This is a genomic window from Enterobacter sp. AN-K1, from assembly GCF_020971765.1.
Lineage (GTDB): Bacteria > Pseudomonadota > Gammaproteobacteria > Enterobacterales > Enterobacteriaceae > Enterobacter > Enterobacter hormaechei_C.
The window spans coordinates 2,460,230-2,516,783 of the sequence record NZ_CP087390.1; the positions used below are offsets into that span (position 1 = coordinate 2,460,230).

The following is a 56,554-nucleotide window of genomic DNA, read 5'->3' on the forward strand; positions in this document are numbered from 1 at the left end:
ATGGATACCCAGCGCGCGCTGAACTTCCTGGTGCGCAAGGCACGTCTGCCGGGCGGTCAGCTGGAGCAGGCGCGTGAGATCTTACGCGATATCGAATCCCTGCTGCCGCACAACGAATCCCTGTTCCAGAAGGTCAACTTCCTGATGCAGGCGGCGATGGGCTTTATCAACATCGAGCAGAACCGCATCATCAAGATCTTCTCGGTGGTGTCCGTGGTGTTCCTGCCGCCGACGCTGGTGGCGTCCAGCTACGGGATGAACTTCGAGTTTATGCCGGAGCTGAAGTGGAGCTTTGGCTACCCGGGGGCGATTATCTTTATGATCCTCGCCGGGCTGGCGCCGTATCTGTACTTCAAGCGGAAGAACTGGCTGTAAAAATCTGGCGGGTGGCGCTGCGCTTACCCGCCCTACGATCGAATTCCCTCTCCCTGTGGGAGAGGGTTCCCCACAAAATAATGCCTGCACAGACGGCCCCCTCTCCCTTGAGGGAGAGGGCTGGGGTGAGGGGGAACATACGGCTCTGGTGGTCATTCCGTTCACTTTATGTTCCTTGCTACTCTTTCACGACATGACCGGTGAACGTGCCAGGGTGGCTCAGTCGCCACCACCCTGGCGACCCGGGCTTCCGGCGGTAAATCGCCGCTTCGCGGTGCCTTCGGCTTATTCCTTCCGGCTTATCGGGGACGGGCGGAGGTAACATCCCTGTAAAGCCCTCAGTTATTCTGAGGCAACGTTATCGCTTTTGCTTTCAAATTACTGGGGAACCCTCTCCCCTGTGGGAGAGGGTTAGGGTGAGGGCAACATCACAACCCTTTGCGCACCCTGCGCTGGGTATAAATCGCATCCGCAACAAAGATGGCCAGCGCCACCCAGATAAAGGCGAACGTCACCATCTTATCCGCACCCGGCACCTCGCCGTAAAACACCACCGCCAGCAGGAACATCAGCGTGGGGCCAATGTACTGGAAGAAGCCCAGCGTGGAGAGGCGCAGACGCGTTGCCGCGCCGGTAAAGCACAGCAGGGGGATCGTCGTGACCACGCCCGCGGCCATCAGCATCAGGTTCAGCGACCATGGGTTGCTGCCCATGTGGCTGGTGGCGCTGTCGGCAATACCGAACAGGTAGATCGCGGCGACAGGCAGCAGCCACAGGGTTTCAAATAGCATTCCCGTCTGCGCTTCCACGGCAATTTTTTTACGCACCAGGCCGTAGAAGGCAAAGCTGAACGCCAGCCCCAGGGCGATAACCGGCAGTGAGCCGAAGGTCCACAGCTGTACCAGCACGCCGCAGAAGGCCAGAATCACCGCCACCCACTGCATCCGGCGAAAGCGCTCACCAAGGAAAATCATCCCCAGCAAAATATTGACCAGCGGGTTAATAAAGTAGCCCAGGCTGGCTTCGAGCATGTGATGGTTATTCACCGCCCAGATAAACAGCAGCCAGTTTCCGCCAATCAGCACCGCAGAGAGAGCGAGCAGGAAGACCTTCTTCGGGGTTTTCAGCAGCGTTTTGACGCCTGACCACTGACGGCTGATACTCATCAGCGCAATCATGAAGAAAAAGGACCAGATGACGCGGTGAGTGAGGATCTCGTCCGCCGGGACATAGGCGATAAGTTTGAAGTACGCCGGTGCGATACCCCAAATAAAATAAGCGGCAAGGGCGAGTAAAACGCCCTGCCGCGTCTGTTTAGCATCCATCGGGAAAATCCGTTACAAAAAAGTGAAGTAATTTTACCCGAATTTGCCGTCTCAACCCACCATATAAGTGGCGGTTGCGCTGGCGATATAAACCTGCTCCTCGTTATGCAGCTCAACGCGGGCGACGGCAACTTTATTCCCGGCGCGCAGCAGGCTGCTGGTGCAGGTGAAGCGGTTTCCGCGTCCCGGACGCAGGTAGTCGACGCGTAAATCGATGGTGCCCATGCGCGACAGGCGCTGGCGTAACTCATCTTCGTTGATGGTGTCATGGCGCGTCAGCGTGCTGCCCACGCACACCAGACCGGCCGCCACGTCCAGCGCGGAGGCAATGACCCCGCCGTGCAAAATGCTTTGCGCCCAGTTACCGACCATCATTGGCTGATTATTGAAACTCAGCTGAGCGAAGTCTTTTTCGTATCGCTCCAGCTCAAGACCCAGTGCACGGTTGAACGGCATGTGGTACACAAAAATCTCGCCCACGAGCTTTAAGGTTTCTTCGGCGGTGAGTGTGGCTGACATCTGACGTGGCATCCTTGTTGTTAACAAAATGTTGATTTTATGCTTCAGGATAAAGGAATGCCACTTTAAGAAACGAGGAAGCGGAAGTTATCGCAGAAGTCTGTAGAATGCCCGGACAAAACTATTCATTAAATGTCACCATTTCAGGAGAACACCACCGATGCGGACGTATCTGGGTTGGTTACTGGCGGCGGTTGCGCTGCCCCTCACAGCATATGCGCAGGAAGCGACGATCAAAGAGGTGCATGATAAACCTGCCGTTAAGGGCAGCATCATCGCCAATATGCTTCAGGAGCATGACAATCCGTTCACGCTGTACCCTTATGATACAAACTACGTGATCTACACCCAGACCAGCGATCTCAACAAAGAGGCGATAAGCTCCTATAACTGGTCTGATAATGCGCGTAAAGATGAGGTGAAGTTCCAGCTCAGCCTCGCCTTCCCGTTCTGGCGCGGCATCCTGGGGCCGAACTCGGTACTTGGCGCGTCTTACACGCAGAAGTCATGGTGGCAGCTCTCCAACAGCGGGGAATCTTCACCGTTCCGCGAAACCAACTATGAACCGCAGCTGTTCCTCGGTTTCGCCACCGATTATGAGTTTGCAGGCTGGACGCTGCGAGACGTGGAGGTGGGCTATAACCACGATTCCAACGGTCGTTCCGACCCAACCTCACGCAGCTGGAACCGCATCTATACGCGTCTGATGGCGCAGAACGGCAATTTCATGGTGGAAGTGAAGCCGTGGTACGTGGTGGGCAGCACCGATGACAACCCGGATATCACCAAATATATGGGCTACTATCAGCTTAAAGTGGGCTATCAGCTGGGTGACGCGGTGCTGAGCGCCAAAGGCCAGTACAACTGGAATACCGGCTACGGCGGTGCAGAGCTGGGCCTGAGCTACCCGGTGACGAAACACGTTCGTCTCTATACTCAGGTGTATAGCGGGTATGGCGAATCGCTGATCGACTACAACTTCAACCAGACCCGCGTCGGTGTGGGCGTGATGCTGAACGATATTTTCTAAGCTGCTCGAATGTTTTTGCGTTAAACGTTGAAGTTTCTCTCTCAGGCGCTGAAAATAGCGCCTGTTTCATTTCTGGCATATGGGGTTAACGTGGCGCAGGCGGAAGTATTGAATCAGGAATCGCTGGCTAAACAGGTTTTGCATGAAACCTTTGGCTACCAGCAGTTCCGTCCTGGCCAGGAAACCATCATTGAAACCGTGCTGGAAGGCCGCGATTGCCTGGTGGTCATGCCGACCGGCGGCGGTAAATCGCTCTGCTATCAGGTGCCCGCGCTGGTGCTTAACGGCCTGACGGTCGTGGTATCGCCCCTTATTTCCCTGATGAAAGACCAGGTCGACCAGCTGCTTGCCAACGGCGTGGCGGCGGCCTGCCTGAACTCGACGCAGACCCGCGAGCAACAGCAAGAGGTAATGGCCGGGTGCCGCACCGGGCAGATCCGCCTGCTGTATATCGCGCCAGAACGCCTGATGCAGGACAACTTCCTCGATCATCTGGCGCACTGGAATCCGGTGCTGCTGGCGGTGGATGAAGCGCACTGTATCTCCCAGTGGGGGCACGATTTCCGCCCGGAATATGCCGCCCTCGGCCAGCTTCGTCAGCGCTTCCCCGAACTGCCGTTTATGGCGCTTACCGCCACGGCGGACGACACCACGCGTCAGGACATCGTTCGCCTGCTGGGGCTGAACGACCCGTATATTCAGGTCAGCAGCTTCGACCGCCCGAACATCCGCTATATGCTGATGGAGAAGTTCAAGCCGCTGGATCAGCTCTTACGCTACGTGCAGGAGCAGCGCGGAAAGTCCGGCATCATCTACTGCAACAGCCGGGCGAAGGTGGAAGACACCGCCGCCCGTCTGCAAAACCGTGGCTTTAGCGCCGCGGCCTATCACGCCGGGCTGGAGAACCATATCCGCGCCGACGTGCAGGAGAAATTCCAGCGCGACGACCTGCAAATCGTGGTCGCAACGGTGGCGTTCGGGATGGGGATCAACAAGCCCAACGTGCGCTTTGTGGTGCATTTCGACATTCCGCGCAATATCGAATCCTACTATCAGGAAACCGGCCGCGCCGGGCGTGACGGCCTGCCTGCGGAAGCGATGCTGTTTTACGATCCGGCGGATATGGCGTGGCTGCGCCGCTGTCTTGAGGAGAAACCGCAGGGGCAGTTGCAGGATATCGAACGCCACAAGCTTAACGCGATGGGGGCCTTTGCCGAAGCGCAAACCTGCCGCCGTCTGGTGCTGCTCAACTACTTTGGTGAAGGGCGTCAGGCACCGTGCGGTAACTGCGATATCTGTCTCGACCCGCCGAAGCAGTACGATGGTCTGATGGACGCGCGCAAAGCGCTCTCGACTATCGGACGCGTGAACCAGCGCTTTGGGATGGGCTACGTCGTTGAAGTGCTGCGCGGGGCTAACAACCAGCGTATCCGCGATATGGGTCACGACAAGCTGCCGGTTTATGGCATCGGGAAAGACCAGAGCCACGAGCACTGGGTGAGTATCATCCGCCAGCTGATCCATCTCGGCTTTGCCACGCAGAACATTGCCCAGCATTCTGCGCTTCAGCTGACCGAAGCGGCGCGACCGGTCCTGCGTGGTGAGGTTGAACTGAAGCTCGCCGTTCCGCGCGTTGTCGCCCTGAAGCCGCGCGTGATGCAGAAATCCTACGGCGGTAACTACGATCGCAAGCTTTTCGCCAAGCTGCGTAAGCTGCGTAAAGCCATTGCGGATGAAGAGAACATCCCGCCATACGTGGTGTTCAACGACGCGACGCTTATCGAGATGGCCGAGCAAATGCCGCTCAGCGCCAGCGAGATGCTCAGCGTCAACGGCGTTGGCACGCGTAAGCTGGAGCGCTTCGGGAAAGAGTTTATGGCGCTCATCCGTTCCCACGCTGATGGTGATGATGAGGAGTAGTCAGCCGGGCGAAAAAGTGCCAGGATGGTGACTCACTGTATTATTTCCCCGCGAGCTAATTATGTTAATGCTATTTCTCACCGTGGCGTTAGTGCACATCGTTGCGCTGATGAGCCCTGGCCCTGACTTTTTCTTCGTGTCACAAACGGCCGTCAGCCGCTCCCGCAAAGAGGCAATGATGGGTGTGCTCGGTATTACCATGGGCGTCATGGTCTGGGCGGCGGTTGCGCTGCTCGGTCTGAACCTGATCCTGGCGAAAATGGCGTGGCTGCATAACATCATCATGGTCGGCGGCGGTCTGTACCTGTGCTGGATGGGCTACCAGATGCTGCGCGGGGCGCTGAAGAAAGAAGAGAAAAAGCCGGAAGAGCCAAAGGTTGAGCTGGCAACGGGCGGCCGTAGCTTTGTGAAAGGGCTGCTGACCAACCTGGCGAACCCGAAAGCGATTATCTACTTCGGCTCTGTGTTCTCGCTGTTTGTAGGGGATAACGTCGGCGCGGGCGCGCGCTGGGGGATCTTCCTGCTGATCGTTGTTGAGACGTTCGCCTGGTTTACCGTTGTGGCAAGCCTGTTTGCCTTACCGGCGATGCGTCGCGGCTACCAGCGCATCGCGAAGTGGATCGACGGCTTTGCCGGCGCGCTGTTCGCCGGCTTCGGCATTCATCTCATCATTTCTCGCTAAGCATGACGCGCTGACGCAAGCAGCGCGCCAACCAGCATAAACAGCGAACCAAAGACTTTGTTCAGGGCCTTCATCTGTTTAGGCCCTTTGATCCACGCCGCAATTCGCTGCGCCAGCGTCGCGTAACCAATCATCACAATGATATCGACAATAATGGTGGTCGCGCCCAGCACCACGTACTGCATCACCTGTGGCTGATGCGGCACGATAAACTGCGGGAACAGGGCGGCGAGGAACACGATGCTTTTCGGGTTGGTCAGGTTAACGAACACCGCGCGTTTAAACAGGTGGCCGCGTGTTTGCGTCCGGGAGAGCGTATGCAGATCAATCGAGCCTGCGGCGCGCCACTGCTGAATACCCAGCCAGATAAGATACGCTGCGCCAGCCCATTTCAGCACCTCGAAGGCCAGCACCGAACGGGAGAACAGCGTGCCCAGACCAATCCCCACCAGCACAATATGAATGCCAAGCCCGGTCTGTAAACCGGCGATTGACGCCGCCGCGCCGCGATAGCCGTGATTAATGGAGGTGGTCATGGTGTTGATTGCGCCCGAGCCAGGTGAAAGGCTGAGGATGATGGATGTCAGCAGGTAGGCGAACCACCATTCGAAGGTCATTTGAAACTCCCGGATCGTCTGTTTTTATGCCACAATACGCTATTGTTGAGTCATTTTGTGACCGGTAACGAAAAAAACGATATTCCCTGAATTACGGGGGGTGGAAACCCAATGTTTCAGCAGAAAAAGGACTGGGAAACACGAGAAAACGCATTTGCTGCTTTCTCCATGGGGCCGCTGACCGATTTCTGGCGCCAGCGTGAGGAAGATGAGTTTATGGGCGTCGGGGAAATCCCGGTGCGCTTCGTTCGTTTCCGTGATGAAAAAAATGACCGGGTGATTGTGGTCTGCCCCGGGCGCATCGAAAGCTATATCAAATATGCCGAGCTGGCGTATGACCTGTTCCATCTGGGCTTTGATGTGTTAATTATCGACCATCGCGGGCAGGGGCTTTCTGGCAGGATGTTGCCGGATACCCATCGCGGCCACGTGGATAACTTCAGCGATTACGTCGACGATCTGGCCGCGTTCTGGCAGCAGGAAGTGCAGCCCGGACCGTGGCGCAAGCGTTATATTCTTGCCCACTCCATGGGGGGGGCGATCTCGACGTTGTTTTTGCAGCGCCATAAGCACCAGTGTGACGCCATTGCGCTGACCGCGCCGATGTACGGCATTGTGATACGTTTTCCTGACTGGATGGTGCGCCATCTTCTCGACTGGGCTGAGGGCCATCAGCGCATTCGAGAAGGCTATGCCATCGGAACAGGACGCTGGCGGGCATTGCCGTTTGCCATCAACGTGTTAACCCACAGCCGACAGCGTTATCGCCGCAACCTGCGTTTTTATGCCGATGAACCGCGTCTGCGGGTCGGCGGCCCCACCTGGCACTGGGTGCGGGAAGGTATTCATGCCGGTGAGCAGGTGCTGGCGGGCGTAGGCGATGATGACACGCCGACGCTCCTGATCCAGGCGGAAGAAGAGCGTGTGGTGGATAACCGCATGCATGACCGCTATTGTGAACTTCGCGCCGCTGCGGGCCATCCCTGTGAAGGGGGTAAACCGCTGGTCATCAACGGTGCGTACCATGAGATCCTTTTTGAAAAGGACGCTATGCGCTCAGTCGCGCTCAACGCCATTGTTGAATTTTTCAACAGGCATAACTGATTATTGTTTTCCACCAGAGGTTGAAATCCCTATGTACCAGGTTGTTGCATCTGATTTAGATGGCACGCTGCTTTCCCCCGACCACACCCTGTCGCCTTATGCGAAAGAGACCCTAAAACTCCTGACTGCCCGTGGCGTGAATTTTGTGTTCGCCACCGGTCGCCACCACGTGGACGTGGGACAGATCCGCGATAACCTGGAGATCAAGTCGTACATGATCACCTCTAACGGTGCGCGCGTACATGACACGGACGGCAACCTGATTTTTACCCATAATCTCGATCGTGACATCGCCACCGATTTGTTCGGCATTGTGCATAACAACCCGGATATCGTGACTAACGTTTACCGCGACGACGAGTGGTTTATGAACCGCCATCGCCCGGAAGAGATGCGCTTCTTCAAGGAAGCCGTATTCCAGTACTCACTGTACGAGCCGGGTCTGCTGGAGCCGGAAGGGATCAGCAAGGTATTCTTCACCTGTGTAAATCATGAGGAGTTACTGCCGCTGGAGCAGGCGATCAACGCCCGCTGGGGCGACCGCGTGAACGTGAGCTTCTCCACGCTGACCTGTCTGGAAGTGATGGCGGGCGGGGTGTCTAAAGGTCACGCGCTGGAAGCGGTAGCGAAACGGCTGGGCTTTGATCTGAAAGACTGTATCGCCTTTGGCGATGGCATGAACGATGCCGAGATGCTCTCCATGGCGGGTAAAGGCTGCATCATGCAGAACGCGCACCAGCGCCTGAAAGATCTGCACCCGGAGCTGGAAGTGATCGGCACCAACGGCGATAACGCCGTGCCTAAGTATCTGCGCAAACTGTTCCTTGAATAATCTTCAATTGATTGTTTATTGTTCAGATGTCAACTAAAGAGTTCGCTACAATGCCTTTCCTTCTTTCTGAGAGACAAGCATTGTGGCGCTACTCATTATCACCACTATCCTGTGGGCCTTCTCCTTTAGTCTGATTGGCGAATACCTTGCCGGATCGGTCGACAGCTACTTCTCGGTGCTGATGCGCGTGGGGCTGGCGGCGCTGGTGTTCCTGCCGTTCCTGCGTACCCGCGGGCAATCGCTAAAAACTATTCTGCTGTACATGCTGGTAGGCGCGATGCAGCTCGGCATCATGTACCTGTTCAGCTTCCGGGCCTACGTTTACCTGTCCGTCTCGGAATTTCTGCTCTTTACCGTGCTGACGCCGCTCTACATCACGCTGATTTACGACTTGCTCAGCAGACGCCGCCTGCGCTGGGGATATCTGCTGAGCGCTGCGCTGGCAGTGATTGGCGCGGCGATTATTCGCTATGACAAGGTAAGCGATCACTTCTGGACCGGGCTGATGTTCGTCCAGCTCGCTAATATCAGCTTTGCCATCGGGATGGTGGGTTACAAACGTCTGATGGAGACCCGCCCGATGCCGCAGCATAACGCGTTTGCGTGGTTCTATATGGGCGCGGCGATTGTCGCGGTAGCGGCGTGGTTTCTGCTCGGCAATCCGCAAAAGCTGCCGACTACCTCCGTGCAGTGGAGCGTTCTGGTCTGGCTGGGCGTGGTGGCGTCGGGGCTGGGCTATTTTATGTGGAACTACGGCGCTACGCAGGTAGACGCCGGGACGCTGGGGATCATGAACAATGTGCACGTGCCGGCGGGGCTACTGGTGAACCTCGCCATCTGGCAGGAGCAGCCGCACTGGCCGAGTTTCCTTATTGGGGGAACGGTGATCCTGGCTTCGCTGTGGGTACATCGCCGCTGGGTCGCTCCGCGCTCCGCACAAACGGAAGATGGTCGCACGCGTGGTTCCGCGCTGAGCGAATAAACGCTTCCGTAATCGGCTGACGCTGCTCGCCGTCGCGCACGGCGGCGTACAGCCGGCTCCACAGTCCTTCACCCAGGGTTTTGGTGACCACCAGACCCTGGCGTTCAACCGTCTCGACCACCCAGTGCGGCAGCGCCGCAATCCCCATTCTGGCCGCCACCATCTGAATTAACAGCAGCGTGTTATCCACGCTTTTCAGCTGTGGGCTGATGCCCGCGGGTTGCAGGAAATGGCGCCAGATATCCAGACGACTGCGCTGTACCGGGTAAATCAGCAGCGTCTCCGTTGCCAGATCTTCCGGCGTGATACGCGTTTTAGCGGCCAGCGGATGGTCCGGGGCCAGCACCAGACGCACCTCAAAATCAAACATTGGCGAATAGTGCAGACCGCTGCGCGGCAGAATATCTGAGGTCATCACCAGATCCAGCTCACCCTGCTGAAGCGACGGCTGCGGATCAAACGTGACGCCGGATTTGAAGTCCATCTCCACCTGCGGCCACTTCTGGCGGAAGTTCTCAAGCGCGGGGGTCAGCCACTGAATACAGCTGTGACACTCAATGGCGATGCGCAGAGTGGTCTGCTGCGGCTCGTTGCAGGACTGCAACGCGCTGGCAATCTGCGGCAACACCTGGTTCGCCAGCTGAAGCAAAATTTCGCCCTGCGGCGTAAAGCGCAAAGGCTGGCTCTTACGCACAAAAAGACGAAAGCCGAGGCGTTGTTCCAGATCGCTGAACTGGTGAGAAAGGGCAGACTGAGTCTGGTGCAGCGTGGCCGCTGCCGCCGCAAGAGAACCGCAGTTCCGCAACGCTTGTAGCGTTTTCAGGTGTTTTATCTCGATCATGAAAGTCCTTCACTTCGCCATGAACATTTTGCGCTTGAGGAATATACAGTACCTGCCAATTATAGAAGTGTAAACATCTGGACGTCTAAATAACGAATTTCTACAAGGGGTATGCCATGACAATCCGCACTCACACTCTCGGTTTCCCTCGCGTTGGTCTGCGTCGCGAGCTGAAAAAAGCGCAAGAAAGCTACTGGGCGGGTAACGCCACCCGCGAAGAACTGCTGGCGGTGGGGCGCGAGCTGCGCGCGCGTCACTGGGATCAGCAAAAACAGGCGGGCGTAGACCTGCTGCCGGTGGGCGATTTCGCCTGGTACGACCATGTTCTGACCACCAGCCTGCTGCTTGGCAACGTGCCGGCTCGTCATCAGAACAACGATGGATCGGTGGATATCGATACCCTGTTCCGCATCGGCCGTGGCCGCGCGCCAACGGGTGAGCCAGCGGCAGCGGCGGAAATGACCAAGTGGTTTAACACTAACTATCACTATATGGTGCCGGAGTTCGTTAAGGGCCAGCAGTTCAAACTGACCTGGACCCAGCTTCTGGATGAAGTGGACGAAGCGCTGGCGCTGGGTCACCAGGTGAAACCCGTGCTGCTGGGGCCGGTCACCTACCTGTGGCTGGGCAAAGTGAAAGGTGAGCAGTTCGACCGCCTCAGCCTGCTGAACGATATTCTGCCGGTTTATAAGCAGGTGCTGATTGAGCTGGGTAAGCGCGGTATTCAGTGGGTGCAAATCGATGAACCGACGCTGGTGCTTGAGCTGCCGCAGGCGTGGCTGGATGCCTTCAAACCGGCGTATGACGCGCTCACGGGCCAGGTGAAGCTGCTGCTGACCACCTATTTCGAGGGCGTAACGCCGAACCTCGACACCATCACCGCGCTGCCGGTTCAGGGTCTGCACGTTGATCTCGTTCACGGCAAAGACGATGTGGCAGAGTTGCACAAGCGTCTGCCTGCGGAGTGGCTGCTCTCTGCCGGTCTGGTGAATGGTCGTAACGTCTGGCGTGCCGATCTCACCGGGAAATATGCACAAATCAAGGACATTGTCGGTAAACGTGAATTGTGGGTAGCCTCTTCCTGTTCCCTGCTGCACAGCCCGATCGACCTGAGCGTGGAGACCCGACTCGACCCTGAGGTGAAAAGCTGGTTTGCCTTTGCCCTGCAAAAGTGTGAGGAGCTGGCTCTGCTGCGCGACGCGTTGAACAGCGGCGACACGGCAGCGATTACCGACTGGAGCACCCCGATCCAGGCGCGCCGTCACTCGACGCGCGTGCATAACCCGGCGGTGGAAAAACGTCTGGCAGCCATCACTGCCCGGGACAGCCAGCGCCAGAGCCCGTATGAAGTGCGCGCCGAAGCCCAGCGTGCACGCTTTAACCTGCCCGCGTGGCCGACCACAACCATCGGCTCCTTCCCGCAGACTACCGAGATCCGCGGCCTGCGCCTGGACTTCAAAAAGGGCAATCTGGATGCGAATCACTACCGCACCGGCATTGCGGAGCACATCAAACAGGCGATCGTCGAGCAGGAACGTCTGGGTCTGGACGTGCTGGTGCACGGCGAGGCCGAGCGTAACGATATGGTGGAATACTTCGGTGAACACCTGGACGGCTTTGTCTTTACCCAGAACGGCTGGGTGCAAAGCTACGGCTCCCGCTGCGTGAAGCCGCCGGTGGTGATCGGTGACGTCAGCCGCCCGGAAGCGATCACCGTGGAGTGGGCGAAGTATGCCCAGTCTCTGACCGACAAACCGGTAAAAGGCATGCTTACGGGGCCGGTGACCATTCTCTGCTGGTCGTTCCCGCGTGAAGATGTATCCCGGGAAACCATCGCCAAACAGATCGCCCTGGCGCTGCGTGATGAAGTGGCGGATCTGGAAGCGGCGGGGATTGGCATCATTCAGATCGACGAACCGGCGCTGCGTGAAGGCTTGCCGCTGCGTCGCAGCGACTGGGATGCTTATCTGACGTGGGGCGTGGAGGCGTTCCGCCTCAACGCGGCCGTCGCGAAGGACGACACGCAGATCCACACCCACATGTGTTACTGCGAATTTAACGACATCATGGACGCCATTGCCGCGCTCGACGCCGATGTGATCACCATCGAGACCTCGCGTTCAGACATGGAGCTGCTGGAGTCGTTCGAAGAGTTCGACTACCCGAACGAAATCGGGCCGGGCGTGTACGACATTCACTCTCCTAACGTGCCGAGCGTGGAGTGGATTGAATCGCTACTGAGAAAAGCCGCCCAGCGCATTCCGGCGGAACGCCTGTGGGTAAACCCGGACTGCGGCCTGAAAACCCGCGGCTGGCCTGAAACCCGCGCGGCGCTGGCGAACATGGTGCAGGCGGCGCAGAATTTGCGTCAGGCGTAGTGGTGCTGGATTGCCCGGTTGGCGCAGCCGCCACCGGGCTTTTTGTATTACGCTTTCTTCCCGCCGTACTGGCTGAACCACGCCAGCATTCTCTGCCAGCCATCTTTCGCCGATTCTGCGTGATAGCTCGGACGATAATCGGCATTAAACGCGTGTCCCGCATCCGGGTACACCACGATTTCGGCCTTCGCGTTTGCCGCCCGCAGCGCGTGGCGCATGGTCTCGACGGTATCAAGCGGAATGCCGGTATCCTGGCCGCCATACAGCCCTAGCACCGGGGCATTTAAATCGGTGGCGATATCAACTGGATGTTTCGGCGAGTTCAGGGTCTTTTCACCCACCAGTTTACCGTACCAGGCCACAGCGGCTTTCAGCTGCGGATTGTGCGCGGCATACAGCCAGCTAATGCGTCCGCCCCAGCAGAAGCCGGTCACCATCAGACGGTGCGGGTCGCCACCGTTGCGCGCCGCCCAGCTGGCAACGTGGTCGAGATCGGCCAGCACCTGCGCGTCCGGCACTTTGCTGACCAGGTTGCTGAACAGCGTCGGGATGTCGCTGTAATCATTCGGATCGCCCTGACGGAAGTAGAGTTCCGGCGCAACGGCCAGGTAACCTTCCAGCGCCAGACGGCGGCAGAGGTCGCGAATATGTTCATGAACGCCAAATATTTCCTGCACCACGATCACGATGGGCAGCGGGCCATCGGCAGATTTTGGCCGCGCGTGGTACGCTGGCATGTTCTCTCCCTGGGAGGGAATGGAGGTCTCGCCTGCGGTAATGGCTTCTTCAGGGGTTGAGACGATGGTTGAAGCGTGCGGGGCCGCAGCAGGTGCAAAACCGGTTTTTTCAGTCATGGCATTCTCCGTACCAATGAATGGATTAGCGCAAAGATAAATATAGACACCAGGTTAACAACCCACAGTGCCTTATAGCGTCTATCTTTTGTGCAGCGCCCGGCGATATAACTTGTTAATGTGATGTGAATCACTATTTTATGGAAATTAACTGCAATCATTTTCATTCATGGTGAGATGTGTCACGAAATAATGCACATTGCTTCTGTAAAGTACCGTTTTACTTCTTCTGACAAACCGACCCACAGAGGAGTCACCTATGTCTAAGTCTGATGTTTTTCATCTCGGCCTCACTAAAAACGATTTACAAGGGGCTACGCTTGCTATCGTCCCTGGCGATCCTGAGCGTGTGGAAAAGATCGCCGCGCTGATGGATAAGCCGGTTAAGCTGGCAGCGCATCGCGAATTCACCACCTGGCGCGCAGAGCTGGACGGTAAAGCGGTGATCGTGTGCTCTACCGGTATTGGTGGCCCGTCTACCTCTATCGCCGTTGAAGAGCTGGCGCAGCTGGGCATTCGTACTTTCCTGCGCATCGGCACCACAGGCGCCATTCAGCCGCACATCAACGTGGGCGACGTGCTGGTTACCACCGCATCCGTGCGTCTGGACGGGGCAAGCCTGCACTTTGCACCGATGGAATTCCCGGCAGTGGCCGATTTCGAATGCACCACCGCGCTGGTTGAAGCCGCGAAGTCCGTGGGCGCCACCACCCACGTGGGCGTAACTGCCTCTTCCGATACCTTCTACCCGGGCCAGGAGCGTTACGACACCTTCTCTGGTCGCGTGGTGAGCCGTTTCAAAGGCTCCATGGAAGAGTGGCAGTCGATGGGCGTCATGAACTACGAAATGGAATCTGCGACGCTGCTGACCATGTGCGCAAGCCAGGGTCTGCGTGCCGGTATGGTGGCGGGCGTTATCGTCAACCGTACCCAGCAGGAGATCCCGAACGCTGAAACCATGAAGCAGACTGAAAGCCATGCGGTGAAAATCGTGGTTGAAGCGGCGCGCCGCCTGATCTAATTCTCTCTTCAGTGCTGAAAGGCCGACATGCTCGGCCTTTTCTTTTTGCGTAACGCCTCGCAGGAAAACCCTTTCAAACTGGACGTTCATACAGCACAATTCTATTTTGTGCGGTAATACGTTGATGCAGGGGGCATTGTGGATATCTCAATCCTGATTTATGCAGTGATTGCGCTGGTGAGCGTGGGGATTGGCTGGCTCATTTCCGGCTACCAGCATGCGCAGCAGAAAGCCGAACAACTGGCAGAGCGCGAAGAGATCGTCGCTGAACTTAGCGCGACGAAACAACAGCTTGCGCTGAGTGACCACTGGCGCGACGAATGCGAACTGCTCAATAACGAACTGCGCAATCTGCGTGATATCAATACCTCGCTGGAGGCCGATCTCCGTGAAGTGACCACCCGTCTTGAGTCCACCCAACTGCACGCCGAAGACAAAATCCGTCAGATGATCAACAGCGAGCAGCGTCTTAGCGAGCAGTTTGAGAACCTCGCGAACCGCATTTTTGAGCACAGCAATCGCCGCGTGGATGAGCAGAACCGCCAGAGCCTGAACAGCCTGCTGACGCCGCTGCGTGAACAGCTGGATGGCTTTCGCCGTCAGGTACAGGACAGCTTTGGTCAGGAAGCCCGCGAACGCCACACGCTGGCGCATGAAATTCGTAATCTCCAGCAGCTGAATGCGCAGATGGCGCAGGAGGCGGTTAACCTGACGCGCGCACTGAAAGGTGATAACAAAGCGCAGGGAAACTGGGGCGAAGTGGTCATGACGCGCGTGCTGGAGGCCTCTGGCCTGCGCGAAGGATACGAATACGAAACGCAGGTCAGCATTGAGAACGATGCGCGCTCGCGGATGCAGCCGGATGTCATTGTTCGTCTGCCACAGGGCAAAGATGTGGTTATCGACGCCAAAATGACGCTGGTGGCCTATGAGCGCTACTTCAACGCTGAGGATGACTACACCCGCGAAACAGCGTTGCAGGAGCACATCGCCTCCGTGCGTAACCATATCCGTCTGTTGGGCCGAAAAGATTATCAGCAGCTGCCGGGGCTGCGATCGCTGGATTATGTGCTGATGTTCATTCCGGTCGAGCCTGCGTTCCTGCTGGCGCTCGACAGACAGCCCGAACTGATCACCGAAGCGCTGAAAAATAACATTATGCTGGTCAGCCCCACCACGCTACTGGTGGCGTTACGTACCATTGCCAACCTGTGGCGCTATGAGCACCAAAGCCGTAACGCGCAGCAGATTGCCGATCGCGCCAGCAAGCTGTACGACAAAATGCGGCTGTTTGTGGACGATATGTCCTCGGTGGGGCAAAGCCTGGATCGCGCGCAGGATAACTACCGCCAGGCGATGAAAAAACTCTCCTCCGGGCGTGGCAATTTGCTGGCGCAGGCGGAGGCGTTTCGCAGCCTGGGGGTGGAAGTTAAACGCGAGATTAATCCGGAACTGGTGGAGCAGGCTACCGCTCAGGACGAAGAGTTTCGTCTGCGTGAAGGCGACGGTAAGCAAAATAGCCGCAATGAAGACAACGATTTAGCGGCGAGTTTATCCCCCGAAGCGCAGCCGGCGCGTTTCTTTCACGGTGGTTGAAACGTAGGGCAAATGCGCCCAATCTGTTACACTTCACGAACATTTGACTGATTAGCAGGCTCTGAGATGGTTGACGATTCACAAGACACAACGCACTTTGGCTTTCAGACTGTCGCCAAAGCGCAGAAAGCTGACATGGTGGCCCACGTATTTCATTCCGTGGCGGCGAAGTACGATGTGATGAATGATTTGATGTCATTTGGCATTCATCGCTTGTGGAAGCGCTTCACTATTGATTGCAGCGGCGTGCGCCGTGGACAAACGGTGCTGGATTTAGCCGGAGGCACAGGGGATCTGACCGCTAAATTCTCCCGTCTGGTTGGCGAAACCGGCCGCGTGGTGCTGGCGGATATCAACGACTCCATGCTGAAAATGGGACGCGAAAAGCTGCGTAATATCGGCGTGGTAGGCAACGTTGAATATGTTCAGGCCAACGCCGAAGCGCTGCCGTTCCCGGATAATACGTTCGACTGCATCACCATCTCTTTCGGTCTGCGTAACGTGACCGATAAAGATAAAGCGCTGCGCTCCATGTACCGCGTGCTTAAGCCGGGCGGTCGACTGCTGGTACTCGAGTTTTCTAAACCGATTATCGACCCGCTGAGCAAAGCTTACGATGCCTATTCCTTCCACGTTCTGCCGCGCATCGGCGAGCTGGTGGCAAACGATGCAGAAAGTTACCGTTATCTGGCCGAGTCCATCCGAATGCACCCGGATCAGGACACGCTGAAAGCGATGATGCAGGATGCGGAGTTTGAAAACGTGGAATACTTCAATATGACGGCGGGTGTCGTCGCGCTGCATCGTGGTTACAAGTTCTGAGTGGAGGTTTCCCGTGCCCATTAAACCCTTAGTCACCGCTGGCATCGAGAATGTGCTGAATGCCTTTCTGTATCGCGCTCCGGCGCTGAAAACCGCACGTCAGCGGCTTAACGGAAAGGTGCTGCGCATCGTTTTAAAGGAGTTCTCGACGCCGCTTGTGCTGGTCTTCAGCGAACGCCAGCTTGACGTTCTGGGGGAGTGGGAAGGCGAGGCGGACTGCTCGGTGATTACGCACATGAGCGTATTGCCAAAACTGCGTGACCGTCAGCAGATGACGGCGCTTATTCGCAGCGGTGAGCTGGAGGTCGAGGGCGATATTCAGGTGGTACAGAACTTCGTTGCACTCAGCGATCAGGCTGAATTCGACCCGGCGGAACTGCTGGCGCCCTATATCGGCGACATCGCGGCTGAAGGTATAAGCAAAACGCTGCGCACGGGTTCCGCTTTCCTTCGTAAAGGTCTGCTCCGTCAACAGCGCTACGCTGCCGAGGTGCTGACCGAAGAGTGGCGTATGGCGCCGGGGCCTTTAGAAGTCGCCTGGTTTGCAGAAGAGACCGCGGCAGTTGAGCGCGCAGTTGATGCGTTAACCAAACGGCTGGAAAAACTGGAGGGCAAATGACGCCTGGTGAAATTCGGCGCCTCTATTTTATCGTTCGCACCTTTTTGAGCTACGGGCTCGACGAGCTTATCCCCAGAATGCGTATCACCCTGCCGCTTCGGCTTTGGCGTCGCACGCTGTTCTGGATGCCGAATCGCCATAAGGATCAGGAGCTGGGCGCACGCCTGCGTCTTGCGTTACAGGAGCTGGGCCCGGTCTGGATCAAGTTTGGGCAGATGCTCTCAACACGTCGCGACCTTTTCCCACCGCAGATTGCCGATCAGCTCGCGCTATTGCAGGACCGCGTTGCTCCGTTTGACGGAGAGAGAGCGAAGAAACAAATCGAAGAAGCGATGGGCAATATCCCCATCGAGACCTGGTTTGATGATTTCGATATTCAGCCCCTGGCCTCTGCCTCTATTGCGCAGGTTCACACCGCGCGCCTGAAGGAAAATGGCAAAGAGGTGGTCATCAAAGTGATTCGTCCGGATATCCTGCCGGTTATCAAAGCAGACATGAAGCTGATTTATCGCCTGGCTCGCTGGGTGCCGCGTCTGTTGCCGGATGGTCGCCGTCTGCGTCCGCTGGAAGTGGTTCGGGAATACGAAAAAACGCTGATTGACGAGCTTAACCTGCTGCGTGAATCGGCGAACGCCATTCAGCTGCGTCGAAACTTTGAAGACAGCCCGATGCTGTATGTTCCTGAAGTCTATTCTGACTATTGCAGTCAGAACATGATGGTGATGGAACGTATCTACGGTATTCCGGTCTCGGATGTTGTTGCGCTGGAAAAGCAGGGCACCAACATGAAGCTGCTGGCCGAGCGTGGCGTGCAGGTCTTCTTTACTCAGGTTTTCCGCGACAGCTTCTTCCATGCAGACATGCATCCGGGCAACATTTTCGTCAGCTATGAGCACCCGGAAGATCCGAAATACATCGGCATCGACTGCGGTATTGTCGGCTCGCTGAATAAAGAGGATAAGCGCTACCTCGCAGAGAACTTTATCGCTTTCTTCAATCGCGACTACCGTAAGGTGGCCGAGCTGCACGTGGATTCAGGCTGGGTTCCGCCAGATACCAACGTGGAAGAGTTTGAATTTGCGATCCGCACCGTCTGTGAGCCGATTTTTGAAAAGCCGCTCTCGGAGATCTCTTTCGGACACGTCCTGCTCAACCTGTTCAACACCGCACGCCGTTTCAATATGGAAGTGCAGCCACAATTAGTTTTACTTCAGAAAACATTACTTTACGTTGAGGGCGTAGGCCGCCAGCTCTATCCTCAGTTAGACTTGTGGAAAACCGCGAAACCGTTCCTCGAATCCTGGATTAAGGATCAGGTCGGTATTCCAGCCCTGGTTCGCTCGCTTAAAGAGAAAGGCCCGTTCTGGATTGAAAAAATGCCTGAAATTCCTGAACTGGTTTACGACAGTTTGCGTCAGAGCAAGAACCTTCAGCACAGCATGGATAAAATCGCGCACGAGCTTCAATCCAGTCGCGTGCGTCAGGGGCAGTCCCGCTATCTCTTCGGAATTGGCGCGACGCTGCTGATAAGCGGCACGTTGCTGTTGATCAATCGTCCGGACTGGGAAATGATGCCAGCCTGGATTATGGCTGCCGGTGTGGTTGTCTGGCTTGCTGGCTGGCGAAAAACGCGCTGAATTAGCGTCGCTATCGAGAGATTGCATACGTATAATGCGATCTGACTAATTAATCATCTATCACTGGGGAACACGCATGGGTGGTATCAGTATCTGGCAGTTAGTGATCATTGCCGTCATCGTTGTGCTGCTGTTTGGCACGAAAAAACTCGGATCGATTGGTTCCGACCTGGGCGCGTCAATCAAAGGCTTCAAGAAAGCCATGAGCGATGATGAGAATAAGCAGGAAAAAACCAGTCAGGATGCTGATTTTACCGCTAAATCCATCGCCGATAAGCAGGACGAAGCCAAAAAGGAAGAGGCTAAACGTCACGATAAAGAGCAGGTGTAATTCGTGTTCGACATTGGTTTTGGTGAGTTACTGCTGGTCTTTGTGATTGGTCTGATTGTGTTGGGGCCGCAGCGTTTACCCGTTGCGGTGAAAACCGTCGTGGGCTGGGTGCGGGCGCTTCGCTCGCTGGCAACTACCGTGCAGAACGAACTGGCGCAGGAGCTGAAGCTTCAGGAATTTCAGGACAGCCTGAAAAAGGTTGAAAAGGCGAGTATGGACAACCTGACGCCGGAGCTGAAAGCATCAATGGATGAGTTGCGCGAAGCGGCTGAATCCATGAAGCGTTCTTACAGTATTAACGATCCTGAGAAGGCGAGCGATGAAGCAAACACCATCCACAATCCGGTGGTGAAGGGTAGCGAAGAGCAGCGCGAGGGTGTAACGCCTTCCAGCGCGGAGCATCAGGCTGCTTCGCCAGAGCAATCGCCGCAGGAGCCCGAAGTGAAAAAGCAGGTGCCGCCGGAAGAGCCCGTGGTCAAAACGGCTGAGGTAAAACCCGCCGCGCCCGTTTCCGAATCATCCCCCTCGTCGAGTGATAAAGCGTAAACATGGCAGTAGATGATACTCAACCGCTTATTACGCACCTCATTGAGCTGCGTAAGCGCCTGTTAAACTGCATTATTGCGGTTTTCCTCATTTTTTTATGTCTGGTCTATTTTGCCAACGATATCTATCAGGTGGTTTCCGCGCCGCTGATTAAACAGATGCCTCTGGGCGCGACGATGATTGCAACAGACGTTGCTTCACCGTTCTTTACCCCGATCAAACTGACCTTCTGGGTGTCGTTGATTGCCTCTGCGCCGGTCATTCTGTATCAGGTCTGGGCATTTGTGGCGCCCGCGCTGTACAAGCATGAACGCAAGCTGGTTATTCCGCTGCTGGTTTCCAGTTCGCTGCTGTTTTATATCGGCATGGCGTTCGCCTACTTCGTTGTCTTCCCGCTGGCCTTCGGCTTCCTGACGCATACCGCACCGGAAGGGGTACAGGTGTCGACGGACATCGCCAGCTACCTCAGCTTCGTGATGGCGCTGTTTATGGCCTTTGGTGTCGCCTTCGAGGTGCCCGTAGCAATTGTCCTGCTCTGCTGGGTGGGGGTGACCACGCCTGACGATCTGCGTAAGAAGCGCCCGTACATCCTGGTGGGGGCATTTGTCGTAGGTATGCTGTTAACGCCACCGGACGTCTTCTCGCAAACCTTACTGGCGATACCTATGTACTGCCTGTTTGAAGTCGGCGTGTTCTTCGCTCGTTTCTACGTCGGAAAGGGGCGTACCCGGGACGAAGAAGACGAGCCGTCTGAAGAGACTACTAAAGAATAAAACCAACCGCCCGTCAGGGCGGTTGTCATATGGGGATACGTATGTTTGATATCGGGCTTAACCTCACCAGCGCCCAGTTTGCGAAAGACCACGATGAGGTGGTGGCGCGCGCCTTTGCCGCCGGCGTGGGTGGGCTGCTACTGACGGGAACGAATCTGCATGAGAGTGAGCAGGCACGGCAGCTGGCGCAACGCTATCAACACTGCTGGTCCACCGCAGGCGTGCATCCTCATGACAGCAGCCAGTGGACGCATGAAAGCGCTGAGGCGCTTCATCGTCTGGCACAAACGCCAGAAGTGGTTGCCATTGGCGAATGCGGGCTTGATTTCAACCGTAACTTCTCGACGCCTGAAGAGCAGGAGAAGGCATTTACCGCCCAGCTCGCGCTGGCAGCAGAGCTGGAGATGCCGGTGTTTATGCACTGTCGCGATGCGCATGAACGTTTTATGGCGCTACTGGAACCCTGGCTGGAGAAACTGCCGGGCGCGGTGTTGCACTGCTTTACGGGCTCCCGTCAGGAAGCGCTGGATTGCCTGAACCGCGGGCTGTATTTGGGTATCACGGGCTGGGTCTGCGATGAGCGTCGTGGGCTGGAACTGCGTGAGCTGTTACCCGTTATCCCGGCCGATCGTTTGCTGCTGGAAACGGATGCGCCGTATCTGTTGCCCCGGGATATGCAGCCCAAACCGCCATCACGACGTAATGAACCGGCCTACCTGGGGCATATTGCTGAGCGAGTGGCGCACTGGCGCGGAGAAGATGCCCAGTGGCTGGCAGCACAAACCGATGATAACGTGCGTCGTCTGTTCGGCGTGCAGTTCTAAACTTTGCGGAAATCGGTGTTTTTAACGCTCTGCAACACCTCTTTGTTCAGCAGGTTGAGCAGCAGCATGGAGCGCGCTTCACCGTCCGGCTCAGCGAAGATGGCCTGTAACCCTTCAAAGGCGCCTTCGGTGATCACCACGCTGTCGCCGGCATAAGGGGTTTCCGGATCGGTAATATCTTCAGGCTGCTGGTAGACAGAAAGCTGATGAATAACCGATGACGGTACTCTTGCCGGATGGGCGCCAAAACGCACAAAATGGCTGACGCCGCGCGTGGCGCTGATCGTCGTGGTGTGGATCACTTCGGGGTCGAACTCGACGAACAGATAGTTCGGGAACAGAGGCTCACTGACGGTCGTGCGTCTTCCACGCTGCATTTTTTCAAGCGTGATCACGGGTGTCAGGCAGTTAACAGACTGACGTTCAAGATGTTCCTGCGCGCGCTGAAGTTGCCCGCGTTTGCAATACAGTAAATACCAGGCCTGCATAATCACTCTTCCCATTGTTCGGGGCGCAAGCATACCAAAACCCTGGCGGGATCGCTAAGGTGATTATAATGGCGAAAAAGAGAGTAAGTCGTGGAAGTTCACGCTAATTTAACAAAATTACAGCATCACGCGGTCTTACGCCGTATAATGAAGCGCTTACAGAGAGGCCATGATTAACTGCATGAAATACCACGATCTACGCGACTTCCTGGCGCTGCTGGAAAAGCAGGGCGAACTCAAACGCATTACGCTTCCTGTTGATCCGTATCTGGAAATGACAGAAATCGCTGACCGCACCCTGCGCGCGGGCGGCCCGGCGTTGCTGTTTGAAAACCCAAAAGGCTACGCCATGCCGGTGCTGTGCAACCTGTTTGGCACACCTCGCCGCGTGGCGCTGGGGATGGGACAGGAAGATGTCACGGCGTTACGTGAAGTGGGCAAACTGCTGGCCTTTCTTAAAGAGCCGGAGCCGCCAAAAGGGTTCCGCGACCTGTTCGACAAGCTGCCGCAGTTTAAGCAGGTGCTGAACATGCCCACCAAACGCCTGCGCGGTGCGCCGTGCCAGCAAAAAGTGCTGGAAGGCGATGCGGTGGATCTGACCAAAATTCCCATCATGCAGTGCTGGCCTGACGATGCCGCACCGCTGATCACCTGGGGCCTCACCGTGACGCATGGGCCGCATAAAGAGCGTCAAAACCTCGGCATTTATCGCCAGCAGCTGATTGGCAAAAACAAGCTCATCATGCGCTGGTTGTCCCATCGCGGCGGGGCGCTGGATTTCCAGGAGTGGTGCGCGGCCCATCCGGGCGAACGCTTCCCGGTTTCCGTCGCGCTGGGTGCCGATCCGGCAACCATTCTGGGCGCGGTGACGCCTGTTCCTGATACGCTGTCTGAATATGCCTTTGCAGGGCTGCTGCGCGGCACCAAAACCGAAGTGGTGAAGTGCATCTCCAGTGACCTGGAAGTGCCGGCCAGCGCAGAGATTGTGCTGGAAGGTTACATTGAACAGGGCGAGCTGGCGCCCGAAGGGCCGTACGGCGACCACACCGGCTATTACAACGAAGTGGATAACTTCCCGGTGTTCACCGTCACGCACATTACCCAGCGTGAAGATGCCATCTATCACTCCACCTATACCGGCCGTCCACCCGACGAACCGGCGGTGCTTGGCGTGGCGCTGAACGAAGTGTTTGTGCCGATCCTGCAAAAGCAGTTCCCGGAAATCGTTGATTTTTATCTGCCGCCGGAAGGGTGTTCGTATCGCCTGGCGGTGGTGACGATGAAGAAGCAGTATGCCGGTCACGCTAAGCGCGTGATGATGGGCGTATGGTCTTTCCTGCGCCAGTTTATGTATACCAAGTTTGTGATTGTCTGCGATGATGACGTCAATGCCCGCGACTGGAATGACGTCATCTGGGCCATCACCACGCGTATGGATCCGGCGCGTGATACGGTGTTAGTGGAAAACACGCCGATTGATTATCTGGACTTTGCCTCGCCGGTTTCCGGACTTGGCTCAAAAATGGGACTGGATGCCACGAATAAATGGCCTGGCGAAACCGACCGTGAATGGGGTCGCCCGATCGAAAAAGATCCTGCCGTGACCGCGCGAATTGACGCGATCTGGGACGAGCTGGCCATAATGAATAACGGTAAGGCAGAATAAGACCGTTTAGCCCTATAGACTTCCCGACAGAGAGAGCGAATGACAACCTTAAGCTGTAAAGTGACGTCGGTAGATGCTATTACCGACACCGTATATCGCGTCCGTTTGGTTCCTGAAGCGGCATTCTCATTCCGTGCCGGTCAGTACCTGATGGTCGTGATGGACGAGCGTGATAAGCGTCCTTTCTCTATGGCCTCAACGCCAGCAGAGAAGGAATTTATTGAGCTGCATATTGGTGCGTCTGAGCTTAACCTGTACGCGATGGCCGTGATGGACCGCATCCTGAAAGAGCGTGAAATCGTGGTCGATATTCCTCATGGCGAGGCCTGGCTGCGTGAAGACGAAGACCGTCCGCTGATCCTGATTGCCGGTGGCACGGGCTTCTCTTATGTCCGCTCTATTCTGCTGACCGCGCTGGCGCGCAACCCGAATCGCGATATCACCATCTACTGGGGCGGCCGTGAAGAGAAGCATCTTTACGATCTGTCTGAGCTGGAAGCGCTGAGCGTAAATCATCCAAACCTGCGCATTGAGCCGGTTGTCGAGCAGCCGGAAGAGGGCTGGCGCGGGCGCAGCGGTACGGTGCTGACTGCGGTATTGCAGGATCACGGGACGCTGGCCGGGCACGACATCTATATTGCCGGTCGCTTTGAAATGGCAAAAATTGCCCGCGACCTGTTCTGCAACGAGCGTGACGCGCGGGAAGATCGTCTGTTTGGCGATGCGTTTGCGTTTATCTGATTGAGAGACCCGCTTCGGCGGGTTTTTTACGCTCGGGCAATAGCCTGGTGAAAATTTAACCTTGAAATGGGCGGCGCATTGCCGTTATTCTTGTTCCCGTTAAATTTCGCCCTCAGGAGCGCCCCCAAAAATGAACAAACACGACTGATGAATTTCGATCCTTGCTCAACGCACCGCGTCGGCAGGGGATGTTTTGATTTCATTCAGGAGTGCTTATGGCTCATTTTGCGCAGTCGCCCTCTTTTATTTTGCATCAGGTCACCTGTCAGTTTGCGACGGGCGATATCCTTTTTGGTCCACTGAATCTTTCCCTGGATGCGTCAGTGTGCGCGCTGGTTGGCCGCAACGGCAGCGGTAAAACACGCCTTTTGCGGCTGCTGGCAGCGGTTGATGAACCCGCCAGCGGTCATATTGAGCGCTTTGGTACACACGTCTATGTGGCGCAGCAGCAGGATATTTCTGCGGATACCACGCTTGCCGGACTGCTTGGTTACGACGCGATCTTTGCGGCGCGCACGCGCATCGACAGCGGTCATTATGAACCCGACGATCTCGATACGCTCGACGGTTACTGGGATCTGGCTGAACGGCTGAGCCAGGCTTTTATCGCTGCAAAACTTCCCCCTTTTGACCCGAATAAACGCGCGGCAGAGCTGAGCGGCGGCGAGCGCATTCGTGCTTTGCTGTGCAGCGCATTCACCGCAGATGCTGATTACCTGCTGCTGGACGAACCGACCAACCACCTCGACAGGCAAGGCCGCGTGTGGTTCTACGAGCAGCTTTCCCGGTATCAGGGCGGGGTACTGGTGGCCTCTCACGACCGTGAGTTGCTGGCCCAGGTACCGCGTATCCTTGAACTGAGCGCGTTGGGCTTGCGCAGCTACGGGGGGAATTATGCTGACTATCGAACCCAGCGTGATGCTGAGCAACTGGCTGCCCGCGCCGCGCTGGAGCATGCTGCCACCGAGCGCAAGCGTACCCGCGCCCGTATGCATAAAGAGCATGACGACAGCCTGCGGCGTTCAGCCAAAACGCTTCGCACGGTCGACAGCCTTAACATCGCCTCGTTTGAACGGGTCAAATACAAAGGGGCGGCGAAAGAGCGTATTGGTTCCTGGAAAAAACAGCATAGCGATCAAAATCATGCTCTGAACGCTGCGGTCAACCAGGCACGCGAGCGGGTTGAAGAGGATAACGCGGTGATGTTTACCCTGCCGGGCAGTGAAATCCCGGAAGGAAAACAGGTGCTGGTGCTGGAAGAACTGGTGCTTCCGCACGTGCCTGTCTGCCCGATAAACTGGCGAATGGATGGCCCGATGCGCGTGGCGCTACGCGGGCCGAACGGCTGTGGAAAATCCACGCTGTTGAAAGTGATGTTGGGCGAAACCGCCCCTGTTACGGGAACCTGTAAGGTCTCCGTCAGGTGTGCTTATCTCGATCAGCATCTTTCCCGGCTGGATCTGTCGCAGTCGGTGATGACGCACCTTAGCCTGGGCAATACGCCGCTCGAAGAGGGGGCGCTGCGTACCCGTTTAGCGCAGCTTCAGCTGGGCGCAGAGAAAGTGACACTCCCACTGGCCGAACTGAGTGGCGGCGAGCGCCTGAAGGCCGCGCTGGCCTGCGTATTGTGGCGTGAAGCGGCAACGCAGCTGTTGCTTCTGGATGAGCCGACCAACCATCTTGATCTGGCCTCTGTTCAGGCCATTGAAGCGGCCTTAGCCGATTACCCCGGCGCGCTGCTGGTGGTGTCGCATGATGAAGCCTTTCTGGCAGGGCTGAAGCTGACGCATGAACTGGTATGGGAAGAGACGGGATGGCGATGTGAAAGCCTGTAAACACAAGCCCCCGCAAGGGCGGGGGCAAACAAACTTTATCAGGCTAACTGCTTGCGAAGGTCAGGGTTTGCCTGGATCAGGCGCATCAGCTTTAGCTCGGCTGGGGTAGGTTTTTCACGTTTTGACTCCCACTCCAGCACCATCGCTACGCTGACACCCATCGCTCTTGCGAATTCATCTGTTTTCAGGCCCGATCCTTTGCGTAAACGCTCAAATTCACTAAAAGGATTGGACTTTTGATTCAGGGTAACCGTCGGCGGTACATCTTTAAAAATAATCTGTTCCAGGCTGCTCAGCAGCTCAAACTCAGGATCTTTTAATTCCATTGAGAACTCCTCATAAATCACACATCGGGATCATGAACATCAGAGAGCCTGTTAAGAATAGTCCCTAAACCAGACACAGGATCGTCACGGCTGTGATTAATTGTGCGATAACGATCGCTTTACGCGTTTCAGCTATATGGATAGTTATGCTAATTACCTGATTAGTCATATGTAGGGATGCACAGGTATTTTTTTGTAAATAGTCAGTACAAAAACGGGAATACCCGTTTTGCATGAAAACTCTATCTTGCAAGGCTGACCTGGACTATCCTTGTCAGCGTTGGGCACGCGTGTGCCGGTGTGCGCTTTTTGGGTGAAAGGAGTAATAAAATGGCGACAGGAAAGTCCTGCTCTCGCTGGTTTGCGCCTATTGCGGCGTTGTTGATGGTTGTTAGCCTGAGTGGGTGTTTCGATAAAGAAGGCGATCAGCGCAAAGCGTTTATCGATTTTCTACAGAATACAGTGATGCGTAGCGGCGAGCGTTTACCAACGCTGACTGCGGATCAGAAAAAACAGTTTGGTCCATTCGTGTCGGATTACGCCATTCTGTATGGCTATTCACAACAGGTAAGCCAGGCGATGGATTCCGGTATTCGCCCGGTAGTGGATAGCGTGAATGCTATTCGCGTTCCACAGGATTATATGACCCAGCGCGAACCGCTGCGCCAGTCAAATGGCGCGCTTGGGGTACTGAGCCAGCAGCTGCAAAATGCCAAAATGCAGGCTGATGCGTCGCGTTCCGCGTTGAAGCAGGGCGAGGATCTCAAACCGGTCTATGACCAGGTGTATGAGAAAGTCGTGACCAAGCCGTCAAACGCCTTGCAACCGCTGATCCCGGCGGCGCAGGTCTTTACTCAGCAGCTGGTTCAGGTGGGTGACTTTATCAGTGAACAAGGTACGCAGGTGAGCTTCGTCTCTAACGGTATCCAGTTCCCGACCTCCCAGCAGGCGAGCCAGTACAATGCGCTGATCGGGCCGCTCGCGTCCCAGCACCAGGCCTTTAGCCAGGCCTGGAGCGCAGCGGTCGCTGCTACGGAATAAGAAAAACCCCCGCTTCGGCGGGGTTTTTTTTATGCTTGATGAAAATAACGCTTGTCATTCATCTACCACATCGGTATAACTATGTCCGTCGGTTTGTTACACAGACCTAAAGCAGTTTAGTAAAGCAGTCCAGATTGTTATCCATAGATACCCTTCGTAGTGACCCTTCCTTCATCGCTTAAAAATCTGTAACGCAATCCATCAAGCCGGAAGGCACAATATATTTGTTAATAAGGTAATTTCTATGTCTGCTAAAATGACTGGTCTGGTAAAATGGTTCAACGCTGATAAAGGTTTCGGCTTCATCACTCCTGACGATGGCTCTAAAGACGTGTTCGTACACTTCTCTGCTATCCAGAACGATGGCTACAAATCTCTGGATGAAGGTCAGAAAGTTTCCTTCACCATCGAAAGCGGCGCTAAAGGCCCAGCAGCTGGTAACGTTGTAAGCCTGTAAGCTTCCAGCCCAGTAGCACAAAATTCAAAAACCCGCCTTCTGGCGGGTTTTTTCGTTTCTACTGTTGTATCTGTGGGTTAACGCAGTTTTTATCCACTTTACCGCCGAGCGCGGCAATCAGGTTATCCACGGCGGTCGCCGCCATATTGTAGCGTGTTTCATGAGTGGCAGAGCCGATGTGGGGCAGGGCGACGACGTTCGGCATGGTCAGTAGCGGAGAATCCACCGGCAGCGGCTCCTGTTCAAACACGTCCAGACCGGCGGCGTGGATCTCACCGTTTTGCAGTGCCTCAATCAGCGCCTTCTCATCGACCACCGGACCACGACCCGCGTTGATGAAAATGGCCGATTTCTTCATCTTTTCAAACGCCGCTTTGCCGATGAGATGACGCGTTTCATCCGTCAGCGGCAGGATCAGGCAGACAAAGTCGGCTTCCCGCAACAGCGTATCAAGCTCGCAATAGCGGGCATTGAAACGTTCTTCAGCTTCACTGTGGTGACGGCGTGCGTTATACAGGATGGGCATGTTGAAGCCAAAATGCGCGCGCTGTGCCAGCGCCAGTCCGATACGGCCCATCCCAACAATCCCCAGCGTTTTGCCATGAACGTCCACGCCGAACCAGTCCGGGCCAATGCTTTTCGTCCATTCGCCCGCTTTCACGCGCTCGGCCACTTCCACCACGCGACGGGCGGTGGTGAGCACCAGCGCCATCAGGGTGTCGGCGACGGTCTCCGTCAGGGCATGCGGCGTGTGCATCAGCAGGATGTTACGCGCGTTTAGCGCATCCACGTCGAAATTGTCGTATCCCACCGAAACGGTTGAGGTAGCACGAAGCTTCGGCATTTTCTCCAGCAGCGCTGCATCCACCTTTTCGCTCGAACCCAGCAGGCCCTCGGCGCTGGCAAACGCGTCGGCGTGCTGTGCCACGGTTTCCGGGCTGAGGTTCTTGACCCGGGTAACGGTAGAGTGTTCCTCCAGGCGTTTTTGCAGATCTTCAGGCAGTGCTTTGTACAAAATGACGGACGGCTTCATGCTAATCTCCGTTGATTTTAAAAGGATTCAGGCGTGGCGTGCGCCGACGGGTAGCTGTTGATTATTAGCAGGCTTAACGATCAGAGTAAGCCATACCGAGGCAAAAAGCGCCACCCCCATAAAGATGTAAGAGGCCGACGGGCTGCCGGTGGCGCCGTTCAGATAGCCCACAAACCACGAGCCAAAGAACGAACCCAGCGCACCCATACTGTTGATCAACGCCATCGCGCCCCCTGCGACGTTACGCGGCAGCATTTCCGGGATGATGGCAAAGAACGGACCATACGGGGCATACATGGCCGCACCCGCAATCACCAGCAGAGTGTACGAGACCCAGAAGTGGTTTGCGCCTACGGCCCAGGAGCCAATAAAGGCAAAAGCAGCGATCAGCAGCAGCGGCCAGACGAACAGCTTACGGTTTTGCAGCTTGTCCGATGCCCAGGAGACGATAATCATCGCGATGGTCGCAGCCAGGTAAGGCACGGATGACAGCCAGCCCACTTCCACCATGCCAAGGTTTTCACCGCCGCTGCGGATAATCGACGGCAGCCACAGCACAAAGCCGTACACGCCAATACTCCAGGTAAAGTATTGTGCGCACAGCAGAATAACGTTCCGTGAGCGGAAGGCTTCGCCGTAGTTACGCACCGCTTTCAGCCCCTGCTGCTCTTTATCCAGCTGTGCCTGGAGCGCGGCTTTTTCGTCCTCATAAAGCCATTTCGCCTGGGCTGGCTTATCTTTCACCAGCACCCACCAGCAGAAGGCCCAGATAATCGCGGGAACCCCTTCGATGATGAACATCTCGCGCCAGCCGAAGGACTGGATCAGATAGCCGGAAACCACCGACATCCACAGCACGGTGACCGGGTTACCGAGTATCAGGAACGTATTAGCACGTGAACGCTCCGATTTTGTGAACCAGTTGCTGATGTAAATCAGCATTGCTGGCATGACGGCCGCCTCAACCACGCCGAGAATAAAGCGAATGGCCGCCAGAGCAGGTATGTTATTCACCACGCCAGTAAGCGAAGCACAGGCACCCCACAAGATCAGGCAGATGAAAATGAGCTTTCGCACGCTGCGGCGTTCAGCGTAAATCGCGCCGGGGATCTGGAAGAAGAAATAACCCAGGAAGAAGAGGGCACCCAGCAGGGAGGAGACCCCTTTGGTAATCCCGAGGTCTTCGTTGATCCCGGCGGCGGATGCGAAACTGAAGTTGGCACGATCCAGGTACGCCAGGCTGTACGTGATAAACACGATTGGCATGATGTACCACCAGCGTTTTACTGCATTGGTCGAACTGTTCATAGGCTTGCCTCTGTTGTTGAGGTTGTTGCCGCCGTTGTCTGTAGGGTACACGGTGGCTTAATTATCTGGTGCGGATTGCTGCCCTCACCCTGGCCCTCTCCCACAGGGAGAGGGAATTTAGACGCCGAGCTCTGCTCGTGTTGGTAATCCTTCGCTGTCGCCCTGCACCTGAATCGCCAGCGAACCAATTTTGTTGCCTCGCGCCACGGCCTGCGACAGCGGTTTGCCCTCCAGCAGAGCGCTGATGACCCCGACGGCAAACCCATCGCCCGCGCCCACGGTATCGACCACGTTGTCGACTTTTACCGCAGCGACGGCGCCTTGCTCGCCGTCGGCAGTTTTGAACCATGCGCCGTCGGCACCGGTTTTCAGCACCACGGCTTTTACCCCTCTGTTGAGGTAAAAATCAGCAATGCCTTCGGGCGTACTTTCGCCAGTGAGGATCATTCCCTCTTTTATGCCAGGCAGAACCCAGTCCGCCTGAAACGCCAGTCGGTTGAGTTTCTCAGCCATCTCCGCTTCGCTTTTCCACAGCACCGGGCGCAGGTTAGGATCGAAAGAGATCGTTTTGCCCTGTGCTTTCATTGCCGAAGCCGCGTGATCCAGTAAATCGTACGAGCTGGCCGAGAGCGCCGCCGCCACGCCGCTCAGGTGCAGGTGGCGCGCGGAGGAGAAATACGCGGCGTGATAATCATCCACGGAGAGATGGCTTGCCGCTGAGCCTTTGCGGAAATACTCCACGATGGGATCGGTTCCATTTTCAACTTTAGATTTCAGCTGAAAGCCCGTCGCAAAGCGTCCGTCGAGGGTCACGCCTGCGGCATCAATGCCCTCTTTTTTCAGCGAGTCGAGAACAAAATGGCCAAAGCTGTCATTTCCCACGCGGCTTACCCAGCCGACATTCAGCCCCAGCCGCGCAAGTCCGGTAGCAACATTCAGCTCGGCACCTGCCACGCGTTTAATGAAGTGCTCCACTGCGCTCAGCTCGCCCGTTTCGGTGGCGACAAACATCGCCATGGCCTCGCCAATGGTGATGACATCCAGCGTCTTGTGCATGGTTTACTCCTCGCGCAGCAGGTTGACGTAATGGCGGGTGACGGCGGTGAGATCCGTCCCTTCCAGCGGAAATTCGATACCGCGTGGCGCATCGGCAGGGAGTTGATTAAGCAGATCCCGCCAGCGAGAATCGGTCTGATCCGGTGCGACGGCGCGGAACTGCGCCTTATGCGGGACTGCGGCCTTCACATGAATATAGCTCACGGCGGGAGCCAGCTGACGTGCAGCCTCTTCCGGGGAGTCGCCAACCCACAGCCAGTTGCCCATATCGAACGTCAGCGTGACCGGCAGCGCCATTACCCGGCAGGCGGCTTTGAAGCGCTGCATCGGCGCGAGCTGCCCGCAGTCGGTCTGGTCGTTTTCCACCACCAGCGTCATGCCGCTTTCATCCAGCAGTGCGCGCAGGGCTTCAAGCGGCTGTTTGTCGCTGAAATGACCCAGCGAGACTTTAAGCCACAGCGCGTTCAGGGCGCTGGCTTCGCTAAGGTAGCGCGGGAGATCCGTGTTGAGGGTGCCATCGGGCATAAACAGGGGGGCCGGGGCGGAGTAGCACGCCAGTAAACCCAGCAGTTCAATGGACTCGCCGAGCGCAGGCAGGGCCATTAACTCGTCGTTGCTGAAGAGCTCGCGGCGGATTTCAACGCCATCAGCTCCCGCGCCGGCAATAACGGGAAGCATTGCCCGTTGACCGCCTGCCTGTCGCACCTGATCCGCACCATACGCGGCGGTGACCACCATAATTTTCCTGATCATTTCCTGACTCCAGAGCGTAATCGATAGTATTACGCTAGATGGAACCGGTTCCAAAGAAAAGATCGGGATACTGAATTTATGATCGCTGTCACGAAGGGGGAATTAACGGGCAGTAGAGCCGCGAACGATCAGCTCGCCGGAAAAAACCTGCTCGCGTACGGCGTCGCGGGTGCCTTCAATGCGGCGAACCACTTGTTCAACCGCGGCATAGCCGATCTGCCAGGTGGGTTGTTTGAGGGTGGTGATGCCTACGCCAGCAAGTTCTGCCCACTCCAGTTCATCAAAGCCGAGTAAGCCGATGTCGCTGCCCCAGTGCAGGCCAATGCGTTTAAGCGAGCGGGCAACCTGAAGCGTCAGCGCCCCGTTCGCGGAGATCACCGCCTTGCGCATACCCCGATGGCGGGTATGGAACTGGCGCAGGGTATTATCCAGCTGCCCGGCTTCATGCAGGGGGATTTCGGCATTCTCGGCGATCACGCCGGGATATCGCGCCAGCGTGGCACGAAATGCAGCCAGGCGGTCGCGGCGGGTGTTAACCATGCCCAGCGGTTCGCTCAGGAATAAAATGGCTTCGAAGCCCTGTTCAATCAGGTGCTCAGTGGCGGTGGTGGCCGCCTGGGTGTTATCCAGCCCGACCACATCGCAGGCAAATTCCGGGATTTTTCGGTCAATAAGCACCATTGGCAGAGACGATTGTTGCAGACGATTTAGCCCCTCTTCTCGCATCCCGACGGCATTCACCACAATCCCTTCCACCTGATAGCTGCGCAGCAGATCGAGGTAATGCAGCTCCTGATCAACCTCGTTATTGGTGTTACAGACCAGCGGGGTAAAGCCTTTCTCACGGCACGCCGCTTCGATGCCGCTGAGGACGTTTACGGAGTAGGGGTTGGTGATATCGGCGATGATGAGGCCAATCAGACGGGTGCGGCCCCGCTTGAGGCCGCGCGCCATCAGGCTGGGACGGTAGTCGAGATCGGCAATGGCCTGTTCGATTCGTGCCAGCAGCGCATCGGAAAGCAGGTGTTTCTCGCCGTTGAGGTAGCGTGAAATGCTGGTTTTACCGGTTTTGGCGGCTTTCGCCACGTCGCTGATGGTGGCCCGGGTTGGTTTGATCATCGCTGATTTCCCTGAATTTAATGAGAATACCTTAGCGGGAAAATCTGGCGAATCAAGCAATTTGCCGGGTGGCGCTGCGCTTACCGGAGGTTGCGGTCTGATGTCCTCACCCCAACCCTCTCCCACGGGAGAGGGCGCAAACACTAAAAACGGCAACGGGGTTGCCGTTTTGCTTTTAACTACTGCACCGGGCTTAACGTAATCTCAACGCGGCGGTTCTGCGCTTTGCCTTCCGCCGTGCTGTTGCTGGCGATCGGGTTAGCCGGACCCATGCCGCTGGTGCGGATGCGGTTCGCTTCTACGCCCTGGGCGATCAGCGAGCTGGCCACGGAATCGGCGCGCTGCTGGGACAGACGCATGTTCAGATCCTGGCTGCCGGTGCTGTCGGTGTAGCCAATCACGTTCACGGCAGTTTTATTGTACTCTTTCAGCACTGCGGCCACGCCGGTCAGGGTGTTTGCGCCGGCGGGTTTCAGCGTCGCGCTGCTGCTGTCAAAGGTCACGTTGTTTGGCATGTTCAGGATGATGTTGTCACCGCTGCGCGTCACGCTCACGCCCGTACCTTTCATTTTGTCACGCAGTTTTGCTTCCTGCACGTCCATGTAATAACCCACGCCGCCGCCCAGGGCTGCGCCTGCCGCTGCGCCAATCAGCGCACCTTTGCCGCGATCTTTCTTGGAGGAGGAGAGTGCGCCAACGCCAGCGCCCACCAGGGAACCAATACCCGCGCCAATGCCGGATTTGCCCGCTTCGCGTTCACCGGTGTAAGGGTTGGTTGTGCAGCCAGAAACAGCCAGTGCGCCGCTCACCAGAGCGGCAATAACGAGTACGCGTTTTTTCATCTTATTTCCTTAATCCTTTTTATTCTTTGCCACGATGGACGTGGCAGTGGATTATGACGTCCGGATACGGAGAAAATTCAGTGTATAACTCTGAAATTTGTCACAAACGATAAACTGCCTCAATGAAAGGCCGAAACACCTGCACGCAACCAGGAGCGCACGCTTTGAGCACCTCAACAAAAACCATTCTGACCGCCGCCCACTGGGGGCCGATGCTGGTCGAAACCGATGGCGACACTGTGCTGTCGTCTCGCGGGGCTTTGCCTTCGCGCCATCTCAACTCTTTACAGACCGTCGTTCGCGATCAGGTACACAGTAAAACCCGCGTCCGCTGGCCGATGGTGCGTAAAGGCTTTCTGGCGTCACCGGATAAGCCGCAGGGTATTCGTGGGCAGGATGAGTTCGTACGCGTGAGCTGGGACGACGCGCTGGCGTTGATCCATACCCAGCATAAACGCATTCGCGACAGCTATGGCCCGTCGTCCATTTTTGCCGGCTCCTATGGCTGGCGCTCGAACGGCGTGCTGCATAAGGCCGCAACCCTGCTGCAACGCTATATGAGCCTGGCCGGAGGATACACCGGCCATCTGGGCGATTACTCGACCGGCGCGGCGCAGGCAATCATGCCGTATGTCGTGGGCGGGAATGAGGTTTATCAGCAGCAGACCAGCTGGCCGCTGGTGCTGGAGCATGCGGAGGTGGTGGTGCTCTGGAGCGCCAACCCGCTCAATACCCTGAAAATTGCCTGGAATGCGTCCGACGAGCAGGGCGTTTCCTACTTTGATGCGCTGCGCAAAAGCGGCAAGCGCATCATCTGTATCGATCCGATGCGTTCTGAAACGCTGGATTTCTTCGGCGACAGCGCCGAGTGGATCGCGCCGCATATGGGCACCGACGTGGCGATGATGCTGGGCATCGCCCACACCCTGGTGGAGAACGGCTGGCACGATACGGAATTTCTGGCGCGCTGCACCACGGGCTTCGATAAATTTGCCGACTACCTGACGGGACAAACCGACGGTATCGCCAAAACCGCAGAGTGGGCTGCGGCGATTTGCGGCGTTGATGCCGTTAAAATCCGCGAACTGGCGACGTTATTCCATAGCCGTGTCACGATGCTCATGTCCGGCTGGGGGATGCAGCGCCAGCAGTTTGGCGAGCAGAAGCACTGGATGCTGGTGACGCTCGCCGCGATGCTCGGGCAGATTGGCACACCCGGCGGCGGTTTTGGGCTTTCCTATCACTTTGCTAACGGCGGCAACCCGACGCGAAAAGCCGCGGTGCTGGCCTCCATGCAGGGCTCGGTGCAGGGTGGCGTGGACGCGGTAGATAAAATTCCGGTGGCACGCATTGTTGAAGCTCTGGAGAACCCTGGCGGGTTTTATCAGCACAACGGTCAGGATCGCCATTTCCCGGATATTAAGTTTGTCTGGTGGGCGGGTGGGGCCAACTTCACCCATCACCAGGATACTAACCGCCTGATCCGCGCCTGGCAGAAACCGGAACTGGTGGTGATCTCGGAGTGCTTCTGGACCGCGTCAGCGAAACATGCCGATATCGTTTTGCCCGCCACGACCTCGTTCGAGCGTAACGATCTCACCATGACGGGGGATTACAGTAATCAGCATATGGTGCCGATGAAGCGCGTCGTGGCTCCCCGGGATGAAGCGCGGGATGATTTTGATGTCTTTGCCGACCTGAGTGAAATGTGGGAAGCGGGCGGTCGGGAGCGTTTCACCGAGGGCAAAACCGATCTGCAATGGCTGGAAACGTTTTACCAGATTGCCAGCCAGCGCGGGGCTGCGCAGGGCGTGACGCTGCCGCCATTCGCTGAGTTCTGGGAGGCGAATCAACTCTTCGAAATGCCGGAAAGCGAGCAGAATGCGCGGTTTGTGCGCTTTGCTGACTTCCGTCGCGATCCGGAGAATCACCCGCTAAAAACCGAAAGCGGGAAGATTGTGATCTACAGCGAACGCATCGCCAGCTTTGGCTACGCGGACTGTCCGCCACATCCGGCGTGGCTGGAGCCGGACGAATGGCATGGCAATGCGCAGCCGGGGCAGCTTCAGCTGCTGTCTGCCCATCCCGCCCATCGTCTGCACAGCCAGCTCAACTATTCGGCTTTGCGCGAGCAGTATGCGGTGGCGGGTCGTGAGCCGATTGCGCTGAACAGCGATGACGCAAAGGCGCGGGGGATTAACCACGGCGACCTCGTTCGGGTCTGGAACGCGCGCGGGCAGGTGCTGGCAGGCGCCGTGGTGAGTGACGGGATCCGCCCTGGCGTTTTCTGCATTCATCAGGGCGCATGGCCGGATCTGGCGCTGGACGAGGGCGGTATTTGTAAGAACGGCGCCGTAAACGTGCTGACCAAAGATCTCCCCAGCTCGAAGCTGGGGAATGGCTGCGCGGGGAATACGGCGCTGGCATGGGTGGAGAAATATGAGGGGCCGGCGCTTACCCTTACGGCGTTTGATCCGCCTGCCAGCTCATGATCCACGTCGGGTGTTGGGTATCATCCTGCCAGGCGCTGTCTTCGATGCGAAAACCCTGAGCATGATAGAAATTCACCGCCCGCACGTTTTTCTGATACACCTCCAGAGTTAAATACGGATAGTGCTGCTGAACGTGGTTCAGCAGCGCACGCCCGATCCCCTTTCCGATGAACGCCGGGGCGATAAACAACGCCCCCACGAACTGGAACTGCATGACGCTGATAAAACCGCACAGGGTACCGCTTTCCTCCCAGACCCAGGTCTCGGCGGCGGGAAGGTATTCATCCCGCACTACCGCTTCATTCGCTTGCCAGTAACTTGCGTCGATAAACGGATGCGCCTCGGTGGTGCTCTCCAGCCACAGACTCAAAAGCGGAGCGGTGTCCTCACTTTGCCATTTGCGGATCATGGTGGCCCTCCGGATGGCAGAAGCAGCCCGTAATGTGGTCATTGACCAGCCCGCAGGCCTGCATAAAGGAGTAACAGATGGTGGTGCCCACAAACTTAAAGCCGCGTTTTTTCAGCGCTTTCGACAGGGCATCTGAGGCGGGGGTCGACGTTGGGATCTCTGCAAGCGTGGCGGCCTGCGTCACCTTCGGCTCGTTATCCACAAACGACCAGACGAATGCTGAGAAGGGTTCGCCGTTTTGCTCCATCGCCAGATAAGCACGCGCGTTACCAATAATGGCCTGAATTTTACCGCGATGGCGGATGATACCGGTATCCAGAACCAGCCTTTCCACGTCGTCGTCGGTCATGGCGGCAACCGCAGCCGGATCGAACTGGTGGAAGGCTTTGCGATAGTTCTCACGCTTTTTCAGAACGGTGATCCACGACAGTCCGGCCTGCTGGCCTTCAAGGCAAATCATTTCAAACAGTTTTTTACCGTCGGTTTCCGGTACGCCCCATTCCTTGTCGTGATAATCGATATAAAGCTGATCCTGGCTTACCCAGCCGCAACGTTGCATAGGTCATCTCCCTTCCTGATACGGTAAACGCAAAAATTTCAATCTGCCCGGCTTGACGTGTCTGCTAAAGAGACAATAGTTAATACAGGGCTATACGCCCTAATACCTCTTCGAACAATGACATATATCGCCGAACTCGGCTCTTTCTGGAGTCGCTTTGATGATGATAAAAAAAATCAGTGGTCGCCATGCTGCTTCTGGCCTGGTGGGTGTTTCAGTCTGCCTGCTTTTTTGTAACACCGCTTTTGCGTGGCAACAGGAATATATCGTTTCAGATGCTCAAAGTAATACGATGGAACGCTATACATGGGACGCCGATCACCAACCTCGTTATGAAGATATTCTCGCGGAGCGTATTAACCGTACGCAGAATGCTGCGGGGTTTACCCTGAACGATCCCTCCGGTTCGGATGCGGAAACCGTTCTGAGCGTTGGCTGGAATTTTCCCGTGGCGGGACATTTCACCACCGGGCCCGTAATGGCGTGGCGCACTGATGACGCTCCCTCCGCACCAGTGAATGCGTTTGAGGATACAACCACCACGCAGTCGCTTACCGATCCACTCTGGCATGCCAGCGTGAACTCATTGGGGTGGCGTGTCGATACGCAGTATGGTGATTTACACCCCTGGGCGAAGATCAGCTATAACCAGCAAACTGAAGAAGAATATTTATATACGCTGGGATTGAGCGCCAAATTTTAAAGGGTTGTTACTTTTTTAAACGCTGCGGTAACATATTTAATACAATAACGGCAGGGACTGTAGCGATAGTGATCGCTCACCTTTGAGCTTTTTCTTCTCCGGCAAGGTCATTCATTCCCGCTTCCAGGCATTTCATTCCGTTTCTCCTGCATTTCATGCCGTTTTACCCCTGGTGTTATGGGGTTTTGTTTATCGTGTCCTCAGCGAATTTCCTTAATTTATCTTGCAGGACACTGCCATGAACACATCAACTTATAACCGCACGCGTTGGCTGACGCTATTCGGCACCATCGTTACCCAGTTCGCACTGGGATCGGTCTATACCTGGAGCCTGTTTAACAGCGCCCTGTCTGATAAGATCGGCGCGCCGATAAGCCAGGTGGCGTTCTCCTTCGGCTTGCTGAGTCTTGGGTTAGCAATTTCCTCTTCCGTGGCGGGCAAACTTCAGGAGCGCTTCGGCGTGAAGCGTGTAACCATGACCTCCGGGATCTTGCTGGGCGTGGGCTTCTTCCTGACGGCATATTCCGATAACCTGATGATGCTGTGGCTGAGCGCCGGGGTGCTGGTGGGGCTGGCGGACGGCGCAGGTTACCTGCTGACGCTGTCTAATTGCGTGAAGTGGTTCCCGGAGCGTAAAGGGCTTATCTCCGCGTTTGCCATCGGTTCATATGGCTTGGGCAGCCTCGGCTTCAAATTCATCGATGCGCATCTGCTGGCCTCGGTGGGGCTTGAGAAAACCTTTATGATCTGGGGCGTGATTGTGCTAGTGATGATCCTCTTCGGCGCAACGCTGATGAAAGACGCGCCGCAGCAGGAAGTGAAAACCGTTAACGGTGTGGTGGAGAATGATTTCACCCTTGCACAGTCCATGCGTAAACCGCAGTACTGGATGCTGGCGGTGATGTTCCTGACGGCCTGCATGAGCGGTCTGTATGTCATCGGCGTGGCGAAAGATATCGCGCAGGGAATGGTGAAACTGGACGCGGCGACGGCGGCGAACGCGGTAACGGTCATCTCCATTGCTAACCTCTCGGGTCGTCTGGTACTGGGTATCCTGTCTGACAAAATCGCCAGGATCCGCGTGATTACGCTGGGGCAGGTGATATCCCTGGTGGGGATGGCGGCGCTGCTGTTCGCTCCGCTGAACGAAGCGACATTCTTTGCGGCGATAGCCTGCGTAGCCTTTAACTTTGGCGGCACCATTACCGTCTTCCCGTCGCTGGTGAGCGAGTTCTTCGGGCTGAACAATCTGGCGAAAAACTACGGTGTGATTTATCTCGGCTTCGGTATCGGCAGTATTTGCGGATCGCTGATTGCCTCGCTGTTTGGTGGCTTCTACGTGACATTCTGCGTGATATTTGCCTTGCTGATTATTTCACTGGCGCTGTCCACCACGATTCGTCAGCCGCAACGCGAGGTCTATAAAGAAGCGCATGCATGATTCGATAAAAAGGGGCCGCAGGGCCTCTTTTTTTATCGCCATATCACTTCCGGACTTGTTATTTTGTAAAAATTTTCATCGATTCACATTCTCTGCTGCCACTTTTCTTCCTCGCTGTGGTCTACTTATCGCGCTTGTAGACGTTTCTGATAACGGTTTATCTCGCACCTACTTACTCTGTCTGCTTTCTCAATGAGATTCGGCGGGTCTTTATACCCCTTCCCCCAGGGTTGTTTGCATGAAATATATCAGGTCTCTTACCCAGCAAAGATTGTGTCTGATGCTGGCTGTCTATATCGGTTTGTTTCTGAATGGCGCGGTGCTGTTCAGAAGAGTGGAAGGTTATTTTGAACACCTCACCGTAAGAAACGGGATTTTCGCCGCGATTGAAGTGTTTGGCTCAATTCTGGCAACCTTCTTCCTGCTACGTCTGCTCTCGCTTTTTGGCAGACGTACATGGCAGGTTCTGGCCTCGCTGGTGGTGATTATCTCTGCCGCCGCAAGCTATTACATGACATTCATGAATGTGGTCATTGGCTACGGTATTGTGGCCTCGGTGATGACCACGGACATCGACCTCTCGAAAGAGGTGGTGGGGCAAGGGTTCATCATGTGGACGATTTTGACCTGCCTGATCCCGCTCTTCTTTATCTGGAGTAATACCTGTCGCTATACCCTGTTACGCCAGCTGCGTACCCGTGGGCAACGCATCCGCAACGTCGCCGTCGTTCTTCTGGCGGGTCTGCTGGTATGGGCGCCTATTCGCCTGATGGAAAAACAGCAAAAGCGGATCGAAAAAGCGACAGGCGTAGATATGCCAAGCTACGGCGGCGTGGTGGCTAACTCGTATCTGCCGTCTAACTGGCTGTCGGCGCTAGGTCTCTATGCCTGGGCTCAGGCGGACGAATCCAGCGATGTGAAATCGCTGATTAACCCGACCAAAAAGTTCACCTACCAGGCTCCGGCTGACGGACTGGATGATACTTACGTGGTCTTCGTTATCGGCGAAACGACGCGCTGGGATCATATGGGTATTCTCGGTTATGACCGCGATACCACCCCGAAACTGGCGCAGGAAAAGAACCTGGTGGCATACCGCGGCTACTCCTGCGATACCGCCACGAAGCTTTCGTTGCGCTGTATGTTTGTTCGTGAGGGCGGTGCGAGTGATAATCCTCAGCGCACTCTCAAAGAGCAAAACGTGTTTGCTGTTCTGAAGCAGCTTGGATTTAGCTCCGATCTGTTCGCCATGCAAAGTGAGATGTGGTTCTACACCAACACCATGGCGGATAACATCGCCTACCGCGAGCAGATTGGCGCCGAGCCGCGTAACCGCGGAAAAAACGTTGATGATATGCTGCTGCTCTCTGAGATGGAACAGTCGCTGAAAAACCATCCGCAGGGTAAGCACCTTATTGTTCTGCATACCAAAGGTTCACACTACAGCTACTATCAGCGTTACACGCGCGATTTCGCCAAATGGACGCCTGAGTGCGTCGGCATTAACAAGAACTGTAGCAAGCAGGAGCTGATCAATGCCTATGATAACTCGATTCTGTATGTGGATACCTTCCTCAGCCGGGTGATCGACCAGCTTCGCGATAAGAAAGCGATTGTGATTTACGCGGCCGACCACGGCGAGTCCATCAACGAGAAAGAGCATTTACACGGCACGCCGCGTAAGCTGGCCCCGCCTGAGCAGTTCCGCGTGCCGATGATCATGTGGATGTCGGATAAGTACCTGGAAAACCCGGACAAAGCCAAAATGTTTGCCCATCTGAAACAGCAGGCAGAGATCAAGGTACCGCGCCGCCACGTTGAGCTGTACGACACCATTATGGGTTGTCTCGGCTATACCTCACCGAACGGTGGGATTAACGAAAACAACAACTGGTGTAAACTCCCTGATAACACCACAAAAGCCGCGCAGTAGCTGGTCTGGCGAGAATATCGCCAGTTGAATGGCTTTTTGAAAATAAGGGATTGACGGGGGCGCACCTCAGCAGTAAGATGCGCTCCGCATTCGGCGAGTAGCGCAGCTTGGTAGCGCAACTGGTTTGGGACCAGTGGGTCGGAGGTTCGAATCCTCTCTCGCCGACCACATTCTAAAAAGGGCTAACCGCAAGGTTAGCCCTTTTTGCATTAACGCGTTACCCCGCACGAGTCCTCAAAATACCCCTTAGCCCTGCTTCCCCCTGCCTGCTTGCGGTTTTGTGACATAATCCATTGTATTTTTTTATATATAGTTTGATCTTTTTTCGCGTTGCTTATGGATAACCTCAGCATTTTTCGCTGTGCGTTTTAACGTTCGCGGTATTTAGTGCTCAGATAATCACCATTCTGTAAGAAAATTTACCCATTCTGAATAAAACTTAATCACTGAGTGTTGCGAAATATGAAGATAATTGTGCTGCATCATGGCGAGTAGCATAAATTTCTCTGCTGAAAACTCACGGTCAGGGTTTTTTTAATCTTTGTTTGCGGTTTCTCACACTCCACGTAAATCCCCGCCACCTGTATTGACGTTTTCACATTCTGTTGACAGATTGTAGGGCACGAGGGGCATTTCAGGGAGGATCTGCGCTGCAACTCAAACGCTCTTCTGAAAGGATTCTCTATCCCTTTTAACGCCTTCGGGCATCACCGACCGGACCGGGTAAAAAATAAATAAAGGTCAGGCGGCGTAACACAACAAAGCAAAACATCACATTGGAGCACAATAATGAGTATTTCCTTGAAGAAGTCAGGGATGCTGAAGCTTGGTCTGAGCCTGGTGGCCATGACCGTTGCAGCAAGCGTACAGGCAAAAACCCTGGTTTACTGTTCTGAAGGCTCTCCGGAAGGCTTTAACCCACAGCTCTTTACCTCTGGTACGACTTACGACGCAAGCTCTGTACCGATCTATAACCGTCTGGTTGAATTTAAAACCGGCACCACGGAAGTAATTCCTGGCCTGGCTGAAAAGTGGGATGTCAGCGAAGACGGTAAAACCTATACCTTCCACCTGCGCCAGGGCGTGAAGTGGCAGGACAGCAAAGAATTTAAACCTACGCGCGACTTTAACGCCGACGACGTTGTGTTCTCCTTCGACCGTCAGAAAAATGCCCAGAACCCGTACCATAAAGTGTCTGGCGGCAGCTATGAATACTTCGAAGGGATGGGTCTGCCAGACCTGATCGCTGAAGTGAAAAAAGTGGACGATAAAACCGTTCAGTTTGTGCTGACGCGTCCGGAAGCGCCATTCCTGGCTGACCTGGCGATGGACTTCGCCTCGATTCTCTCTAAAGAGTACGCTGACAACATGCTGAAAGCCGGCACGCCGGAAAAAGTGGACCTGAACCCAATCGGTACCGGCCCGTTCCAGCTGCTTCAGTACCAGAAAGATTCCCGTATTCTGTATAAAGCCTTCCCGGGCTACTGGGGTACCAAGCCGCAGATCGACCGTCTGGTCTTCTCCATCACGCCTGACGCATCCGTGCGTTACGCAAAATTGCAGAAAAACGAATGTCAGGTGATGCCGTATCCAAACCCGGCTGACATCGCGCGTATGAAGCAGGACAAAAATATCAACCTGCTGGAGCAGGCGGGCCTGAACGTGGGTTATCTCTCCTTCAACACCGAGAAGAAACCGTTCGATGACGTGAAAGTGCGTCAGGCGCTGACTTACGCGGTGAACAAAGAAGCGATCATCAAAGCCGTTTACCAGGGCGCGGGCGTTGCGGCCAAGAACCTGATCCCACCAACCATGTGGGGTTATAACGACGACATTAAGGACTACACCTACGATCCTGAGAAAGCGAAAGCGCTGCTGAAAGAAGCGGGCCAGGACAAAGGCTTCACCGTCGAGCTGTGGGCGATGCCGGTACAGCGTCCTTACAACCCGAACGCACGTCGTATGGCGGAAATGGTTCAGGCTGACTGGGCGAAGATTGGCGTACAGGCCAAAATTGTGACCTACGAGTGGGGCGAGTACCTGAAGCGCGCTAAAGCGGGCGAACACCAGGCGGTCATGATGGGCTGGACCGGCGACAACGGGGATCCGGACAACTTCTTCGCGACCCTGTTCAGCTGTGCGGCAGCGAAAGACGGTTCTAACTATTCTCGCTGGTGCTACAAGCCATTTGAAGATCTGATCCAGCCGGCGCGTGCGACCGACGATCACAACAAACGTATTGAACTGTACAAGCAAGCTCAGGTTGTCATGCACGATCAGGCTCCGGCTCTGATTGTTGCTCACTCCACCGTGTACGAGCCAGTGCGTAAAGAAGTGAAGGGCTACGTGGTTGATCCACTGGGCAAACACCACTTCGAAAACGTGTCTGTTGAATAATAAGTAGGGTGTTCTCCCTCTCCCTGTGGGAGAGGGCAGGGGTGAGGGGCGTGCATGCATCCCCTCATCCTAACCCTCTCCCACAGGGAGAGGGAATTTACATTTGTGAGCAATACAGACGTCACGCCACTGGGCGTGCGTCATCAGAGAGAATCCGGGTTATGTTGCAGTTCATCCTCCGACGTCTGGGACTGGTTATCCCGACGTTTATCGGTATCACCCTTCTCACTTTTGCCTTCGTCCATATGATCCCGGGTGACCCGGTAATGATTATGGCAGGCGAGCGTGGTATCTCCCCTGAACGTCATGCGCAACTGCTGGCTGAACTCGGCCTTGATAAGCCGATGTGGCAGCAGTATCTCCACTATATCTGGGGTGTGTTGCACGGCGATTTAGGGATTTCACTGAAAAGCCGTCTTCCGGTGTGGGACGAGTTCGTACCGCGCTTTAAAGCGACGCTGGAACTCGGTATCTGCGCCATGATCTTCGCGACCGCGGTAGGGATCCCCGTTGGCGTACTGGCTGCCGTTAAGCGTGGCTCTATTTTCGACCACACCGCTGTTGGCCTGGCACTGACCGGCTACTCTATGCCTATCTTCTGGTGGGGCATGATGCTGATCATGCTGGTCTCGGTGCAGTGGAACCTGACGCCGGTCTCCGGACGCGTCAGCGATATGGTTTTCCTTGACGACACCAACCCGTTAACCGGCTTTATGCTGATTGATACGGCGATCTGGGGCGAAGAGGGCAACTTCATTGATGCGGTTGCGCACATGATCCTGCCTGCAATGGTGCTGGGCACCATCCCTCTGGCGGTGATCGTGCGTATGACCCGTTCCTCCATGCTGGAAGTGCTGGGCGAGGATTATATTCGTACTGCCCGCGCTAAAGGCCTGACCCGTATGCGCGTCATCATCATTCATGCCCTGCGTAACGCTATGCTGCCGGTGGTGACCGTTATCGGTTTGCAGGTCGGTACGCTGCTGGCGGGGGCGATCCTGACCGAAACCATCTTCTCCTGGCCGGGTCTTGGACGCTGGCTGATTGATGCGCTGCAACGCCGTGACTATCCGGTTGTGCAGGGCGGTGTACTGCTGGTCGCGACGATGATTATCCTCGTCAACCTGCTGGTCGATTTGCTGTACGGCGTGGTGAACCCGCGTATTCGTCATAAGAAGTAAGGGGCCATCATGTCACAAGTTACTCAAAATAAAGTGGTCACCGCACCGGTGCCAATGACGCCGATGCAGGAGTTCTGGCACTACTTCAAGCGCAACAAAGGCGCGGTCGTCGGGCTGGTGTATGTTTCCATCATGATCCTGATTGCGGTGTTTGCGAACGTCCTTGCGCCGTATAACCCGGCTGATCAGTTCCGCGATGCGCTGCTGGCACCTCCTGCATGGCAGGACGGCGGAAGCCTGACGCATCTGCTGGGCACCGACGACGTGGGCCGCGATGTGCTGTCGCGCCTGATGTACGGCGCACGCCTGTCGCTGCTGGTTGGCTGCCTCGTTGTCGTACTGTCGCTGATCATGGGGATCGTACTCGGCCTGGTGGCAGGCTACTTCGGCGGCATTGTTGATAACATCATCATGCGCGTCGTCGACATTATGCTGGCATTGCCAAGCCTGCTGCTGGCGCTGGTGCTGGTGGCGATCTTTGGTCCGTCGATTGGTAACGCCGCGCTTGCGCTGACGTTTGTTGCGCTACCGCATTACGTGCGTCTGACCCGTGCGGCGGTGCTGGTGGAAGTGAACCGCGACTACGTTACCGCCTCTCGCGTGGCGGGTGCTGGTGCGATGCGTCAGATGTTTATCAATATTTTCCCAAACTGCCTTGCGCCGCTGATTGTTCAGGCGTCGCTCGGTTTCTCTAACGCCATTCTTGATATGGCCGCTCTTGGCTTCCTTGGCATGGGTGCGCAGCCGCCCACACCGGAGTGGGGCACCATGCTCTCCGACGTGTTGCAGTTCGCGCAAAGCGCCTGGTGGGTCGTCACCTTCCCGGGTCTGGCGATTCTGCTGACGGTGCTGGCATTTAACCTGATGGGTGACGGTCTGCGTGATGCACTTGATCCCAAACTGAAGCAGTAAGAGGCACGAGATGGCGTTATTAAATGTAGATAAATTATCCGTGCACTTTGGCGACGAAGGCACACCGTTTCGCGCCGTGGACCGCATCAGCTACAGCGTTAATCAGGGCGAAGTGGTCGGGATTGTAGGAGAGTCGGGCTCCGGTAAGTCAGTGAGTTCGCTGGCGATTATGGGGCTGATTGACTACCCCGGCCGCGTGATGGCGGAAAATCTGGAGTTCAACGGTCAGGATCTGAAGCGCATTTCCGAAAAACAGCGCCGCCAGCTGGTGGGCGCGGAAGTGGCGATGATCTTCCAGGACCCCATGACCAGCCTGAACCCATGCTACACCGTCGGTTTCCAGATTATGGAAGCCATTAAGGTGCATCAGGGCGGCAACAAGAAAACCCGTCGCCAGCGTGCTATCGATCTGCTGAACCTGGTGGGGATACCTGACCCAGCATCGCGTCTGGACGTTTACCCGCATCAGCTTTCCGGCGGCATGAGCCAGCGCGTGATGATCGCCATGGCGATTGCCTGTCGACCAAAACTGCTGATTGCGGATGAACCAACTACCGCGCTGGACGTAACCATCCAGGCGCAAATCATCGAGCTGCTGCTGGAGTTGCAGCAGAAAGAGAATATGGCGCTGGTGCTGATTACGCACGACCTGGCGCTGGTGGCGGAAGCGGCACACAAAATCATCGTGATGTACGCGGGTCAGGTGGTGGAGACCGGAAGTTCGCACGATATCTTCCGCGCGCCGCGTCACCCGTATACGCAGGCGTTACTGCGCGCGCTGCCGGAGTTTGCCCAGGACAAAGCGCGTCTGGCGTCACTGCCGGGTGTGGTTCCGGGTAAATATGACCGTCCGCAGGGCTGCCTGCTGAATCCGCGCTGCCCGTATGCGACGGATAAATGCCGCGCCGAGGAGCCAGAGCTGAATCTGCTGGCCGATGGTCGGCAGTCAAAATGCCACTACCCACTCGATGATGCCGGGAGGCCAACACTATGAGTACGCACGAGGCCACCACGCAACAGCCGCTGTTGCAGGCTATCGACCTGAAAAAACATTACCCGGTGAAGAAGGGGATTTTTGCCCCCGAGCGCCTGGTAAAAGCGCTGGACGGCGTCTCCTTCAGCCTTGAACGCGGTAAAACGCTGGCGGTCGTCGGGGAGTCGGGCTGTGGAAAATCCACGCTGGGCCGTCTGCTGACGATGATCGAAACGCCAACCGGCGGCGAGCTTTACTATCAGGGCCAGGATCTGCTCAAGCACGATCCGCAGGCGCAGAAGCTGCGTCGTCAAAAAATCCAGATTGTGTTCCAGAACCCGTACGGTTCTTTAAACCCGCGTAAAAAAGTGGGGCAGATTCTGGAAGAGCCGCTGCTGATTAACAGCAATCTGAGCAAAGAGCAGCGTCGTGAAAAAGCGCTGGCGATGATGGCGAAGGTGGGGCTTAAAACCGAGCATTACGATCGCTACCCGCATATGTTCTCTGGCGGTCAGCGTCAGCGTATTGCCATCGCCCGTGGGCTGATGCTTGACCCGGACGTGGTGATTGCCGATGAGCCGGTCTCAGCGCTTGACGTGTCCGTTCGCGCGCAGGTGCTTAACCTGATGATGGATTTACAGCAGGATCTGGGACTGTCGTACGTCTTCATCTCCCATGACCTGTCCGTGGTTGAGCACATTGCCGATGAGGTGATGGTGATGTATCTGGGACGCTGCGTGGAGAAGGGGACGAAAGATCAGATCTTTACTAACCCGCGTCATCCGTATACCCAGGCGCTGCTGTCTGCAACGCCGAGACTGAACCCGGATGACCGCCGGGAGCGCATTAAGCTGACCGGCGAGTTGCCAAGCCCGCTGAACCCACCGCCGGGATGTGCGTTCAACGCCCGTTGCCGTCGCCGCTTCGGCCCGTGCACGCAGTTGCAGCCACAGCTGAAGGATTATGGCGGACAGCTGGTGGCCTGCTTCGCGGTCGATCAGGATGAAAACGGCGAAAAGCCGCAGGCATAAATAAAAAACCGGCGTTAAGCCGGTTTTTTTACGTCTGAGGTCTACTTCCGTAAACGAATCTGGTCGACGGCGTGTTTCTCACTCTTGGTGAGGATCAGGCTTGCGCGTTCGCGCGTCGGCAGGATGTTCTCTTTGAGGTTGACGTAGTTGATCTCATTCCACAGCCCGGTCGCCACGCTGATAGCCTCTTCTTCAGAGAGCTGGGCGTAGTTGTGGAAGTAGGAATCCGGGTCGGTGAACGCGCCTTCGCGGAACTTCAGGAAGCGGTTGATATACCAGCGTTGCAGCAAATCTTCCGGCGCATCGACATAAATTGAGAAATCGACAAAGTCAGAGACAAACACATGATGCGGATCGTGAGGATAATCCATCCCGCTTTGCAGGACGTTTAAGCCTTCCAGAATCAGGATGTCGGGCTGCACAACCGTTTTGTCGCCATCCGGGATGCGGTCGTAGATCAGATGCGAGTAAACCGGCGCGGTAACGTGAGGTACGCCCGATTTTAGATCTGAAACAAACTTTACCAGGCGGTGCATATCATAAGAGAGCGGGAAGCCCTTCTTTTTCATCAGGCCGCGTTCTTTCAACACCTCGTTGGGATGCAGGAAGCCGTCGGTGGTGATCAGTTCCACGCTGCGGTGTTCCGGCCAGCGGCTCAGCAGCGCCTGTAGCACGCGCGCGGTGGTACTTTTACCCACTGCCACGCTGCCCGCAATACTGATGATATAAGGAATACGTTGACCGTTCGTGCCGAGGAACTGTTCCAGTACGGCCTGACGACGCAAATTGGAGCTGATATAGAAGTTAAGCAAGCGAGAGAGGGGGAGATAGATTTCTGCCACCTCTTCCAGGGAGAGATCTTCGTTTATCCCTTTTAGCCGTGCGATTTCACCTTCCGTCAGTGTCATAGGGACGGAGTCACGCAGGGCTGCCCACTGGCTACGGTTAAACTGAAGATAGGGCGTCATTAACGTTTGCTCTTTTTTGCTCATAAGCATGCTTCTGTGAACCATCACGAAACGGCGGGTGCGGGCTCATCACATAGTTAATTTTGGACAATGGGCAGGAGGTTAACACCAGATGAGAGGAATAATAAGAAAAAATATGGGAAAGCGATGCTTAACCGGGCAGGCATCACCTGGGGCTATAGCGTGCCGAAATCAGGCGTTCATGTTGAATTTTTAACCGTGAGCGGATGAATTTACAGCGGTTAGCCCTGGTTTCGAATAAAATGTGAGCGAAAGAACGTTTTATGCAATTTTTTAGTTGCATGACTGCGCAGGTCTCCATAGAATGCGCGCTACTTGATGCCGACTTAGCTCAGTAGGTAGAGCAACTGACTTGTAATCAGTAGGTCACCAGTTCGATTCCGGTAGTCGGCACCATCAAGTCCGGTGGGGTTCCCGAGCGGCCAAAGGGAGCAGACTGTAAATCTGCCGTCACAGACTTCGAAGGTTCGAATCCTTCCCCCACCACCACTTTCTGGCAGCGACAACGCCGCCGGAGCTGGTTGGAAAAATTGACCAGCTCGAACAGAAAAGAGAGAAATCTCTTTTTTTGTTACAGAAAGAACTGGGTAGCCGAGTTTCAGGATGCGGGCATCGTATAATGGCTATTACCTCAGCCTTCCAAGCTGATGATGCGGGTTCGATTCCCGCTGCCCGCTCCAATACGTGCTGATATGGCTCAGTTGGTAGAGCGCACCCTTGGTAAGGGTGAGGTCCCCAGTTCGACTCTGGGTATCAGCACCACTTCACTTCTCCCTCCCTTTCTCTCTGTTTCAATGTAAATGTATTCAACAGTTCAGGCATTTTCGCCTGGTTGATGTGGTGATATCACCGATTTATCCGTGTCTTAGAGGGACAATCGATGTCTAAAGAAAAGTTTGAACGTACAAAACCGCACGTTAACGTCGGTACTATCGGCCACGTTGACCATGGTAAAACAACGCTGACCGCTGCAATCACTACCGTACTGGCTAAAACCTACGGCGGTGCTGCTCGTGCTTTCGACCAGATCGATAACGCACCAGAAGAAAAAGCTCGTGGTATCACCATCAACACCTCTCACGTTGAGTATGACACCCCGACTCGCCACTACGCACACGTAGACTGCCCAGGCCACGCCGACTATGTTAAAAACATGATCACCGGTGCTGCGCAGATGGACGGCGCGATCCTGGTTGTTGCTGCGACTGACGGCCCTATGCCTCAGACTCGTGAGCACATCCTGCTGGGTCGTCAGGTAGGCGTTCCTTACATCATCGTGTTCCTGAACAAATGCGACATGGTTGATGACGAAGAGCTGCTGGAACTGGTAGAGATGGAAGTTCGTGAACTGCTGTCTCAGTACGATTTCCCAGGCGACGACACTCCAATCGTTCGTGGTTCCGCGCTGAAAGCGCTGGAAGGTGACGCAGAGTGGGAAGCGAAAATCATCGAACTGGCTGGCTACCTGGATTCTTACATCCCAGAACCAGAGCGTGCGATTGACAAGCCATTCCTGCTGCCAATCGAAGACGTATTCTCCATCTCCGGTCGTGGTACCGTTGTTACCGGTCGTGTAGAGCGCGGTATCATCAAAGTGGGTGAAGAAGTTGAAATCGTTGGTATCAAAGAGACTGCGAAGTCTACCTGTACTGGCGTTGAAATGTTCCGCAAACTGCTGGACGAAGGCCGTGCTGGTGAGAACGTTGGTGTTCTGCTGCGTGGTATCAAACGTGAAGAAATCGAACGTGGTCAGGTTCTGGCGAAGCCAGGCTCAATCAAGCCACATACCAAGTTCGAATCTGAAGTGTACATTCTGTCCAAAGACGAAGGCGGCCGTCATACTCCGTTCTTCAAAGGCTACCGTCCACAGTTCTACTTCCGTACAACTGACGTGACCGGTACCATCGAACTGCCAGAAGGCGTAGAGATGGTAATGCCAGGCGACAACATCAAGATGGTTGTGACGCTGATCCACCCAATCGCGATGGACGACGGTCTGCGTTTCGCAATCCGTGAAGGCGGCCGTACCGTTGGCGCGGGCGTTGTTGCTAAAGTTCTCGGCTAATCGCTGATAACATTTGACGCAATGCGCAATAAAAGGGCATCATTTGATGCCCTTTTTGCACGCTTTCACATCAGAACCTGGCTCATCAGTGATTAATTTTGTCATAATCATTGCTGAGACAGGCTCTGCGGAGAGCGTATAATACGAAAAGCGAATAGCATTTCGATTGGTTTGCCTCGCACACGCGGGGTGAAAATGTTTGTAGAATACTTCTGACAGGTTGGTTTATGAGTGCGAATACCGAAGCTCAAGGGAGCGGGCGCGGCCTGGAAGCGATGAAATGGGTAGTTGTAGCCGTGCTGCTGATTGTGGCGATTGTCGGCAACTATCTTTATCGTGACATGATGCTGCCGCTACGCGCGCTTGCAGTGGTAATTCTGATTGCTGCGGCGGGTGGTGTCGCGCTGTTGACGACGAAAGGCAAAGCGACCGTTGCGTTTGCCCGCGAAGCGCGTACCGAAGTCCGCAAGGTCATTTGGCCGACTCGCCAGGAAACATTGCACACCACGCTGATTGTAGCGGCGGTAACCGCTGTAATGTCACTGATCCTGTGGGGACTGGATGGTATTCTGGTTCGCCTGGTATCCTTTATCACTGGCCTGAGGTTCTGAGATGTCTGAAGCCCCTAAAAAGCGCTGGTACGTCGTTCAGGCGTTTTCCGGTTTTGAAGGCCGCGTAGCTACGTCGCTGCGTGAGCATATCAAATTACATAATATGGAAGAGTTATTTGGCGAAGTTATGGTTCCGACCGAAGAAGTGGTTGAGATCCGTGGCGGCCAACGTCGCAAAAGCGAGCGTAAATTCTTCCCGGGTTACGTGCTGGTTCAGATGGTGATGAACGACGCGAGCTGGCACCTGGTGCGCAGCGTACCACGCGTGATGGGCTTTATCGGCGGCACATCTGACCGTCCGGCGCCAATCAGCGACAAAGAAGTTGATGCGATTATGAACCGCCTCCAGCAGGTTGGTGATAAACCGCGTCCGAAAACGCTGTTTGAACCGGGTGAGATGGTTCGTGTTAACGACGGTCCGTTTGCTGACTTCAATGGCGTCGTCGAAGAAGTGGACTACGAGAAGTCCCGCCTGAAAGTTTCCGTTTCTATCTTTGGTCGTGCGACCCCGGTAGAGCTGGACTTTGCTCAGGTAGAAAAAGCCTAAGCAGCGATCAAAAAAGCGACGATTTAATCGTTGCACAGGGCGCGAGATTGGAATACAATTTCGCGCCTTTTGTTTTTATGGGCCCCGGCCCGTAAAACGAATTTTATTCACGGGGAGCCTCTCTGAGGCGTTATTACCCAATCAGAGGATTTTAGAATGGCTAAGAAAGTACAAGCCTACGTCAAGCTGCAGGTTGCAGCAGGTATGGCGAACCCAAGTCCACCAGTTGGTCCAGCTCTGGGTCAGCAGGGTGTGAACATCATGGAATTCTGTAAAGCGTTCAACGCCAAAACTGAATCCATGGAAAAAGGTCTGCCAATCCCAGTTGTAATCACTGTTTACGCTGACCGTTCTTTCACTTTCGTTACCAAAACCCCTCCAGCAGCAGTTCTGCTGAAGAAAGCAGCGGGCATCAAGTCTGGTTCCGGTAAGCCGAACAAAGACAAAGTGGGTAAAATTTCCCGCGCTCAGTTGCAGGAAATCGCGCAGACCAAAGCTGCCGACATGACTGGTTCCGACATTGAAGCGATGACTCGCTCCATCGAAGGTACTGCACGTTCCATGGGCCTGGTAGTGGAGGACTAAGAAATGGCTAAACTGACCAAGCGCATGTCCGTGATCCGTGACAAAGTTGATGCGACCAAACAGTACGACATCAACGAAGCTATCGCTCTGCTGAAAGAACTGGCAACTGCTAAGTTCGTTGAAAGCGTTGACGTTGCCGTTAACCTGGGCATCGACGCTCGTAAATCCGATCAGAACGTTCGTGGCGCAACTGTACTGCCACACGGTACTGGCCGTTCCGTACGCGTAGCTGTATTTGCTCAGGGTGCAAACGCTGAAGCTGCTAAAGCTGCCGGCGCTGAACTGGTAGGTATGGAAGATCTGGCTGATCAGATCAAGAAAGGCGAAATGAACTTTGACGTTGTTATTGCTTCTCCAGATGCAATGCGCGTTGTTGGCCAGCTGGGCCAGGTTCTGGGTCCACGCGGCCTGATGCCAAACCCGAAAGTGGGTACTGTAACGCCTAACGTTGCTGAAGCGGTTAAGAACGCTAAAGCAGGTCAGGTTCGTTACCGTAACGACAAAAACGGCATCATCCACACCACCATCGGTAAAGTGGACTTTGACGCTGACAAACTGAAAGAAAACCTGGAAGCTCTGCTGGTTGCGCTGAAAAAAGCAAAACCAACTCAGGCGAAAGGCGTGTACATCAAGAAAGTTAGCATCTCCACCACCATGGGTGCAGGTGTTGCAGTTGACCAGGCTGGCCTGAGCGCTGCTGCAAACTAATGCCTTTACGTGGGCGGTGATTTTGTCTACAATCTTACCCCCACGTTTGCTAACAAAAGTTAGCGGCTAAAAGAATTGTTCGTTGGAGCCTGGCCTATCCAGGCCTCCGTCGAAGACCGCAGGTGTTTCGCAAGAAACTTAATCCCCTGCGTAGACGGTGACAGAACGCTAAGATTATTTTAAATACTCTGGCTTGTTTCTGCTCACCGTATTAAGACGCTCTTCCCGTTGGGTCGAGTGAAGTGAGTTCCGGAACATGAGTTCCGGCAAACATCCAGGAGCAAAGCTAATGGCTTTAAATCTTCAAGACAAACAAGCGATTGTTGCTGAAGTCAGCGAAGTAGCCAAAGGCGCGCTGTCTGCAGTAGTTGCGGATTCCCGTGGCGTTACTGTAGACAAAATGACTGAACTGCGTAAAGCAGGTCGTGAAGCTGGCGTATACATGCGTGTTGTTCGTAACACCCTGCTGCGTCGCGTAGTTGAAGGTACTCAGTTCGAGTGCCTGAAAGACACGTTTGTTGGTCCGACCCTGATTGCATACTCTATGGAACACCCGGGCGCTGCTGCTCGTCTGTTCAAAGAGTTCGCGAAAGCGAATGCAAAATTTGAGGTCAAAGCTGCAGCCTTTGAAGGTGAGTTGATCCCGGCATCGCAAATCGATCGCCTGGCAACCCTGCCGACCTACGAAGAAGCAATTGCACGCCTGATGGCAACCATGAAAGAAGCTGCGGCTGGCAAACTGGTTCGCACTCTGGCTGCTGTACGCGATGCGAAAGAAGCTGCTTAATCGCAGTTATCTTTATAAAGCATTTGCTTACGTATAAACTTATTCTGATTTTCAGGAACAATTTAAATGTCTATCACTAAAGATCAAATCATTGAAGCAGTAGCAGCTATGTCCGTAATGGACGTTGTAGAGCTGGTTTCTGCAATGGAAGAAAAATTCGGTGTTTCTGCTGCTGCTGCTGTAGCTGTAGCTGCGGGCCCGGCTGAAGCTGCTGAAGAAAAAACTGAATTCGACGTAATTCTGAAAGCTGCTGGCGCGAACAAAGTTGCTGTAATCAAAGCAGTACGTGGCGCAACTGGCCTGGGTCTGAAAGAAGCTAAAGACCTGGTAGAATCTGCTCCAGCTGCGCTGAAAGAAGGCGTGAGCAAAGACGACGCAGAAGCACTGAAAAAATCTCTGGAAGAAGCTGGCGCTGAAGTTGAAGTTAAATAAGCCAACTTTTCTGGTTGCAGCCTAAGCAATTAGGCTGATGGCTGGTGACTTTTTAGTCACCAGCCTTTTTGCGCTGTAAGGCATCAGCAGCATTTCACACTGTTTGACTGCTGGTTGTCCTGACAATGCTTGTTTCTATCGACGACTTAATATACTGCGACAGGGTGCTCGCTCTGTGTAAATCGCAATGAAATGGTTTAAGCGTGATAGCAACAGGTATTGCGGAAAGTATTCAATTTTCCGGTCCACAAAATGGTGTTGCACAAACTGTCCCTTCGTCGGGCAGATGGGTCGACTTGTCAGCGAGCTGAGGAACCCTATGGTTTACTCCTATACCGAGAAAAAACGTATTCGTAAGGATTTTGGTAAACGTCCACAAGTTCTGGACATTCCATATCTCCTTTCTATCCAGCTTGACTCGTTCCAGAAGTTTATCGAGCAAGATCCTGAAGGGCAGTACGGCCTGGAAGCAGCCTTCCGTTCCGTGTTCCCGATTCAGAGCTACAGCGGTAATTCCGAGCTGCAGTACGTCAGCTACCGCCTTGGCGAACCGGTGTTTGACGTTCAGGAATGTCAGATCCGTGGCGTGACCTATTCCGCACCGCTGCGCGTAAAACTGCGTCTGGTGATCTACGAGCGCGAAGCGCCGGAAGGCACCGTAAAAGACATTAAAGAACAAGAAGTCTACATGGGTGAAATTCCACTCATGACGGACAACGGTACTTTCGTTATCAACGGTACTGAGCGTGTTATCGTTTCCCAGCTGCACCGTAGCCCGGGTGTCTTCTTCGACAGCGATAAAGGTAAAACGCACTCTTCCGGTAAAGTACTGTATAACGCACGCATCATTCCTTACCGTGGTTCATGGCTGGACTTCGAATTCGATCCAAAAGACAACCTGTTTGTCCGTATCGACCGTCGTCGTAAGCTGCCTGCAACCATCATTCTGCGTGCACTGAACTATACCACTGAGCAGATCCTGGACCTGTTCTTTGAGAAAGTGATCTTTGAAATCCGCGACAACAAGTTGCAGATGGAGTTGGTGCCGGAACGTCTGCGTGGTGAGACCGCGTCGTTCGACATCGAAGCCGACGGCAAAGTGTATGTGGAAAAAGGTCGCCGTATCACCGCGCGCCACATCCGCCAGCTGGAAAAAGATGATATCAAACACATCGAAGTTCCGGTTGAATACATTGCAGGAAAAGTAGCCGCGAAAGATTACGTTGATGAATCAACTGGCGAGCTGATCTGCCCGGCGAACATGGAGCTGAGCCTGGATCTGCTGGCTAAGCTGAGCCAGTCTGGCCACAAACGTATCGAAACGCTGTTCACCAACGATCTGGACCACGGTCCGTACATCTCTGAGACTGTACGCGTCGACCCAACCAACGATCGTCTGAGCGCGCTGGTCGAAATCTACCGCATGATGCGTCCTGGTGAGCCACCAACTCGCGAAGCGGCTGAAAGCCTGTTCGAGAACCTGTTCTTCTCCGAAGACCGCTACGA

55 protein-coding genes and 5 tRNA genes (2 of these 60 cut by a window edge) are annotated in these 56,554 nt (G+C 55.4%); 44 read left to right on the top strand and 16 right to left on the bottom strand.

All coding sequences use genetic code 11. The features are described from left to right. On the top strand, positions 1–375 hold the 3' end of the coding sequence (gene corA, locus LOC22_RS11795) for a magnesium/cobalt transporter CorA (RefSeq protein WP_003860807.1). Its footprint begins 576 nt before the window's first position; the window shows 375 of its 951 coding nt (coding positions 577–951); the start codon falls outside the window, past its left edge; the stop codon is at positions 373–375. A 428-nt stretch (positions 376–803) separates the two neighbouring features. On the opposite strand, the gene rarD is transcribed toward corA, so the two are convergent. Beyond that, a complete protein-coding gene (gene rarD, locus LOC22_RS11800; protein ID WP_017694744.1) occupies positions 804–1,700 on the bottom strand; it encodes an EamA family transporter RarD in 897 nt (298 codons plus the stop codon). Positions 1,701–1,751: 51 nt separating this feature from the next. Then, a complete protein-coding gene (yigI, locus tag LOC22_RS11805; RefSeq protein ID WP_006812366.1) occupies positions 1,752–2,219 on the bottom strand; it encodes an acyl-CoA thioesterase YigI in 468 nt (155 codons plus the stop codon). Positions 2,220–2,379: 160 nt separating this feature from the next. Here yigI and pldA point away from each other — a divergent pair, with 160 nt between their 5' ends. From pldA to rhtC, 3 genes are all read left to right on the top strand, one after another. Further along, entirely contained in the window at positions 2,380–3,249 is an 870-nt protein-coding gene (gene pldA, locus LOC22_RS11810) for a phospholipase A (RefSeq protein WP_003860803.1), read from the top strand. 90 nt (positions 3,250–3,339) lie between these two features. Continuing rightward, on the top strand, positions 3,340–5,169 hold the full coding sequence (gene recQ / locus LOC22_RS11815; protein WP_230238918.1) for an ATP-dependent DNA helicase RecQ: 1,830 nt from the start codon (positions 3,340–3,342) through the stop codon (positions 5,167–5,169). A 61-nt stretch (positions 5,170–5,230) separates the two neighbouring features. Then, a complete protein-coding gene (gene rhtC / locus LOC22_RS11820; protein ID WP_006179256.1) occupies positions 5,231–5,851 on the top strand; it encodes a threonine export protein RhtC in 621 nt (206 codons plus the stop codon). Here the strand turns inward: rhtC and rhtB are convergent. Then, a complete protein-coding gene (rhtB, locus tag LOC22_RS11825; protein ID WP_006812363.1) occupies positions 5,848–6,468 on the bottom strand; it encodes a homoserine/homoserine lactone efflux protein in 621 nt (206 codons plus the stop codon). The genes rhtC and rhtB overlap by 4 nt on opposite strands. A gap of 111 nt (positions 6,469–6,579) precedes the next feature. Between rhtB and pldB the strand changes: the two genes are divergently transcribed. The 3 genes from pldB (at position 6,580) to LOC22_RS11840 (ending at position 9,386) form a co-directional block, all read left to right on the top strand. Continuing rightward, the gene (pldB, locus tag LOC22_RS11830) at positions 6,580–7,572 is read left to right on the top strand and encodes a lysophospholipase L2 (RefSeq protein WP_015570002.1); all 993 of its coding nucleotides are present in this window, start codon (positions 6,580–6,582) and stop codon (positions 7,570–7,572) included. Positions 7,573–7,603: 31 nt separating this feature from the next. Next, positions 7,604–8,404: a sugar/pyridoxal phosphate phosphatase YigL gene (gene yigL, locus LOC22_RS11835; RefSeq protein ID WP_015570001.1), complete on the top strand. Its 801-nt coding sequence runs from the start codon at positions 7,604–7,606 to the stop codon at positions 8,402–8,404. Positions 8,405–8,486: 82 nt separating this feature from the next. Further along, positions 8,487–9,386, top strand: a complete 900-nt coding sequence (locus tag LOC22_RS11840) for a carboxylate/amino acid/amine transporter (RefSeq protein ID WP_023295736.1) — start codon at positions 8,487–8,489, stop codon at positions 9,384–9,386. Here the strand turns inward: LOC22_RS11840 and metR are convergent. Continuing rightward, positions 9,274–10,227 carry an HTH-type transcriptional regulator MetR gene (gene metR, locus LOC22_RS11845; RefSeq protein WP_015570000.1) on the bottom strand — a complete coding sequence of 318 codons (954 nt, stop codon included), beginning with the start codon at positions 10,225–10,227 and terminating at the stop codon, positions 9,274–9,276. The genes LOC22_RS11840 and metR overlap by 113 nt on opposite strands. A gap of 116 nt (positions 10,228–10,343) precedes the next feature. Here metR and metE point away from each other — a divergent pair, with 116 nt between their 5' ends. Then, positions 10,344–12,605 (top strand): 5-methyltetrahydropteroyltriglutamate--homocysteine S-methyltransferase, encoded by a 2,262-nt coding sequence (gene metE, locus LOC22_RS11850; RefSeq protein WP_230238919.1) that lies wholly within the window; start codon positions 10,344–10,346, stop codon positions 12,603–12,605. Positions 12,606–12,652: 47 nt separating this feature from the next. Here metE and LOC22_RS11855 read toward each other — a convergent pair whose 3' ends face one another. Further along, a complete protein-coding gene (locus tag LOC22_RS11855) occupies positions 12,653–13,459 on the bottom strand; it encodes a dienelactone hydrolase family protein (RefSeq protein ID WP_003860793.1) in 807 nt (268 codons plus the stop codon). A gap of 259 nt (positions 13,460–13,718) precedes the next feature. Here LOC22_RS11855 and udp point away from each other — a divergent pair, with 259 nt between their 5' ends. The 9 genes from udp (at position 13,719) to tatD (ending at position 21,628) form a co-directional block, all read left to right on the top strand. After that, the gene (udp, locus tag LOC22_RS11860) at positions 13,719–14,480 is read left to right on the top strand and encodes a uridine phosphorylase (protein WP_003860792.1); all 762 of its coding nucleotides are present in this window, start codon (positions 13,719–13,721) and stop codon (positions 14,478–14,480) included. A 138-nt stretch (positions 14,481–14,618) separates the two neighbouring features. Further along, a complete protein-coding gene (gene rmuC / locus LOC22_RS11865) occupies positions 14,619–16,076 on the top strand; it encodes a DNA recombination protein RmuC (RefSeq protein ID WP_017383581.1) in 1,458 nt (485 codons plus the stop codon). 66 nt (positions 16,077–16,142) lie between these two features. Further along, positions 16,143–16,898 (top strand): bifunctional demethylmenaquinone methyltransferase/2-methoxy-6-polyprenyl-1,4-benzoquinol methylase UbiE, encoded by a 756-nt coding sequence (ubiE, locus tag LOC22_RS11870; protein WP_003860790.1) that lies wholly within the window; start codon positions 16,143–16,145, stop codon positions 16,896–16,898. 13 nt (positions 16,899–16,911) lie between these two features. Beyond that, positions 16,912–17,517 carry a ubiquinone biosynthesis protein UbiJ gene (ubiJ, locus tag LOC22_RS11875; RefSeq protein WP_003860788.1) on the top strand — a complete coding sequence of 202 codons (606 nt, stop codon included), beginning with the start codon at positions 16,912–16,914 and terminating at the stop codon, positions 17,515–17,517. After that, positions 17,514–19,154 carry a ubiquinone biosynthesis regulatory protein kinase UbiB gene (gene ubiB, locus LOC22_RS11880; RefSeq protein ID WP_015569998.1) on the top strand — a complete coding sequence of 547 codons (1,641 nt, stop codon included), beginning with the start codon at positions 17,514–17,516 and terminating at the stop codon, positions 19,152–19,154. The genes ubiJ and ubiB overlap by 4 nt, the downstream gene beginning before the upstream one ends. 76 nt (positions 19,155–19,230) lie before the next feature. Then, positions 19,231–19,485 carry a Sec-independent protein translocase subunit TatA gene (gene tatA, locus LOC22_RS11885; RefSeq protein ID WP_003860787.1) on the top strand — a complete coding sequence of 85 codons (255 nt, stop codon included), beginning with the start codon at positions 19,231–19,233 and terminating at the stop codon, positions 19,483–19,485. Between the two features lie 3 nt (positions 19,486–19,488). Continuing rightward, complete coding sequence (gene tatB / locus LOC22_RS11890; RefSeq protein ID WP_003860783.1) at positions 19,489–20,031, top strand: Sec-independent protein translocase protein TatB; 543 nt, start codon at positions 19,489–19,491, stop codon at positions 20,029–20,031. 2 nt (positions 20,032–20,033) lie between these two features. Further along, positions 20,034–20,804: a Sec-independent protein translocase subunit TatC gene (tatC, locus tag LOC22_RS11895; protein ID WP_015569997.1), complete on the top strand. Its 771-nt coding sequence runs from the start codon at positions 20,034–20,036 to the stop codon at positions 20,802–20,804. Between the two features lie 41 nt (positions 20,805–20,845). Next, positions 20,846–21,628 (top strand): 3'-5' ssDNA/RNA exonuclease TatD, encoded by a 783-nt coding sequence (gene tatD / locus LOC22_RS11900; RefSeq protein WP_017694739.1) that lies wholly within the window; start codon positions 20,846–20,848, stop codon positions 21,626–21,628. Here the strand turns inward: tatD and rfaH are convergent. Beyond that, positions 21,625–22,116: a transcription/translation regulatory transformer protein RfaH gene (gene rfaH, locus LOC22_RS11905; protein WP_003860779.1), complete on the bottom strand. Its 492-nt coding sequence runs from the start codon at positions 22,114–22,116 to the stop codon at positions 21,625–21,627. The two genes, tatD and rfaH, sit on opposite strands and share 4 nt — an antisense overlap. Positions 22,117–22,285: 169 nt before the next feature. On the opposite strand from rfaH, the gene ubiD reads away from it, so the two are divergent. The 3 genes from ubiD (at position 22,286) to LOC22_RS11920 (ending at position 26,358) form a co-directional block, all read left to right on the top strand. Continuing rightward, entirely contained in the window at positions 22,286–23,782 is a 1,497-nt protein-coding gene (ubiD, locus tag LOC22_RS11910; protein WP_230238920.1) for a 4-hydroxy-3-polyprenylbenzoate decarboxylase, read from the top strand. 39 nt (positions 23,783–23,821) lie between these two features. Next, entirely contained in the window at positions 23,822–24,523 is a 702-nt protein-coding gene (gene fre, locus LOC22_RS11915) for an NAD(P)H-flavin reductase (RefSeq protein WP_003860778.1), read from the top strand. Positions 24,524–24,738: 215 nt separating this feature from the next. After that, on the top strand, positions 24,739–26,358 hold the full coding sequence (locus LOC22_RS11920; protein WP_230238921.1) for an ABC-F family ATP-binding cassette domain-containing protein: 1,620 nt from the start codon (positions 24,739–24,741) through the stop codon (positions 26,356–26,358). 38 nt (positions 26,359–26,396) lie between these two features. Here the strand turns inward: LOC22_RS11920 and LOC22_RS11925 are convergent, their stop codons facing one another. Further along, the gene (locus LOC22_RS11925; protein WP_003860776.1) at positions 26,397–26,684 is read right to left on the bottom strand and encodes an HTH-type transcriptional regulator; all 288 of its coding nucleotides are present in this window, start codon (positions 26,682–26,684) and stop codon (positions 26,397–26,399) included. A gap of 330 nt (positions 26,685–27,014) precedes the next feature. Here LOC22_RS11925 and LOC22_RS11930 point away from each other — a divergent pair, with 330 nt between their 5' ends. Beyond that, positions 27,015–27,725: a DUF3053 domain-containing protein gene (locus LOC22_RS11930; RefSeq protein ID WP_017383576.1), complete on the top strand. Its 711-nt coding sequence runs from the start codon at positions 27,015–27,017 to the stop codon at positions 27,723–27,725. A gap of 244 nt (positions 27,726–27,969) precedes the next feature. Further along, positions 27,970–28,182 (top strand): RNA chaperone/antiterminator CspA, encoded by a 213-nt coding sequence (gene cspA, locus LOC22_RS11935; RefSeq protein ID WP_003860775.1) that lies wholly within the window; start codon positions 27,970–27,972, stop codon positions 28,180–28,182. A 58-nt stretch (positions 28,183–28,240) separates the two neighbouring features. Here the strand turns inward: cspA and ghrB are convergent, their stop codons facing one another. The 6 genes from ghrB to LOC22_RS11965 all read right to left on the bottom strand — a co-directional run bounded on the left by ghrB (position 28,241) and on the right by LOC22_RS11965 (position 34,293). Continuing rightward, complete coding sequence (gene ghrB, locus LOC22_RS11940) at positions 28,241–29,215, bottom strand: glyoxylate/hydroxypyruvate reductase GhrB (protein ID WP_230238922.1); 975 nt, start codon at positions 29,213–29,215, stop codon at positions 28,241–28,243. 27 nt (positions 29,216–29,242) lie between these two features. Beyond that, on the bottom strand, positions 29,243–30,523 hold the full coding sequence (locus LOC22_RS11945; protein ID WP_230238923.1) for an MFS transporter: 1,281 nt from the start codon (positions 30,521–30,523) through the stop codon (positions 29,243–29,245). A 117-nt stretch (positions 30,524–30,640) separates the two neighbouring features. After that, entirely contained in the window at positions 30,641–31,579 is a 939-nt protein-coding gene (locus LOC22_RS11950; protein WP_017383575.1) for a sugar kinase, read from the bottom strand. A gap of 3 nt (positions 31,580–31,582) precedes the next feature. After that, positions 31,583–32,332, bottom strand: a complete 750-nt coding sequence (locus tag LOC22_RS11955; protein WP_017383574.1) for a sugar phosphate isomerase/epimerase family protein — start codon at positions 32,330–32,332, stop codon at positions 31,583–31,585. A 102-nt stretch (positions 32,333–32,434) separates the two neighbouring features. After that, positions 32,435–33,451, bottom strand: coding sequence for a LacI family DNA-binding transcriptional regulator (locus LOC22_RS11960; protein WP_015569988.1), 1,017 nt, complete (start codon positions 33,449–33,451; stop codon positions 32,435–32,437). A gap of 179 nt (positions 33,452–33,630) precedes the next feature. Further along, complete coding sequence (locus tag LOC22_RS11965) at positions 33,631–34,293, bottom strand: OmpA family lipoprotein (RefSeq protein ID WP_015569987.1); 663 nt, start codon at positions 34,291–34,293, stop codon at positions 33,631–33,633. Positions 34,294–34,415: 122 nt separating this feature from the next. Between LOC22_RS11965 and LOC22_RS11970 the strand changes: the two genes are divergently transcribed. After that, a complete protein-coding gene (locus LOC22_RS11970; protein WP_044488942.1) occupies positions 34,416–36,785 on the top strand; it encodes a molybdopterin guanine dinucleotide-containing S/N-oxide reductase in 2,370 nt (789 codons plus the stop codon). Here LOC22_RS11970 and LOC22_RS11975 read toward each other — a convergent pair. Further along, positions 36,754–37,194: an N-acetyltransferase gene (locus tag LOC22_RS11975; RefSeq protein WP_032646843.1), complete on the bottom strand. Its 441-nt coding sequence runs from the start codon at positions 37,192–37,194 to the stop codon at positions 36,754–36,756. The two genes, LOC22_RS11970 and LOC22_RS11975, sit on opposite strands and share 32 nt — an antisense overlap. Continuing rightward, positions 37,172–37,753, bottom strand: coding sequence for a DNA-3-methyladenine glycosylase I (tag, locus tag LOC22_RS11980; RefSeq protein WP_017383572.1), 582 nt, complete (start codon positions 37,751–37,753; stop codon positions 37,172–37,174). Before tag ends, LOC22_RS11975 begins: the two co-directional genes overlap by 23 nt. Before the next feature lie 160 nt (positions 37,754–37,913). Here tag and LOC22_RS11985 point away from each other — a divergent pair, with 160 nt between their 5' ends. From LOC22_RS11985 to dppF, 9 genes are all read left to right on the top strand, one after another. Continuing rightward, complete coding sequence (locus tag LOC22_RS11985; RefSeq protein ID WP_048973805.1) at positions 37,914–38,456, top strand: lipase; 543 nt, start codon at positions 37,914–37,916, stop codon at positions 38,454–38,456. Positions 38,457–38,694: 238 nt separating this feature from the next. After that, the gene (locus LOC22_RS11990; RefSeq protein ID WP_230238924.1) at positions 38,695–39,897 is read left to right on the top strand and encodes an MFS transporter; all 1,203 of its coding nucleotides are present in this window, start codon (positions 38,695–38,697) and stop codon (positions 39,895–39,897) included. 238 nt (positions 39,898–40,135) lie between these two features. Next, complete coding sequence (eptB, locus tag LOC22_RS11995) at positions 40,136–41,830, top strand: kdo(2)-lipid A phosphoethanolamine 7''-transferase (RefSeq protein WP_017383570.1); 1,695 nt, start codon at positions 40,136–40,138, stop codon at positions 41,828–41,830. A 91-nt stretch (positions 41,831–41,921) separates the two neighbouring features. Next, a tRNA-Pro gene (locus LOC22_RS12000) sits at positions 41,922–41,998 on the top strand. A gap of 621 nt (positions 41,999–42,619) precedes the next feature. Further along, positions 42,620–44,227: a dipeptide ABC transporter periplasmic-binding protein DppA gene (gene dppA, locus LOC22_RS12005; RefSeq protein WP_006177809.1), complete on the top strand. Its 1,608-nt coding sequence runs from the start codon at positions 42,620–42,622 to the stop codon at positions 44,225–44,227. A 161-nt stretch (positions 44,228–44,388) separates the two neighbouring features. Continuing rightward, positions 44,389–45,408, top strand: a complete 1,020-nt coding sequence (gene dppB, locus LOC22_RS12010; protein ID WP_006810536.1) for a dipeptide ABC transporter permease DppB — start codon at positions 44,389–44,391, stop codon at positions 45,406–45,408. A gap of 9 nt (positions 45,409–45,417) precedes the next feature. Further along, positions 45,418–46,320, top strand: a complete 903-nt coding sequence (gene dppC, locus LOC22_RS12015; protein ID WP_006810535.1) for a dipeptide ABC transporter permease DppC — start codon at positions 45,418–45,420, stop codon at positions 46,318–46,320. A gap of 10 nt (positions 46,321–46,330) precedes the next feature. Further along, entirely contained in the window at positions 46,331–47,314 is a 984-nt protein-coding gene (gene dppD, locus LOC22_RS12020; RefSeq protein WP_015569978.1) for a dipeptide ABC transporter ATP-binding protein, read from the top strand. Then, positions 47,311–48,324 (top strand): dipeptide ABC transporter ATP-binding subunit DppF, encoded by a 1,014-nt coding sequence (gene dppF / locus LOC22_RS12025; RefSeq protein ID WP_017383568.1) that lies wholly within the window; start codon positions 47,311–47,313, stop codon positions 48,322–48,324. The genes dppD and dppF overlap by 4 nt, the downstream gene beginning before the upstream one ends. Positions 48,325–48,365: 41 nt before the next feature. On the opposite strand, the gene coaA is transcribed toward dppF, so the two are convergent. Then, entirely contained in the window at positions 48,366–49,316 is a 951-nt protein-coding gene (gene coaA, locus LOC22_RS12030) for a type I pantothenate kinase (RefSeq protein ID WP_015569977.1), read from the bottom strand. A gap of 317 nt (positions 49,317–49,633) precedes the next feature. On the opposite strand from coaA, the gene LOC22_RS12035 reads away from it, so the two are divergent. The 12 genes from LOC22_RS12035 to rpoB form a co-directional block, all read left to right on the top strand. Then, positions 49,634–49,709: transfer RNA gene (locus LOC22_RS12035), tRNA-Thr, on the top strand. An 8-nt stretch (positions 49,710–49,717) separates the two neighbouring features. Continuing rightward, positions 49,718–49,802, top strand: a tRNA-Tyr gene (locus LOC22_RS12040). Positions 49,803–49,918: 116 nt separating this feature from the next. Next, positions 49,919–49,993, top strand: a tRNA-Gly gene (locus tag LOC22_RS12045). A gap of 6 nt (positions 49,994–49,999) precedes the next feature. Beyond that, positions 50,000–50,075: transfer RNA gene (locus LOC22_RS12050), tRNA-Thr, on the top strand. Between the two features lie 118 nt (positions 50,076–50,193). Then, positions 50,194–51,378, top strand: a complete 1,185-nt coding sequence (gene tuf / locus LOC22_RS12055; RefSeq protein WP_014885484.1) for an elongation factor Tu — start codon at positions 50,194–50,196, stop codon at positions 51,376–51,378. A gap of 227 nt (positions 51,379–51,605) precedes the next feature. After that, positions 51,606–51,989 (top strand): preprotein translocase subunit SecE, encoded by a 384-nt coding sequence (gene secE / locus LOC22_RS12060; protein WP_003862342.1) that lies wholly within the window; start codon positions 51,606–51,608, stop codon positions 51,987–51,989. A gap of 1 nt (position 51,990) precedes the next feature. Then, positions 51,991–52,536 carry a transcription termination/antitermination protein NusG gene (gene nusG / locus LOC22_RS12065; protein ID WP_003862341.1) on the top strand — a complete coding sequence of 182 codons (546 nt, stop codon included), beginning with the start codon at positions 51,991–51,993 and terminating at the stop codon, positions 52,534–52,536. Positions 52,537–52,692: 156 nt separating this feature from the next. Continuing rightward, the gene (gene rplK, locus LOC22_RS12070) at positions 52,693–53,121 is read left to right on the top strand and encodes a 50S ribosomal protein L11 (RefSeq protein ID WP_003862340.1); all 429 of its coding nucleotides are present in this window, start codon (positions 52,693–52,695) and stop codon (positions 53,119–53,121) included. A 3-nt stretch (positions 53,122–53,124) separates the two neighbouring features. Then, the gene (rplA, locus tag LOC22_RS12075) at positions 53,125–53,829 is read left to right on the top strand and encodes a 50S ribosomal protein L1 (RefSeq protein WP_006810530.1); all 705 of its coding nucleotides are present in this window, start codon (positions 53,125–53,127) and stop codon (positions 53,827–53,829) included. A gap of 289 nt (positions 53,830–54,118) precedes the next feature. Then, complete coding sequence (rplJ, locus tag LOC22_RS12080) at positions 54,119–54,616, top strand: 50S ribosomal protein L10 (RefSeq protein WP_003862338.1); 498 nt, start codon at positions 54,119–54,121, stop codon at positions 54,614–54,616. 66 nt (positions 54,617–54,682) lie between these two features. After that, positions 54,683–55,048 carry a 50S ribosomal protein L7/L12 gene (gene rplL, locus LOC22_RS12085; protein WP_002445276.1) on the top strand — a complete coding sequence of 122 codons (366 nt, stop codon included), beginning with the start codon at positions 54,683–54,685 and terminating at the stop codon, positions 55,046–55,048. 319 nt (positions 55,049–55,367) lie between these two features. Then, positions 55,368–56,554, top strand: partial view of a DNA-directed RNA polymerase subunit beta gene (gene rpoB / locus LOC22_RS12090; protein WP_015569976.1) — the 5' end (the start) only. It continues 2,842 nt past the right edge of the window; the window shows 1,187 of its 4,029 coding nt (coding positions 1–1,187); it begins with the start codon at positions 55,368–55,370; its stop codon lies beyond the right edge, outside the window.

What these genes read in the sequence shown, in the direction of transcription:
- rarD (WP_017694744.1), bottom strand. Translation starts at nt 1,700, where the DNA reads ATGGATGCTAAACAGACGCGGCAGGGCGTTTTACTCGCCCTTGCCGCT.
- yigI (WP_006812366.1), bottom strand. Translation starts at nt 2,219, where the DNA reads ATGTCAGCCACACTCACCGCCGAAGAAACCTTAAAGCTCGTGGGCGAG.
- pldA (WP_003860803.1), top strand. Translation starts at nt 2,380, where the DNA reads ATGCGGACGTATCTGGGTTGGTTACTGGCGGCGGTTGCGCTGCCCCTC.
- rhtC (WP_006179256.1), top strand. Translation starts at nt 5,231, where the DNA reads ATGTTAATGCTATTTCTCACCGTGGCGTTAGTGCACATCGTTGCGCTG.
- rhtB (WP_006812363.1), bottom strand. Translation starts at nt 6,468, where the DNA reads ATGACCTTCGAATGGTGGTTCGCCTACCTGCTGACATCCATCATCCTC.
- pldB (WP_015570002.1), top strand. Translation starts at nt 6,580, where the DNA reads ATGTTTCAGCAGAAAAAGGACTGGGAAACACGAGAAAACGCATTTGCT.
- yigL (WP_015570001.1), top strand. Translation starts at nt 7,604, where the DNA reads ATGTACCAGGTTGTTGCATCTGATTTAGATGGCACGCTGCTTTCCCCC.
- metR (WP_015570000.1), bottom strand. Translation starts at nt 10,227, where the DNA reads ATGATCGAGATAAAACACCTGAAAACGCTACAAGCGTTGCGGAACTGC.
- metE (WP_230238919.1), top strand. Translation starts at nt 10,344, where the DNA reads ATGACAATCCGCACTCACACTCTCGGTTTCCCTCGCGTTGGTCTGCGT.
- LOC22_RS11855 (WP_003860793.1), bottom strand. Translation starts at nt 13,459, where the DNA reads ATGACTGAAAAAACCGGTTTTGCACCTGCTGCGGCCCCGCACGCTTCA.
- udp (WP_003860792.1), top strand. Translation starts at nt 13,719, where the DNA reads ATGTCTAAGTCTGATGTTTTTCATCTCGGCCTCACTAAAAACGATTTA.
- ubiE (WP_003860790.1), top strand. Translation starts at nt 16,143, where the DNA reads ATGGTTGACGATTCACAAGACACAACGCACTTTGGCTTTCAGACTGTC.
- ubiB (WP_015569998.1), top strand. Translation starts at nt 17,514, where the DNA reads ATGACGCCTGGTGAAATTCGGCGCCTCTATTTTATCGTTCGCACCTTT.
- tatA (WP_003860787.1), top strand. Translation starts at nt 19,231, where the DNA reads ATGGGTGGTATCAGTATCTGGCAGTTAGTGATCATTGCCGTCATCGTT.
- tatC (WP_015569997.1), top strand. Translation starts at nt 20,034, where the DNA reads ATGGCAGTAGATGATACTCAACCGCTTATTACGCACCTCATTGAGCTG.
- tatD (WP_017694739.1), top strand. Translation starts at nt 20,846, where the DNA reads ATGTTTGATATCGGGCTTAACCTCACCAGCGCCCAGTTTGCGAAAGAC.
- rfaH (WP_003860779.1), bottom strand. Translation starts at nt 22,116, where the DNA reads ATGCAGGCCTGGTATTTACTGTATTGCAAACGCGGGCAACTTCAGCGC.
- ubiD (WP_230238920.1), top strand. Translation starts at nt 22,286, where the DNA reads ATGATTAACTGCATGAAATACCACGATCTACGCGACTTCCTGGCGCTG.
- fre (WP_003860778.1), top strand. Translation starts at nt 23,822, where the DNA reads ATGACAACCTTAAGCTGTAAAGTGACGTCGGTAGATGCTATTACCGAC.
- LOC22_RS11920 (WP_230238921.1), top strand. Translation starts at nt 24,739, where the DNA reads ATGGCTCATTTTGCGCAGTCGCCCTCTTTTATTTTGCATCAGGTCACC.
- LOC22_RS11925 (WP_003860776.1), bottom strand. Translation starts at nt 26,684, where the DNA reads ATGGAATTAAAAGATCCTGAGTTTGAGCTGCTGAGCAGCCTGGAACAG.
- LOC22_RS11930 (WP_017383576.1), top strand. Translation starts at nt 27,015, where the DNA reads ATGGCGACAGGAAAGTCCTGCTCTCGCTGGTTTGCGCCTATTGCGGCG.
- cspA (WP_003860775.1), top strand. Translation starts at nt 27,970, where the DNA reads ATGTCTGCTAAAATGACTGGTCTGGTAAAATGGTTCAACGCTGATAAA.
- ghrB (WP_230238922.1), bottom strand. Translation starts at nt 29,215, where the DNA reads ATGAAGCCGTCCGTCATTTTGTACAAAGCACTGCCTGAAGATCTGCAA.
- LOC22_RS11945 (WP_230238923.1), bottom strand. Translation starts at nt 30,523, where the DNA reads ATGAACAGTTCGACCAATGCAGTAAAACGCTGGTGGTACATCATGCCA.
- LOC22_RS11950 (WP_017383575.1), bottom strand. Translation starts at nt 31,579, where the DNA reads ATGCACAAGACGCTGGATGTCATCACCATTGGCGAGGCCATGGCGATG.
- LOC22_RS11955 (WP_017383574.1), bottom strand. Translation starts at nt 32,332, where the DNA reads ATGATCAGGAAAATTATGGTGGTCACCGCCGCGTATGGTGCGGATCAG.
- LOC22_RS11960 (WP_015569988.1), bottom strand. Translation starts at nt 33,451, where the DNA reads ATGATCAAACCAACCCGGGCCACCATCAGCGACGTGGCGAAAGCCGCC.
- LOC22_RS11965 (WP_015569987.1), bottom strand. Translation starts at nt 34,293, where the DNA reads ATGAAAAAACGCGTACTCGTTATTGCCGCTCTGGTGAGCGGCGCACTG.
- LOC22_RS11970 (WP_044488942.1), top strand. Translation starts at nt 34,416, where the DNA reads ATGAAAGGCCGAAACACCTGCACGCAACCAGGAGCGCACGCTTTGAGC.
- LOC22_RS11975 (WP_032646843.1), bottom strand. Translation starts at nt 37,194, where the DNA reads ATGATCCGCAAATGGCAAAGTGAGGACACCGCTCCGCTTTTGAGTCTG.
- tag (WP_017383572.1), bottom strand. Translation starts at nt 37,753, where the DNA reads ATGCAACGTTGCGGCTGGGTAAGCCAGGATCAGCTTTATATCGATTAT.
- LOC22_RS11985 (WP_048973805.1), top strand. Translation starts at nt 37,914, where the DNA reads ATGATGATAAAAAAAATCAGTGGTCGCCATGCTGCTTCTGGCCTGGTG.
- LOC22_RS11990 (WP_230238924.1), top strand. Translation starts at nt 38,695, where the DNA reads ATGAACACATCAACTTATAACCGCACGCGTTGGCTGACGCTATTCGGC.
- eptB (WP_017383570.1), top strand. Translation starts at nt 40,136, where the DNA reads ATGAAATATATCAGGTCTCTTACCCAGCAAAGATTGTGTCTGATGCTG.
- dppA (WP_006177809.1), top strand. Translation starts at nt 42,620, where the DNA reads ATGAGTATTTCCTTGAAGAAGTCAGGGATGCTGAAGCTTGGTCTGAGC.
- dppB (WP_006810536.1), top strand. Translation starts at nt 44,389, where the DNA reads ATGTTGCAGTTCATCCTCCGACGTCTGGGACTGGTTATCCCGACGTTT.
- dppC (WP_006810535.1), top strand. Translation starts at nt 45,418, where the DNA reads ATGTCACAAGTTACTCAAAATAAAGTGGTCACCGCACCGGTGCCAATG.
- dppD (WP_015569978.1), top strand. Translation starts at nt 46,331, where the DNA reads ATGGCGTTATTAAATGTAGATAAATTATCCGTGCACTTTGGCGACGAA.
- dppF (WP_017383568.1), top strand. Translation starts at nt 47,311, where the DNA reads ATGAGTACGCACGAGGCCACCACGCAACAGCCGCTGTTGCAGGCTATC.
- coaA (WP_015569977.1), bottom strand. Translation starts at nt 49,316, where the DNA reads ATGAGCAAAAAAGAGCAAACGTTAATGACGCCCTATCTTCAGTTTAAC.
- tuf (WP_014885484.1), top strand. Translation starts at nt 50,194, where the DNA reads ATGTCTAAAGAAAAGTTTGAACGTACAAAACCGCACGTTAACGTCGGT.
- secE (WP_003862342.1), top strand. Translation starts at nt 51,606, where the DNA reads ATGAGTGCGAATACCGAAGCTCAAGGGAGCGGGCGCGGCCTGGAAGCG.
- nusG (WP_003862341.1), top strand. Translation starts at nt 51,991, where the DNA reads ATGTCTGAAGCCCCTAAAAAGCGCTGGTACGTCGTTCAGGCGTTTTCC.
- rplK (WP_003862340.1), top strand. Translation starts at nt 52,693, where the DNA reads ATGGCTAAGAAAGTACAAGCCTACGTCAAGCTGCAGGTTGCAGCAGGT.
- rplA (WP_006810530.1), top strand. Translation starts at nt 53,125, where the DNA reads ATGGCTAAACTGACCAAGCGCATGTCCGTGATCCGTGACAAAGTTGAT.
- rplJ (WP_003862338.1), top strand. Translation starts at nt 54,119, where the DNA reads ATGGCTTTAAATCTTCAAGACAAACAAGCGATTGTTGCTGAAGTCAGC.
- rplL (WP_002445276.1), top strand. Translation starts at nt 54,683, where the DNA reads ATGTCTATCACTAAAGATCAAATCATTGAAGCAGTAGCAGCTATGTCC.